Below are 46,221 nucleotides of genomic sequence, written 5' to 3' on the forward strand. Positions count from 1 at the left end.
CCGAACGATCAGTTCCACCAGGCTCATTCACGTCTCCCGTCGCGGGCAGAATACTGCTCATTAAAGCGCCCGGCGGCTGAAAAACGTCACTTGTGGCTCAGATGTATCCCAGAATCCCGGCTCGGTACGCGAGGAAGACCCGTCCCCGACCGCTACGTCCCCAATCGCCGGACGGAACGAAACCAGCCCGTCCGGCGATTGAGGTCACGACGCGTGGCCCTGGCGATCGAGGACTCAACACCCGCTCTAACCGGCCACCTTGTTCGCCAGCGACCTGAACTCCGCCCAGGTGAGGCCCGGTTTCACCGGGTTCCACACCTTCTGCGACAGGGCCGCCAGCGGCAGTTGGATCCCGGTGGCCACCTGGTCCTGCGTCTGCGCGCTCGCGATGTCGCCCCACACCGCGAACCGCGCGCCGAGGATCAGCTTCGAGTACTTCTCCGGCACCGGCTTCGTGCCGCGCAGTACGAACGGGGTCCACTGCTCGTAGATCCGCTGGCCTGTCGGGTAGACGAAGTCGTTCGGCTGGCCCAGCACGTAGTAGAGGAACTCGTCGTTGAGGTTCACCACCGGCCGGCCCTCGCGCAGATAGTCCAGCGGGGGCCGCGCGCCGATCTCCTTGCCGGTCCAGTAGTCGACCTGGAGGTCCTGGTCGGCCTTGACGACACCGCCGGGGAAGAAGCCGTCGTTCCAGGCCGAGATCTCCTTCTTCTTCGGCCGGACCACCGCCGCCCGGTCGTTCATCCAGCCGGTCGTGAGGTCCTGGACCTTGGCGTCGGCGCCGTACTTCTTCTTCGCGGCGGCGGCCAGTTGCGGGAACGACGTCTCGGGGTCGCTGACCACGAGCGCCTGGTACTCGTCGGCGCCGATGTGCCAGAAGCGCCCGGGGAACAACGTGTCGTACTCGCGGAGCAGTTCGTCCACGATCTTCGCCGCGGCGGGCTTCGAGATGTCGATGGCGCCGCGGGTGATCCTGCCGTTCACGTCCCGGAGTTGCAGCTCGGGGTGGGGTGCCATGACGGCGCCCAGATGTCCCGGTGAGTCGATCTCGGGGACGATCTCGATGTGCAGTTGGCCGGCGAGCGCGACGATCCTTTGGACCTCGGCCTTGGTGAGGTGCTGCTCGGAGACGATCTCGGGGTGGGTGTCCGAGGCGATGCGGAAGCCCTGGTCGTCGGAGAAGTGCAGGCCCAGCTGGTTGAGTTTGAGGTCGGCCATCTCGCGCAGCCGGTTCTCGATCCAGCCGGCTGTGTAGTACTTGCGCGCGATGTCCAGATTGAGTCCGCGCTGCGGGCGGTCGGGCCGGTCGCGTACGACGCCCTCGGGTATCGCGCCGTCCGCGCGCACCGACTGCTTGAGCGTGCGCGTGCCGTAGAAGACCCCGGCCTCGTCGGGTCCGGCGATCCGGACGCGTCCGTCCTGCGCGGTGAGGGTGTACGACTCGGGCCCCGCCTGCTTGCCCGACTCCAGGGCCAGCTCGATGTCACCGGCCTTGGCCGCGACGGCGCCCCGGTAGTCGATCTTCAGCTCCTTGGCGATGAGCTTTCCCTCGTCGGCCAGCTTCCCGCTGTTCTTAGCGATGACGACGCCGCTGCTGCCACCGGGCCGCCAGCCGGGACCGCGGGCCGCCTCGTGCTGCCGTACGGAGGGCACGGTGCGCGGCGCCTTGGAGAGCGCGAAGCTGCGCGAGGGGGTGGGTGCGGCCGGGCGGGTGTCGGACCGTGCCGACGACGCCTCGGAGGTGGCGGCGGCCGATGGAGTGGCGGCCGTTCCCGCCGGTGCGCTGTGGTCGGGCGGGGTGGCGTCGGGCCAGGCCACCGCCGTGAGGGTGACGGCGGCCGCCACGACAGCGGCGCCGCCCACCAGAGTCCCTGGGGAGTTCCACCTCATCCGTGATCATCCCTTGCATGGAGATAGAGGAAGGAAGTAGGGCGAACGTCCCATGTCCGCGTCCGTCGCGCGAGCCGAGGGTGTCCCGTCCGAGTGAAATTCGCGCATCTGTCGGGCACGCGTCACCCAGCGTCGATAGCGTTGCGAAACATCCGTCTCGCCCTTATCTCCCTTCACTTCCGCTGCCTCACCGGCCAGCACCGCCCACCACCACCGACCACTGCCGCCAGGAGCCCACGCTGTCCAGCGATCGCCACGCCGGTCTGACGCGCTTCAACACCGCCCCGGCGGACACCGTCGAGCACGCGCTGCTGGCCTGCTGCGGAAACCGCCGCTGGGCCCGCCGGCTCGCCGACCACCGCCCGTATCCGACGGTCGACGCGCTCCTCGCCGCCGCCGACGAGGCGAGCTACGACCTGTCCCTGGCCGACCTCGCCGAAGCCCTCGCCGACGAGACGTCCGCCGACCCGCGGCAGGAGGCGCCGCTCGCCGCCCGGACCGCGCTGCGGGCCGCGCACGCCGCGTACGAGAGCAGCTTCGGCCACGCGTTCGTCATCAGCCTCGACCGCTACCGCCCGGAGGAGCGCCTGAACCAGGTGCTGACCGGGATCCGCGAGAGGCTGGCCCACGACCCCGACGAGGAGCGCGCCGTCGCCGCCGACGAACTGCGCCGGCTCGCGCGCTCCCGGGTCTCGCGCCTCGTCGGCGACCGGCCGGGCGACGACCACCCCGGCGACCGGCCCGCCGCCCACGCCGCCGGCCGCCAACCGGAACCGCCCGCTCCCCGCGTTTCGCAGGAATCGAACGACTACGGCCGTCCGGATAGCCCGTCCGTGGCTGTTTGACTGCCTGTTTGATCACACCGAAGGGCCCCCGGGCAATCGAACCGACAAAGCGTCGCTACGATGGCCAGGGCCGGTGGACCGTACCCGGCCGGGCGCGACCGACACCACTGTGCTTCATCGAGTAGAAGATGGCGGCCGGCCCCGATCCCCGCTCCCGGAGGGCTTTTCCGTGCCGGCAGGAACGCTGTACCGCGGCCGGGAAGGAATGTGGTCATGGGTGGCTCATCGAGTCACCGGCGTCACCATCTTCTTCTTCCTGTTCGTCCATGTGCTGGACACCGCACTCGTCCGCGTCTCCCCCGAGGCCTACGACGACGTCGTAGCCACCTACAAGACGCCCCTCGTCGGCGTGCTGGAGTACGGCCTCGTGGCCGCCGTCCTCTTCCACGCGCTCAACGGACTGCGTGTGATCGCCGTGGACTTCTGGTCCAAGGGCCCGCGCTACCAGAAGCAGATGCTCTGGAGCGTCGTGGGTGTCTGGCTCGTCCTCATGCTGGGCGCCATCTACCCCGTGCTCGGCCACGCCGCACGTGAACTCTGGGGGAGCTGACCGATGTCCGCAGACACCACCGCGACCGGTTCCACCGCCGCGATCAGCCAGGTCGAGAGCGTGAGCGTCTTCGACGTCGACCACCCGGCGCCGCTCATCGAGCCGCCGCGCAAGCGCACCGCGAGGACCCCCAAGTCGACGCGCGGCAACTTCGAGATGGCCGCCTGGCTGTTCATGCGTCTGTCCGGCGTCGTCCTCGTCGTCCTGGTCATCGGCCACCTGATCATCCAACTGGTCCTCGACGGCGGCGTCACCAAGATCGGCTTCGCCTTCGTGGCCGGCCGCTGGGCGTCCCCGTTCTGGCAGGCCTGGGATCTGCTGATGCTGTGGCTGGCGATGCTGCACGGCGCCAACGGCATGCGCACGATCATCAACGACTACGCGGAGCGTGCCAACACGCGCCTGTGGCTCAAGGGCCTGCTGTACACCGCCACGGTGTTCACCATCCTTCTGGGCACGCTGGTGATCTTCACCTTCGACCCGAACATCCGCTAAAGCCGGGGCTGACGAGAGCAATGAAGATCCATAAGTACGACACCGTCATCGTCGGCGCCGGTGGCGCCGGTATGCGCGCGGCCATCGAGTCGACCAAGCGCAGCCGTACCGCCGTGCTGACGAAGCTGTATCCCACCAGGTCCCACACGGGCGCCGCGCAGGGCGGCATGGCCGCCGCGCTCGCCAACGTGGAGGAGGACAACTGGGAGTGGCACACCTTCGACACGATCAAGGGCGGCGACTACCTGGTCGACCAGGACGCCGCCGAGATCCTGGCGAAGGAGGCCATCGACGCGGTCCTCGACCTGGAGAAGATGGGCCTGCCGTTCAACAGGACGCCGGACGGCACCATCGACCAGCGCCGCTTCGGCGGCCACTCCCGCAACCACGGCGAGGCCCCGGTCCGCCGGTCCTGCTACGCGGCGGACCGCACGGGCCACATGATCCTCCAGACGCTCTACCAGAACTGCGTCAAGGAGGGCGTGGAGTTCTTCAACGAGTTCTACGTCCTTGACCAGTTGATCGTGGAGATCGACGGCGTCAAGACGTCGGCGGGCGTGGTCGCCTACGAGCTGGCCACCGGCGAGATCCATGTCTTCCAGGCCAAGTCGGTCATCTACGCGTCCGGCGGCACCGGCAAGTTCTTCAAGGTGACCTCCAACGCGCACACCCTCACCGGTGACGGCCAGGCGGCCTGCTACCGGCGCGGACTGCCCCTGGAGGACATGGAGTTCTTCCAGTTCCACCCCACGGGCATCTGGCGCATGGGCATCCTCCTCACGGAGGGCGCCCGCGGTGAGGGCGGCATCCTCCGTAACAAGGACGGTGAGCGCTTCATGGAGAAGTACGCGCCCGTCATGAAGGACCTCGCGTCGCGCGACGTGGTCTCGCGGTCGATCTACACCGAGATCCGCGAGGGCCGCGGCTGCGGTCCCGAGGGCGACCACGTCTACCTCGACCTCACGCACCTGCCGCCGGAGCAACTGGACGCCAAGCTCCCGGACATCACCGAGTTCGCGCGTACGTACCTGGGCATCGAGCCGTACACGGACCCGATCCCGATCCAGCCCACCGCGCACTACGCGATGGGCGGCATTCCGACCAACGTCCAGGGCGAGGTGCTGCGCGACAACACGACGGTCGTGCCCGGTCTGTACGCGGCCGGCGAGGTCGCGTGCGTGTCGGTGCACGGCGCCAACCGTCTTGGCACCAACTCGCTGCTCGACATCAACGTCTTCGGCAAGCGCTCCGGGATCGCCGCCGCCGAGTACGCGGCCAAGCACGACCACGTCGAACTCCCGGAGAATCCGGCCGAGCTGGTCGAGGCACAGGTCGAGCGGCTGCGCGCGGCGACGGGCCACGAGCGGGTGGCGGACATCCGCCGCGAGCTGCAGGAGACCATGGACGCGAACGTCATGGTGTTCCGTACCGAGCAGACCATCAAGACGGCCGTCGAGAAGATCGCCGAGCTGCGCGACCGCTATCTGCGGGTGTCCATCCAGGACAAGGGCCGGCGCTTCAACACGGATCTGCTGGAGGCCGTCGAGCTGGGCAACCTGCTCGACCTGGCCGAGGTGATGGCCGTGTCGGCGCTCGCCCGCAAGGAGTCGCGCGGCGGTCACTACCGCGAGGACTTCCCCAACCGGGACGACGTGAACTTCATGCGCCACACCATGGCGTACCGCGAGGTCGGCGACGACGGCACGGAGTCCATCCGTCTCGACTACAAGCCGGTCGTCCAGACCCGCTACCAGCCGATGGAGCGTAAGTACTGATGGCAACTCCCCTACTGGACAAGGTCGAGGCCGAGTCCGCGGCCTCGCCGTACATCACGGTCACGCTGCGGATCCGCCGCTTCAACCCGGAGATCTCCGACGAGTCCCACTGGGAGGACTTCTCGATCGAGATCGACCCCAAGGAGCGCGTGCTCGACGCCCTCCACAAGATCAAGTGGGATGTCGACGGCTCGCTGACCTTCCGGCGCTCCTGCGCGCACGGGATCTGCGGCTCGGACGCGATGCGGATCAACGGCAAGAACCGTCTCGCCTGCAAGACGCTGATCAAGGACATCACGTCGCTCGACAAGAAGACGGGCGTCGCGAAGCCGATCACGGTCGAGGCCATCAAGGGGCTCACGGTCCTCAAGGACCTTGTCGTGGACATGGACCCGTTCTTCCAGGCTTACCGCGACGTGATGCCGTTCCTGGTCACCACCGGCAACGAGCCGACGCGCGAGCGGCTCCAGTCGGCGGAGGACCGCGAGCGGTTCGACGACACCACGAAGTGCATCCTGTGCGCGGCGTGCACGTCGTCGTGCCCGGTGTTCTGGAACGACGGGCAGTACTTCGGCCCGGCGGCGATCGTCAACGCGCACCGGTTCATCTTCGACTCGCGTGACGAGGCGGGCGAGCAGCGCCTGGAGATCCTCAACGACAAGGACGGGGTGTGGCGTTGCCGCACGACGTTCAACTGCACGGACGCCTGCCCGCGCGGTATCGAGGTCACCAAGGCGATCCAGGAAGTGAAGCGCGCGCTGATCACCCGGCGTTTCTGAGCGTCCGGCACCCGCCTGTGGGTGGGGCCCGTTTCCGTACAAAGCCGTAACGGCCCGTACGGAGCGGGCCCTTTCTGTGCCAGGATTCAGCCAGACCGAACAGCAGCAGTTGGGGAAGCGGGGAGACATGAGTCAGGCGAATCCGAACCCGAATCAGGACGGCTCGGACGGGGCGTACGGATGGGGCCCCACCCAGCCGGGCTACGGCTATCCGAACCCGGCGCCGGGTTACGGCTATCCCGGCCAGGGCGGTCCGGGCTACGACCCGACGCTGGCGGCCGGTCTGCCCGTCCCCGCGCCGCAGGGCGGCGGGGCGCCGCTGGTGTCGATCGGGGACATCACCGTCATGAACCACGGGATCGTGACGCCGTCCGGCACGCTGCCGCTCCAGGGCGCGGTGTGGAACGCGACGGACATGTCGCGTACGGAGGAGAAGATCCCGGCGCACGCCATCGTCCTGGCGGTCGTGTTCTTCATCTTCTGTCTGCTCGGTCTGCTCTTCCTGCTGATGAAGGAGCGGACGACCACCGGCTTCATCCAGGTGATGGTGACCAGCGGCGGCAAGCACCACTCGACCATGATCCCCGCGACCGGTCCGGAGAGCTTCCAGATCATCATGGGGCAGATCGGCTACGCCCGTTCGCTCAGCTCCATGTGACGGTGGAGGTGGTGGCGGTGGTCTCGGCGGGGGCCGCGGCGTCCGGTTCGACGGCTCCCTCGGGCCAGACGGTCACCGCGCGTCGGCGGTAGCCGTCCTGCTCCGCCTCCTCGACGGAGAACGTGACGGCCTGGCCGACCCTCGGCTCGACGTAGTCGTCGCCCGCGACGGCCGAGAAGTGCGCCCACACGTCCTCCCGGAGGTTGGCGGCGTCCAGCACGCCCCACCCGTCCTCCTCGTGCCACGCGCGCACCCGCCCGGCCAGCGGTACGCCGAAGCGGTGGTGCAGGGCCAGGACGTCGCGCTCGTCGTCCTCGTCGATCGCGTACCCGGTGTGCGAGACGACCTGGAACTCCGGCGTGCCGCAGCCGACCCGGCGGCCCCGCACCCGCCCGCTGCCGGTCAGCGACCCCACCGGATAGGGCAGGCCGCCGGGGCCGTACACCTCGACGCCCCGCTCGTCCGTACGGGTGGCGCCGGTCAGGTCCACGGCGTGGACGTCGACCAGCCGGCCGCCGTCGTCCACCAGCACGTGGTTGTACGGCCCGTCGTCGCGGAACAGCCGGAAGCCGTGGTCGCGCATCGTCCGCCCGTGGTCGGCCAGGCTCTCGGCGCGTACGACGATGTCCAGGTCCTCGTGGGGCCGGGTCTGCTCGCACAGGAGGGCGTCGACGCCCCAGCCGCCGTCGAGCCAGACCTCGATGCCGGCCCGGTCGAGCAGGTCCAGGACGGCGAGCACATCCTCCGCACGCATCATGGGGCCGACTCTTCCCGATGAGGCGGCGGACGGCATCATATTTGGACGGGTGGTGCGACGCGCCGTCCCCCGTTCGGACCCGAAGGACAGGAACGACATCAAGGCCTCCCGGAGCGAGCAGACCCGCACACTGATCCTCGAAACAGCGCTGCGCCTCTTCGAGGAGAACGGCTACGACCGAACGACCATGCGGGCCATCTCCAAGGAGGCGGGGGTCTCCGTCGGGAACGCGTACTACTACTTCTCCTCCAAAGAGCATCTCGTCCAGGGCTTCTACGACCGGATCGCCGCCGAGCACGAGGCGGCCGTCAGGACCGTGCTGGCGCACGAGCGGGATCTGACGGTCCGTCTCCGGGGCGTCCTGCTGACCTGGTTGGACACGGCGGAGCCGTACCACCGCTTCGCCGCCCAGTTCTTCAAGAACGCGGCCGACCCCGACAGCCCGCTCAGCCCCTTCTCGCCGGAGTCCGCCCCGGCGCGCGACGCGGCCGTCGCCATCCACGAGCGCGTGCTCACCGGCTCGTCGGCCCGGATGGACCCCGAACTGGCCGAGCAGCTACCGCACTTGCTGTGGCTGCTGCAGATGGGGCTCGTCCTGTACTGGGTGTACGACGGGACTCCGGGCACCGAGCGCAGCCGCCGGCTCGTCGTGCGGGCCACACCGGTCGTCGCCCGGGTGATCGCGCTCTCCCGCTACCGGCTGCTGCGTCCTGTCGTACGTCAACTCCACGAACTGCTGGTGGAGTTCATGCCGGGTGCGATGGGGACGCGGCCTCCGAGGGGCTGAGTGTCAGGTCGTGGACGAGCGGATCGCCGCCGACCGCGATGTGCCGGGTCCACGGCTCGTACGCGCCGGACGTCACGGCCAGCAGGTACGAGCCGCCGACCGGGGCGCTGAGGATGTACGCGCCGTCGGCGAGCGTCGCCACCCGGTCGAGCTGCTTGCCCGCGGGCGAGACCAGGGTCAGTACGGCGTCGGGGACGGGCACGCCGTCCTCCGTACGGACGAAGCCGTGGACGACGGTGGTGCCGGAAGGGCCTGTGCCGGAGGGCCCGGTGCCGGAGAGCCCTGTGCCGAAAGGCCCCTCCTCTACAGAAGGCTCGTCGGCCGTCGTCGGCAGCGCGGCCCCGGGCGCCTCCACCGCCAGGTGCGGGAGCCGGCTGTCCAGCCACCCCGGCAGCCACCAGTTGGCCCGTCCGAGCAGGTGCATCGCCGCCGGGACCAGCGCCGTACGCAGCACGAACGCGTCCAGTGCGACGGCGGCGGCCAGCCCGACACCCGCCACGGCCCCCTCGGTGTCGCCGCTCAGCACGAACGCCCCGAAGACGCAGATCATGATGAGCGCGGCGGAGTTGATGACGCGGCTGGTCTCGGCGAGCCCGACGCGTACCGCGCGGGCGTTGTCCTTCGTGTGGACCCACTCCTCGTGCATCCGGCTGACGAGGAAGACCTGGTAGTCCATCGAGAGCCCGAACAGCATCGACAGCATGATCACCGGGAGGAACGCGGTGATCGGACCCTCCTTGCCGAAGCCGAGCAGTTCGGCGCCCCAGCCCCACTGGAAGATCGCGACCAGCACGCCGAAGGACGCCGCCGCCGCGACCAGGTTCATCACGGCGGCCGTCAGCGGCACCACGACCGAACGGAAGGCGAGGAGCAGCAGCAGAAAGCCGAGGCCGATGATCGTGGCGATGAACAGGGGCATCCGGTCGGCGGTGACGGAGGAGAAGTCCTTGAAGACGGCGGTCACTCCGCCGACGTGGACCTCCATGCCGGAGTCGGGGATGACGTCGTCGCGCAGCCGGTCGATGAGCCGGTCGGTCGCCGCGTCCTGCGGCGAGGTGGTGGGGACGACCTGGATGACCGTGACGGGGACCGGTGACGCGGACGGCACGGGCATCGCGGCGGCCATCGCCACGCCGTCGTCGGCGGCGACGCGTTCGACCAGCGCGGCCACGGCCGCCTTGACGTCCGGGGAGCCGGGGGCGCCGAGTTCGCCCGTCTCCGCGACGAGTTGGAGCGGTCCGTTGAAGCCGGGGCCGAAGCCCTCGGCGAGCAGGTCGTACGCCTGCCGGGTCGTCCGGCTCTCGGGGTGGTTGCCCTGGTCGGTCGCGCCGAGCCGCAGCGACAGGACCGGGATCGCCAGCGCGGCCATGACGACGACCGCGACGGCGGCGATCGCCCTCGGGCGCCGCTGGACGGTGGCCGACCAGCGGGCCGCCGCGCCCTTCGCCTCGGCGGGCTCGGGCCCGTCCGCCGCCGGCCTGCGGCGCTGCCGGCGGCTCAGGACCCGCTCGCCGAGCAGTCCGAGGAGGGCGGGCAGCAGGGTGATCGCGGCCAGCACGCTCAGGACGACGGTCAGTGACGTCGCGACGACGACGCCTTCGAGGAAGCTCATCCGCGTCACCAGCATGCCGGCGAGCGCGATGCAGACGGTGCCGCCCGCGAAGAGCACGGCCCGGCCCGCCGTGTTGAGCGCGAGGGCGGCCGAGTCCTCGGGCGATCTGCCGCCGAGGAGGGCTCTGCGGTGCCGGGTGACGATGAACAGCGCGTAGTCGATGCCGACGCCGAGACCGATCAACGAGCCGAGCAGCGAGGCAACTTCGGGCACATCGACGACATGGCTGAGCAGCAGCGTCGACATGAGCCCCGTGCCGACGCCGAAGACCGCCACGGTGATCGGCAGCAGCATCGAGAAGAGCGAGCCGAAGGCGAGGAAGAGGACGACGCCCGCGGCGAGAATGCCGACCAACTCGGCCAGGCCGGTGGGCGGTGCGGAGATCCGGGTGATCGCCTGCCCGCCGAGTTCGACCTGGAGCCCGGCGCGCTCCGCGCCCCGCGCCGTGTCCACGACGTCCTGGACCAGCTCCTTCGGGACGGCGTCGGCCTGCTGGGCGAAGGTCACCTGCGCGTACGCGGTCCGCCCGTCCTCGCTGATCCGCGCCGCGCCGCCGGGCCCGGGACCGTACGGGCCGACGACGTCCCCGACGCCCGGCAGGGATCCGATCCGGTCGAGGGCCGGTTCGAGCCGGTCCCGTACGGCGCTGTCGCCGACGGCCCCCGAGTCGACGCGCCACACCACGTTGACCGTGTCGCCCGCGCTCTCCGGGAAGACCTCGGCCATCCGGTCGTACGCCCGGGACGAGTCGGTGCCCGGGATGCCGAACATGTTCGCGTAGTTGCCGCCCGCCGTACCGCCGGCCACTCCGAGACCTGCCAGGGCCCCCACCCACAGCACCAGGACCACCAGCTTGTGCCGGTAGCACCACCGTGCCCATGCCTCCACAGTTGTTCCTTCCGTTCACGATCGGCCACTTCGGTCGGTGCGGCCGGTTCGGCCGGTGCCGCCAGTTCGGCCGGTTCGGTCAGGACCCCAGAATCGGGTCGGGGCACCGGTGCGGGCGGGGTCGCGGCCGGGACTCTCAAGGAACTCCAAGGCGGCGCCCACCGGTCGGAGCGGGTCGCGCGCGGATACTGGAGCCATGACGATGACGGATGGAGCGGCGACCGTGCTGCTGGTCGAGGACGAGCCGAGCATCGCCGACGTCCTGACCATCGCCCTGCGCTACCACCGGTTCGAGGTGGTGGTGGCGGGCTCGGTACGGGAGGCGGCGGAGGCGGTACGGCGCACGCGCCCCGACGTCGCGCTGCTCGACGTGATGCTGCCGGACGGCGACGGCCGCGACATCGCCCACCAACTGAGGCTCTCCCACCCGCGGATGGCGGTGGTCTTCCTCACCGCGCGGGACGCGCCCGCGGAGATCGTCGGCGGGCTGTCGCTCGGCGACGACTACATCACCAAGCCGTTCAACGTGGACGAGGTGGTCGCCCGGGTCCGGGCGGTACTGCGCAGGACCCTGCCGGAGGACCGGATCGCCGTCCGGCCGCCGCTGCGGTACGGCGATCTGGAGCTGGACGAGGCGACGTACACGGTGCGCAGGGCGGGGCGCACGGTGGAGCTGACCCCGACCGAGTACGCGCTGCTGCGGTTCCTGGTGCGCAACGCCGGTGCGGTGGTGACCAAGGAGCAGTTGCTGCGGCATGTGTGGCGGTACGAGCACGCGGCGGAGTCCACGGTGGTGGAGACGTACATCAGCTATCTACGGCGCAAACTCGACGCGCACGGGCCGCCGTTGATCATGACGAGACGCGGGGTGGGCTACGGTCTCGCGAGTCCGGGCCCCGCGTGAGCCCGCGCATCGGCTTTCCCCAGACCTTCCGGCGGCCCAAACCCCGTACGCACTCGCTGCGTTCGAAGCTGACGCTGATCAACCTGGTGCTGCTCGCGCTGGGCATCACCATCGCGACCGCCGTCAGCCTCTTCGGACTGCGGCACTATCTGCTGGAGGCGATCGACAGCGAACTGACCATGTCCCGCGACGGGTTGCAGCGCACGGAACTCTCCATCAACCAGATCGAGTCGCTGAGTTCACTCGCCGCGATCGTGGAGAGGATCTCGCCCCGGCAGCCGGGCGCGGGCGCGCTGCCGGCCCCCGAGTCGGTCTTCGTCGCCGTCGACGAGCGGGGCAGGGCGATGGACTTCGCCGGTGTCGTCCCGACCGAGCGGCAGCGTGACCTCGCGCGGGCGATCTCCGACCCGACGGCGCTGAGCGGGGAGAAGGGCGTCCGCGAGGTGTCGGTGAACGGCGACCCGTACCGGGTGGTGGGAGCCCGCCTCGGCGACGGCACCACCGTGCTGATCTCCACCTCCACCAAGGCGGTGCAGGAGAGCGTGCTGCGCGCGCTGAAGTTCGACGCCGCCTTCGGCGGGCTGCTGCTCGTCCTGCTCGCGCTGATCACCGTGATGAGCGCGAACCGTACGCTGCGGCCGCTCGGGGACATGGTCGAGACGGCGACGGCCATCGCCGAGGGCGATCTGACCCGCCGGGTCCCCGGCCGGCACGACCCGGTCACGGAGATCGAACAGCTGCGGCTCGCCCTCAACGCCATGCTCCAGCAGGTCGAGTCGGCGTACGTGACGCGCGAGCGCAGCACGACGCAACTGCGGCGGTTCGTCGCCGACGCGTCGCACGAGCTGCGTACGCCGCTGTCCGCGATCCGCGGCTACCTCCAGCTGTACGAGAAGGGGATGCTGGGCGAACCGGCCGAACGCAGCCGGGCGCTGGCCCGCATGACCGGCGAGGCGGACCGCATGGCCCGGCTCGTCGACGAACTGCTCACCCTGGCCAGACTGGACCAACGGCCGGTGCTGCGGCTGCGCCCGGTCGACCTGAGCCGGCTGGTCCGCGACGCGGCCGACGACCTGCGGGCGCAGCAGCCGGACCGGCCGCTCGACGTGGCGGCGGCGGGCTCCCTGCTCGTGCAGGCGGACGAGTCCGGACTGCGCCAGGTCATCGGCAACCTGCTGACGAACATCCGCACCCACACACCGGCCGACGCGCCGGTCCGGGTGGAGCTGGAGCGCTCGGACGGAGGCGAGGTACGGCTGTGCGTCTCCGACGAGGGGCCGGGGATGAACGACGAGGACGCGGACCGGATATTCGACCGCTTCTTCCGGGCCGGTGGCGGCGGCGCGGGCAGCGGGCTCGGGATGGCGATCGTCCACGCGGTGGTGCGCTCGCACGGCGGCGCCGTGACGATACGAACGGCCCCGGGCGCGGGCCTGGCGGTGACGGTCACGCTGCCGAGCTGAGGCACTTGCCGGGCCCTGCTGGCCCGGCTGGCCCGGCTGGCCCGGCTGGCCCGGCTGGCACTTGAGGCCACGGCATGGGCCGAGTACGGCCGGACCATCCACAACACCGATCCGCCGGGAGCCCTGGGTCCTTTGCGGGGCCGGCAAGATCGCCCGGACAGGGCTGGGCGGCGCGCGCCCGCTCAGGCCTGGCGGGACGCCAACTGCACGACCGTGACGTCCGAGGGCGCCCCGACCCGTACCGGCGGGCCCCACGCCCCGGCCCCGCGCGTCACGTAGAGCGCCGTGTCGCCGTACTGCTCAAGACCGGCCAGAGTCGGGTTGGCGGCTTGCGCGATGTAGCTCACCGGCCACATCTGGCCGCCGTGCGTGTGGCCCGACAGTTGGAGGTCGATGCCGTGCTTCACCGCGTCGTGGATCACGACCGGCTGGTGCGCCATGAGTACGGACGCCCTCGCCGTGTCGCGGCCGCCGAGCGCCTTGGCGAAGTCGGGGCCTTCGCCCTCCTCCTCGCCCGCGATGTCGTTGACGCCCACCAGATCGAATCCGTCGATCTCCACGCGGGCGTTCTCCAGCGGGTGCAGGCCCAACTCCCGCACGTGGTCGACCCATTCGCCCGCGTCGCCGAAGTACTCGTGGTTTCCGGTGACGAAGTACGAGCCGTGCCGCGACTTCAGCCCGGCCAGCGGCTCGGCCGCCGGCCCCAGGTCGGCGACGGTCCCGTCGACCAGGTCGCCGACGACGGCGATGAGATCGGGGTTCGTGGAGTTGATGGTGTCCACGACGCGCTGCGCGTGGGCCTTGCCCAGCAGCGGGCCGAGGTGGATGTCGCTGACGACGGCGATCCGGTAGCCGTGCGCGGCGCGCGGCAGCTTCGCGAGGGGCACCGTGACGCGCTTGACGCTGGGGCCGCGGAGCACGTTCGCCGTGCCGTATCCGACGGTGGCGAGCGCGGCGGCGGCAGCGGCGCCACCGACGACGCGGGAGACGAAGAGGCGCCGGGAGTGATCGGGGACCGGGTCCGGCGCCAGCGGAGTGGCCGGGGCTGTCGGCGGGACATCGGCGGAGCCGCCCGATGCCGTCGGTGTCGTTGACGCTCCGACCGTCGCCGGCTCCTCGACAGGCGCCGACTCCGTCGCCGTACCACCCGCTGTCGCCGCCGCCCGGCGGTCGAGCACCCGGCGCAGCAGCGGCCGTACGGCTTCGCCCACCAGCAGCGCCAGCAGCAGATACAGCAGCGTCGCCAGCCACATGTACGCCGGCCAGCCGAGGATCTGCTTCAGCGCGAACGGGGTGTCCGCGCGGCCGACCGACACGCCCACGAGGGTCAGGACCGGCAGCACGATGATCACGACGGTGCCCGCCTTGCGGGCCGTACCCCCCGCCGCGGTCGTGTCGCGGACCAGGCGACGCCATATGTAGTAATGCGCGCCCGCCACCAGCGCGATGGCGGCGAGCGCCATCAGAACAACCACGACGATCACGAGCCGATCCCCTTTATCCCTGTCGCTGTCTCTGTACTACGTGCTCGTCACCGGGTTCGTTCCGCGTTTCGTCGCGGGAGTCGTCGCGCGAGTCCTCACGCGATTCCTCGGGCAACTCACCTCGCAAGGCGCGGACTCCACGGAACCCCACCAGCCCGACTCCCGTCCCCAGAAGAAAGGACGTAATGGCGAGCAGCAGATGAACCCAGAAGTAGCCCGTGGGGTCACCGGCGTCGTCGAAGGCGAGTCCGCTGCCGTCCTGCCACAGGTTCTTGACGAAAGTGATCCAGATGAACCAGCTCCACACCCCGAACGCGAGCAGGAACCAGGACACGGGGCGGCTGAGCTTCATGGATCCAGTATCGCCGGAGCCCTCCGACGTGGAGAACGCGGGTGGCGAAGCCGACGGCGGCGGAGCGCGCCGATGGCCGGAAAGTGGTCTGACCCAGCGGTGGCAGCGGCGGGTCCGCCCGCCGGTGTTCGGATCCCCCGTCAGGCCATGTACGTTTTCGACCGTGTCCGCATTGAAAAAGACCGCGTTGACGGTCCTCACCGCCGCGTTGCTGCCCGTTCTGACCGCCGCGCCCGTCCTGGCGGACGACGCGAGCGCGGACAAGGCCGAGGACAAGCAACCGAAGCCACCGGCGGCGATGTCGACGGTCGGCGGCTCCCTCCTCGGCAGACCCGGCACCCAGGTGAATCTCGCCCCCGGCGTGCCGGTCCTGCCGAAGAAGCTGACCGGCAGGTCCTGGATCGTCGCGGACGCCGAGAGCGGCGAGGTCCTGGCCTCGCACAACGCGCACTGGCAGCTGCCGCCCGCATCGACGCTGAAGATGCTCTTCGCCGACACGGTCCTGCCCGTCCTGCCGAAGACCCAGTCGCACAAGGTGACGACCAGCGATCTGGCCGGCGTCGGCGAGGGCAGCAGCCTCGTCGGGGTGAAGGAGGAGAGCACCTACACGGTCCACGACCTGTGGATGGGCGTCTTCCTGCGCTCCGGCAACGACGCCGTGCACGTGCTCTCCGAGATGAACGGCGGCGTCGCCAAGACCGTCGCCGACATGAACAAGCACGCGGCCGAGCTGAAGGCGCTCGACACGAATGTCGTCTCGCCGGACGGTTACGACGAGAAGGGCCAGGTCTCCAGCGCGTACGACCTCACCCTGATCGCCCGCTCCGGGCTGCAGAAGAAGGACTTCCGGGAGTACTCCTCGACCGTCAGGGTGCAGTTCCCCGGCGAGGAGAAGAAGGCGAAGAAGGGCAAGAAGGCCCCGAAGCGGGAGACCTTCGAGATCCAGAACACCAACCGGCTGCTGACCGGCGACTCCGGCCTGGAGCCGTACAAGGGCATCGCCGGCGTCAAGAACGGCAACACCACCAACGCGGGATCGACCTTCACCGGTGTCGCCGAGCGCGACGGCAAGGTCCTGCTGGTGACGGTAATGAATCCTTCCCAGGAGGAGAGCCTGGCGGTCTATCAGGAGACGGGCCGGCTGCTGGACTGGGGCTTCACCGCCGCCGGGAAGGTCAAGCCGGTCGGCGAACTGGTGAAGCCCGGCTCCAACGACGGTGACTCCGACAAGGAGGCCGTGGGGCAGAAGGACTCGGGCGGCGGCAAGGGCGAGGCCGGCGGCAGCAGCAGCGGTACGGACCAGGCGTCACTGGGTGACAAGGCCTCCGCGTCGTCCGGTTCGAGCGGCATGGGGATCGCGGTGGCCATCACGGGTGGTGCGCTGCTGCTGCTGGCGGTGGCCGTGTTCCTGGTGAACCGCCGGTGGCCGCTGCCGGACCTGGTCAAGCGCCTGCCGGGCCGTTAGTCACCGGGGGCAGCGGCCGGTCCTCGCGGGTCGCGCCACCGGCCGTCCCCGGCCGCTCACCCTCCCCCGCATCCCCCGCCTCGTCCGGGTCGTCCGGGTCGTCGTCCGGCAGGTCGTCCTTGCTCGGCGTCGCCGTCCAGGCGGCGCAGAACAGCATCAGCTTCGCTGTGAAGTTGATCCACAGCAGCAACGCGACGGGCACCCCGAACGCGCCGTACATGCTCTTGCCCGCGACCTCCCGCACATAGCCGCCGAGCAGCAGTTTGAGCACTTCGAAGCCGACCGCGCCGATGACCGCGGCGACGATCAGCCGGCGCCGTGGCGGCCGCACGCCGGGCAGCAGCGTCAGGACGTACAGCAGGATGAGGAAGCCCGCGACGGCCGCCACGGCGAGCGCCACGATCTGGAGCAACACCCCGCCCGCGCCGCCCTCGGGGATGCCGAGCCGGTCGGCGGTCCAGCCGACAGCCGTGGAGCCGAGGGTCGACGCGCCGATCGAGGCGAGACCGGTGGCGCCGAGGCCGACGAGGATGACCGCGTCCTTGCCCTTCAGCACGAAGGGGTTGCCCTCGTCCGTGTCGTCCAGCTCCCAGACGGCGCGCAGGCACTCCCGCATCGAGCCGACCCAGCCGATGCCGGTGAACAGCAGCAGCGCGCCCGCCACCAGCCCCACGGTGCCCGCGTTGGCGACCAGCGAGTGGAGATCCAGCTGGTCGGAGATGCCGGGGACCTGGTCGGTGAGCTTGCGCTGGAGACGGTCGAGCTGGTCCTGGCTGAGCAGCGCGGCCCCGATCGCCGCGCTCACGGTGATCAGCGGGAAGAGCGCGAGGAAGCTGATGAAGGTGATCGCCGCCGCGAGCCGCGTCCAGTGGGTCCGGTCGAGGGTCTCGTAGGACCGCCAGGCGTGCGTCAACATCAGCCGGGCCACGAGCGGGCCGACGACGGGAAGTTTTTTCAGCCAGTCCATGACGGAGACCTGCCCTCGGATCGGAGAACCAACGGTCAGGTACCCCGGAAGCCGATTCTCACGTCATCGTTCACCGACACTCACCGAACCACCCACCGAACCACCCATTCATACGAGTACGCCATCAAATACGGCTTACAACGCAAAGAATGACGTTTAGGGCGATACCGTCTCGACCATGTCTGCCGAGATCGCCGACCCTGTGATCGCCGACGCCGTGATCGCCGACCCTGTCACCGGCTGGGGCCGCACCGCCCCCACGGCCGCCGCCCGTCTCGTACGGCCGCGTTCTTATGAGGAGACGGCCCGCGCCGTACGCGACTGCGGTACGCGCGGTGGCATCCCGCGCGGTCTCGGCCGCGCGTACGGCGACGCCGCACAGAACGCGGGCGGCTCCCTCATCGACATGACCGCACTGGACCGCGTCGTCTCCGTCGACGCCGAGGCCGGGATCGTGGAGTGCGAGGCGGGGATCAGCCTGCACCGGCTGATGGAGGTGCTGCTGCCGCTGGGCTGGTTCCTGCCGGTGACGGCGGGGACCCGCCAGGTCACGGTCGGCGGGGCGATCGGCTCCGACATCCACGGCGGGAACCACCATGTGTCGGGCTCGTTCTCCCGCCATGTGCTCTCCCTGGACCTGCTCACCGCCGACGGGGAGATCCGTACGGTCGTCCCCGGCACGCCCCTGTTCGAGGCGACGGCCGGCGGCATGGGGCTGACGGGGGTGATCCTCGCGGCGACCTTTCGGCTGCACCCCGTCGAGACCTCGCTGATGTCCGTCGACACCGAACGCGCCACGGACCTCGACGATCTGATGGCCCGTCTCACCATGTCCGACCACCGCTACCGCTACTCGGTCGCCTGGGTCGATCTGCTGGCGCGCGGCTCCTCCTTGGGACGCGCGGTCCTCACCCGTGGCGAACACACGCCACTCGCGGCGCTGCCCGCGCGCGCCCGCAGCCAGCCGCTCGCCTTCCGCCCCGGACGGCTGCCCGGCGCGCCCTCCTACGTACCCGAGGGGCTGCTGGGGCGGACCACGGTGGGACTCTTCAACGAGCTGTGGTACCGCGGGGCGCCCCGGCGGCGGACCGGTGAACTCCAGCGCATCTCGGCCTTCTTCCACCCGCTGGACGGCGTGCCGCACTGGAACCGGCTGTACGGGCGCGGCGGCTTCGTCCGGTACCAGTTCGTCGTCGGAGACGACCAGGAGGACGCGCTGATCCGGATCGTGCGGCGCATCGTCCGGCGCGGCTGTCCCTCCCTCCTCGCCCTGCTCAAGCGTTTCGGCGTGGGCGATCCCGGCTGGCTGTCCTTCCCGATGGCCGGCTGGTCGCTCTCGCTGGACATCCCCACCGGCGGGACCGGTCTGGGCCCGTTCCTCGACGAGCTGGACGAGGACGTCGCCGCCGCCGGAGGCCGGGTCTGTCTCGCGAAGGACTCGCGGCTGCGGCCCGAACTGCTGGCCGCGATGTATCCGCGGCTGGACGAATTCCGGGCGCTGCGGGCCGAACTCGACCCGCGCGGAGTCTTCGTCTCCGATCTCTCCCGCCGTCTCTCGATCTGAGCCTCCGATCTCGATCTGAGCCTCCGACTCCCCCAACTCCCCCTCGCTGCAAGGAGCACCGCACCATGAAGGACGCCTTCGGCATCCCGCAGTCCCTGCTCGTCCTCGGTGGGACGTCCGAGATCGCGCTGGCCACGGCACGTCGGCTGATCGCGCGCCGTACGCGCACCGTCTGGCTGGCCGGCCGCGCGTCGCCCCAGCTCGACGCCGCCGCCGAGCAGCTGCGTACCCAGGGCGCGGACGTCCGCACCGTCGACTTCGACGCGCTCGACCCGGGCTCGCACGCGGAGGTGCTCGGCAAGGTCTTCGCGGAGGGCGACATCGACATGACGCTCCTCGCCTTCGGCGTCCTCGGCGACCAGGCGCACGACGAGGCCGATCCGCCCGCCGCCGTCAGGGTCGCGCAGACCAACTACACGGGCGCGGTCTCGGCCGGTCTGGTGTGCGCGGCGGCGATGCAGACGCAGGGGCACGGTTCGCTGGTGGTGCTGTCGTCGGTGGCCGGCGAGCGGGCGCGGCGCGCCAATTTCATCTACGGGTCGAGCAAGGCGGGCCTGGACGCGTTCGCGCAGGGGCTCGGGGACGCGATGTACGGCACCGGTGTGCATGTGATGGTCGTGCGGCCCGGCTTCGTACGTACGAAGATGACGGCCGGGCTGGAGGAGACGCCGCTGGCCACCACGCCGGAGGCGGTGGCGGCGGCCGTGGAACTGGGGCTGCGGCGCCGCTCGGAGACGGTGTGGGTGCCGGGGGCGCTGCGGGTGGCGATGTCGCTGCTGCGGCATCTGCCGAGGCCGCTGTTCCGGCGGCTGCCGGTCTGACTGCCCTGCCGGGAGGCCGTGGGTGCTACTTGCGCAGGGACGAGGTCGCGGGCAGGTCGACGGGGGTGCTCTGCGAGGGCACTCCCGTGATCTCCGTACCGCCGCCGAAGGCGTACTCGTGCAACATCCGCCACACGCCGTCGGGGCCCTGCTCGTAGAGGCCGAACGAAGCGCAGCTCCAGCGTGCCGTGTAGTCGGCCAGCTCCTCGTACGCCCGGTCCATCGCCTCCTCGGAGATGCCGTGCGCGACGGTCACATGGGGGTGGTACGGGAACTGCAGCTCGCGCACCAGCGGTCCGGACGCGTCCCTGACCCGCTTCTGGAGCCAGGTGCAGGCCGAGCCGCCCTCGACGACCTGGACGAAGACGACCGGTGACAGCGGGCGGAAGGTGCCCGTGCCGTAGAGCCGCATCGGGAAGGGGCGGCCGACGGTGGCGACCGAGGCGAGGTGGGCCTCGATGGTGGGCAGCGTCGCGGCGTCGACCTCCGTCGGCGGCAGGAGCGTGACGTGCGTGGGAATGCCGTGCGCGGCGGGATCACCGAAGCCCGCACGGCGCTCCTGGAGCAGGCTGCCGTACGGCTCCGGGACCGCGATCGAAACGCCGAGCGTTACGGTCCCCACGTCGTTCTCCTCAGTCCGTGTGTGTGCGGGTGGTGCGGGTGAAGCGGTGGTGCGTCCGTGCCGGTACGGCCGGGGTGTGGCCGATTCCGTCCCCGCGCCAGTGTGACGCTCGCACCGCCCGGCTGGCCAGGGTCCTTGGTCAGCAGTACGCGGGCGGCGCGCATGCGGTATGGGTCCGGGCGGCCGACCGGGGCGGGCGGGCCGTGACCGGCGGGCCCGCCCCGATGCCGTTCCGATGCCGCTCGGGTGCTGCTCAGTGCTTCGCGGGCAGGAAGCCGATCCGGTCGTACGCCTGGGCAAGCGTCTCCGCGGCGACCGCGCGGGCCTTCTCGGCGCCCTCGGCCAGGATCGAGTCCAGCGTCTCCGGATCGTCGAGATATTCCTGCGTACGGCTCCGGAAAGGTGTGACGAAGTCGACCATGGCCTCGGCCAGATCCACCTTCAGGGCGCCGTAACCCTTGCCCTCGTACCGCTGCTCAAGATCCACGATGCTCGTGCCCGTGAGCGTCGAGTAGATCGTGAGGAGATTGCTGATGCCCGGCTTGGCCTCGGCGTCGAAGCGGATCTCGGTGCCCGTGTCGGTGACGGCGCTCTTGATCTTCTTCGCCGTGACCTTGGGGTCGTCGAGCAGGTTGACCAGGCCCTTCGGCGCGGACGCCGACTTGCTCATCTTGATCGACGGGTCCTGGAGGTCGTAGATCTTCGCGACCTCCTTGACAATGTGCGGCTTCGGGACCGTGAACGTGCTTCCGAAGCGGGTGTTGAACCGCTCGGCGAGGTCACGTGTCAGCTCGACGTGCTGGCGCTGGTCCTCGCCGACCGGGACCGAGTCCGCCTGGTAGAGCAGGATGTCGGCGACCTGGAGGATCGGGTACGTGAAGAGTCCGACGGTGGCGCGGTCGGCGCCCTGTCTGGCCGACTTGTCCTTGAACTGCGTCATGCGGGAGGCCTCGCCGAAGCCCGTCAGACAGTTCATCACCCAGCCGAGCTGGGCGTGTTCGGGCACATGACTCTGGATGAACAGGGTGCAGCGCTGCGGATCGAGACCGGCGGCGAGGAGCTGCGCCGCCGCAAGCCTGGTGTTGGCTCGCAGGTCGGCGGGCTCCTGCGGAATGGTGATCGCGTGCAGATCCACGACCATGTAGAACGCGTCGTGGGTTTCTTGCAGCGCCACATACTGCCGGATCGCACCGAGGTAGTTCCCGAGATGGAACGAGCCTGCGGTGGGCTGGATACCGGAGAGCGCGCGAGGACGAGTGGCCATGAGGAACATTCTCTCAGGTGGCGCCGACAGGTCGGGACAGGCCGGGAACCGATCTGCGGTGAGCGGTGTATCAAAGGCGTGAGGACACGGGAGGGGACCCTGGAGGGGGGCCGCATCCTGACGGTTGCGGATGAGTCGGCTGTGATCGCGCGTGTGCGTTCCGGGGAGCGGGAGGCGTACGCGGAGCTGGTGCGCGCGTATACGGGGATCGCGCTCCGGGTGGCGGTGGCCTGCGGCGCGGGTGCGGATGCGGAGGACGTGGTGCAGTCCGCGTTCATCAAGGCGTATCTGTCCCTGGGGAGCTTCAAGGACGGTGCGCCGTTCCGGCCCTGGCTGATACGGATCGTCGCCAACGAGACAAGGAACACCGTCCGGTCGGCGGTCCGGCTGCGGGCCGTGACGGGGCGCGAGGCGGCGCTGCTGCGGGGTGAGCCTCGGATACCGGACTCGGCGGATCCCGCGGTGGCCGCGATGGAGGAGGAGCGGAGCGCCGAGCTGTGGGCGGCGCTCGACGAGCTGAGCGACGACCACCGCGATGTGGTGGCGTGCCGCTATCTGCTGGAGATGAACGAGGCGGAGACGGCGGAGACGCTGGGCTGGCCGCGGGGCACGGTGAAATCCCGGCTGAGTCGGGCGTTGAAGCTGATGGGCGGGCTGTTGGCGTCGGAGTCGGGATCGGGATCGGGATCGCGATTGGAGAAGGGAGGAGGTGAGGGGCATGGCTGACGGTGAGCGCGAAGACCTGCCGGAGGAATTGCGGGCGCTTGGGCGCGGAATACGGATCCCGGATGTCGACGGCGGGACGATGGCCGAGCGTGTGCTGGCCCAGCTCCTCGCCGACGCGGCGCCCGTCCCGTCGACGCCGGACCCGGTGCCCGCCCCGGCTCGCGCGGCGCGGCTCCGCCGTCTGCTGCGCCGCAGATGGCGCGTGCTGGCGGCCGGGCTCTCGGGGCTGCTGGTCGTGCTGGTCCTGACGCCGCCGGTGCGGGCGGCGGTGGCCGACTGGTTCGACTTCGGTGGGGTCGAGGTGCGGTACGACCCGAAGGCGACGCCCGGTCCGGACGCGCGGGTGCCGGGCTGCGCCGATCCGATGCCGATCGGGGAGGTGGAGCGGGGGGCGGGATTCAGACCGCGGATCCCGGCCGAGTTCGGAGCGCCCGACCAGGTGTCGCTGGAGATGGTGTCGGCGGGGCGTCCGGTGGTGAGTCTGTGCTGGACGGACTCCGGCGGGCGGACGATACGGCTGGACGAGTTCCCGGCCGGCCTGGATCCCGCGTTCTCGAAGCAGATACGGCAGATGCCGGAGTGGGTGCCTCTCCATGCCGGGGAGTTGGACGAGTCGACGGGCCTGTGGTTCGCCGATCCTCATCTGCTGCGGTTCCGGATGCTCGACGCCCAGGGTGCGGGCTGGACCCAGTCGGCGCGGACGGCGGGTCCCACGTTGCTGTGGGAGGACGGCGGACCGGGCGGGAGCGCCGAGGAACGGCTGACGCTGCGGCTGGAGGGCATGGCGTCGTTGGAGCGCGCGAAGGCGGTCGCGGAGTCGATGCCGTGACTCCGTGCCCCTGATTCGTGCCCTGATTCGTATCCCTGGTTCGTGCCCTGATTTCCGTGCCGGGGAATCGGGAACCGGTCCGGCTCGGGCGGTGTACAGGAAGTGACGCGAAGGCGGTCCGGACGGTCCGGGCCCGGCGTCGGCAGGGGGAATCATGCGACTGCTACGCACGAGCACGGTCCGACGGCTCGCGGCCCTGATCGCGGTGACGGCGCTGACCTGGGTGTCCGCCCCGAGCGCGGTGGCCGGTGGCCCGACCAGCGTGCTGGTCACCTCCCCGGAAAGCGCGGAGACGGCCTCGCTCTACTACAGCGACATGGAGTACGAGGCGCTGTCGAAGCAGCTCGACGGCCAGGATATGGGGTCGCTCCCGGAGGGCCAGGAGAAGCGTCCGTCGTCCCTGGACTCGGCGGTGGGGTCCCGGCTGATCAATGTGACATGGCTGGCCCACGATGTACGGCCGTGGCGGCTGGACCGGGTGTATCCGAGCGCGGACACCTCGACGGTATGGATACACACGTCGACGGACATGCCGGGGACGGAGAGCGGGATCTGGCACAAGGCGAAGCAACCGACCGCTCTGCGGGCCCTGTTGAAGAAGATCGGCGTCATGGGCGAGAAGCAGGGCCACGGGGTCGGTGCGGAGGTGCCGCCTCCGTGGGCGACGGACGACACGACAGCGGCGGCGGCGGCTGAACCTCCCGCGACGGACCCGACGCAGGGCCCCGCGGAGCGGACCGCGCCGTCCGAGGCTTCTGCTGGCGGCACGGACGGCTGGTGGTGGGCGATACCGGCGCTGGGGGCCGGCGTGGTGCTGGGGCTGGTGCTGCGTCCGCTGGCGGGGCGGCTGCCCCGGCCGCCGTTCGGACGGGGCGGGGACAGGCCGGATGGGGGTCCCCGCCGGCAGCTGCTGGACATGTGATCCAAGCTGGGCCCGCCTGCGGGGTTGTCTCCCGGGGCACGCCGAGGGCAAGGTTTCTTCGTCCACACTGGCGAGTGACGATAGAAACAGGGGCACCACCCCGCCCTGACCGGATGGTTTGTCTCGACCGATCGGAGAACCCGTGACGACAACGGACCGTGCCATCGCCTCCTCGGAGGCGCACAGCGCGCACAACTACCACCCGCTGCCCGTCGTCGTCGCCACGGCGGACGGCGCGTGGATGACCGACGTCGAGGGGCGCCGCTTCCTCGACATGCTCGCCGGCTACTCGGCGCTCAACTTCGGCCATGGCAACCGACGTCTCATCGACGCCGCCAAGGCCCAGTTGGATCGGGTGACGCTCACCTCGCGGGCGTTCCACCACGACCGGTTCGCCGACTTCTGCACCCAGCTCGCCGAGTTGTGCGGCATGGAGATGGTGCTGCCGATGAACACGGGCGCGGAGGCGGTGGAGACCGCCGTTAAGACAGCCCGCAAGTGGGGCTATCGGACAAAGGGGGTACCGGACGGCACAGCGAAGATCATCGTCGCGGCGGACAACTTCCACGGTCGTACGACCACGATCATCAGCTTCTCCACCGACGAGGAGGCCCGCGCGGACTACGGGCCGTACACGCCGGGCTTCGAGATCGTTCCGTACGGGGATCTGGCCGCGCTAGACGCCGCCATGACGGACAACACCGTCGCCGTCCTGCTGGAGCCGATCCAGGGCGAGGCGGGGGTGCTGGTGCCGCCGCCGGGCTATCTGGCGGGCGTGCGTGAGCTGACCCGGGCCCGGAATGTGCTCTTCATCGCCGACGAGATCCAGTCCGGCCTGGGCCGGACCGGAAAGACCTTCGCGTGTGAGCACGAGGGCGTGGTGCCCGACATGTATGTGCTGGGCAAGGCGCTCGGCGGCGGGGTGGTGCCGGTGTCGGCCGTGGTGTCGTCGGCCGAGATCCTCGGGGTGTTCCGGCCCGGGGAGCACGGCTCGACGTTCGGCGGGAATCCGCTGGCGTGTGCGGTGGCCCTTGAGGTGATCGCGATGCTGCGCACCGGTGAGTATCAGCAGCGGGCGGCGGAGCTGGGCGATCATCTCCACCACGAGCTGGGGCTGATGACGACCAGTGGCGCGGTCGAGGCGGTGCGCGGCCGGGGGCTCTGGGCGGGGGTGGACATCTCCCCGTCGTACGGCACGGGCCGGGAGATCTCCGAGAAGCTGATGGCTCGGGGTGTGCTGGTGAAGGACACCCATGGGTCGACGATCCGGATCGCTCCGCCGCTGGTGATCAGCAAGGAGGACCTGGACTGGGGCCTGGAGCAGTTGCGGGCGGTTCTGGCCCGGTAGGCGTCGGGGCCGGGGCGGTGGTCGGCGCAGCCGGCCACCGGTCCTACAGGATGACGTGCGGGAGGAAGCGGGCGTACTCGTCCGTGATCAGGCCCGACGATTCGCGGATGCCGAGGCCCGCCGCCTCGTTCTCGACGACCCAGGCGCCGAGTACGACGCGGTTGCCGTCGAAGTCGGGCAGTGCCGCCAACGCTTGGTAGCAGCAAGCCTCTTGGCGCACGACCGGGGCGTGGCCGGGCTCGTGGACGGTGACTCCGGCGCCCTCGCGGCCGAGCAGGGGCTTGGAGACGTAGCCGCCGGTGTGAGCGAGTTCGCGGGGCCCGTCGAGATAGGCGGGCAGCAGATTCGGGTGGTCCGGGTTGAGTTCCCAGAGGATGGCCAGCAGTGCCTTGTTGGAGAGCAGCATCTTCCAGGCGGGCTCTATCCAGCAGGTGCTGCCGGTGCCACCGCCGTTGTCGAGCGTGTCGAGCACCTGGGGGCCGAAGCGGTCCGTGGTCAGCCACTCCCAGGGATACAGCTTGAAGCAGCTGCGGATGAAGCGCAGCCGTTCGTCCACGAAACGGCCGGTCAGTTTGTCCCAGCCGATCTGTTCGACGGACAGGGCCTCGGTGTCGAGGCCCGCCTGCTGGGCCGTCTCCCGCAGATAGGCGACGGTCATCAGGTCCTCGCCCAGCTCGTCGCCGTCGGAGTGCGCGAAGTGCAGGGGACCGGGAGGGAGGAGGTGGGCCTGGCGGCGCCAGGCTTCGACGAGCCGCTCATGGAGGGAGTTCCACTGGTCGGCGCCGGGGAAGCGCTCCTCCATCCAGAACCACTGCGGGCTGGCGGCCTCGACCAGGGAGGTGGGGGTGTCGGCGTTGTACTCCAGCATCTTGGCCGGGCCGGTACCGTCGTAGCGGAGGTCGAACCGGCCGTAAATGGACGGCAGTTCGTCCCGCCGGTGCCAGGACTCGGCGATCAGAGCGGCCAGTCGGCCGTCGGTGATGCCGAGATCGGCGAAGCGGTCGCTCTTCACGATGTGCTCGGCGGCGGCGAGGCACATCGCGTGCAGTTCCTCCACGACGACTTCGAGGGCCTCGACCTCGGGAAGGGAGAAGACGTAGTAGGCGCTCTCGTCCCAGTACGGACGCAGGGAGTCGTCCGGATAGCGGGTGAGCGGATAGACGAGTCCCTGTTCCTCGACCGTCTGCTGCCAGCCGGGGCGGGGCTCGATGGTCCGACGCTCCATCATCGCGCGCTGACGCCCGCTCAGCCGCCGCCGGTGCCCGAGCAGCCGAAGCCGCCGCGGTCGACCGCCGACTTGTCGAAACTGCCGTCGTGGACGCGGCCGTTGCTGCTCTTGCCGCCGTAGTAGTACGAGCCGGAGCCGCTGCTGTCGCAGTCGGAGCTGGACAGTTCCTCATAGGTGTTCCGGTCGGCGCAGCGCCGGTCCGGTTCCGAACTGCAGGAGGTGACCGTCAGTGCGAGTATCCCCATGCCGCCGAGCACCACTGCGCTCGACCGGAACCTGCGTTGTTTTACGGCGGCCATGGCCCCGTCCTCCCCCGTCTGCGGTCGATCCGTCGACCCCGTCAATCCCGTGCTCGCCGCACACATTAGATGCCTGGCCGCCATGTCGGACAAGGCGGTCCGTCAACTCTCGCCAACTGCCTTCCTTTTGGGCTCTTTGACATGATCTGCGCGCCCGGTTCGGTCTCCGCGCCGGGGCCGGAGCCGGGAGGTTAATCGTTGTCGTCGCGATCACCCCTTCAGGCAGGATGCGGAGACTCGCCCCATACGAGGAGAACAGACCATGTCTGCTGTACCCGCCGTTCCCGCCGACCCGACCGTGATCCACCCGATGCCCGGTCAGCCACGGGTGGTGCTGCTGAAACCGCTGATCAAGTCGGAGTTGATCGACGTAGGCGACTTCTCGTACTACGACGACCCGGACGAGCCGACGGCGTTCGAGACACGGAACGTGCTCTACCACTACGGGCCGGAGAAGCTGGTCATCGGGAAGTACTGCGCGCTGGGTGAGGGGGTGCGGTTCATCATGAACGGCGCCAATCACCGGATGGACGGCCCGTCGACGTTCCCCTTCCCGATCATGGGCGGTTCGTGGAGCGAGCACTTCGATCTCATCAGCGGGCTGCCCGGCCGGGGTGACACGGTGGTGGGCAACGACGTCTGGTTCGGCTACCGCAGCATGGTCATGCCCGGTGTCCGGATCGGCCATGGAGCGGTGATCGCCTCGGGTGCGGTCGTCGTGGACGACGTACCGGACTACGGCATCGTCGGCGGCAATCCCGCCAAGCTCATCCGCCGCCGCTACGACGACGCGGACGTCGACCGGCTGCTGTCGATCGCCTGGTGGGACTGGCCGATCGAGCACATCACCACGCACCTGCGCACGATCATGTCGGGCAGCGTCGACGCGCTGGAGGCAGCCGCCCCACCGGCCACCACCGCCTAGAGCCGACCGGTCTCAGTGCAGGTCGGACCCGAGGGCGCGGAGGGCGCGCTCGATCTCGGACTTCGGGAACGGGGTCCGCTTGCTCTCCTCGAGGAGACGGCGGAAGAAGTCCCCCAGCACGTGCGCTGATCGCGCGTGCCGGTCGAGGAGTGCGGCGGCGTCGGCCCGTACGTACTCGGGACGCCGGCCGGCCGCCCAGTCGCGCAGGAAGCGGGCGTGCTCGGCATTGTCGCGCTCGTCGTCGAGCAAATGGTGACGGATGAGATGGGTCGTGGTGTAGCAGCGGTCGTACGAGAGGTGGTCGGTGAGGAAGTCCACTGCCGGTGGGGCGAGTTCGAAGCGCGAGCTGAGGGCGAGCCCGAAGTCGGCGAAGTAGATCAGCCGCCCGTCGGTCAGGACGTTGCGGAAGTGCGCGTCGAAGTGGACGAGGCCGCGCGCGCTCATGAAGTCGGCGCCCCGGGTCAGGGCGTCCTCGACCCAGGCGTACGGCGACACCTCCGACGCCGGCGGGGCGACGGCCCGCTGGTCGGCCAGCCAGGTACTGAGCGTCTGCGGCACGTACTCCAGGAACAGGACCAGGCCGGCCGTCGACGCGCCGATGGCCTCCAGCCGACGGCGTACGGCGGGCGAGCCGTCCCAGTGCGCGACGGCCTTGTCGAGACCGCCGAACTCGTCCAGGAAGCCGTCGGGGCTGGAGTCGGGCAGGACGCGCCAGTGGTACAGCAGCGGAAAGCCCGCGTAGGCGTCGCCGTCGCCGATGACCCAGTTGGTGGTCATGATGTGCGCGGCGAGTTCACGCCAGGCGCCGAACCCGGAGGAGCCGATGCCGTATTGGTAGAAGAGCGGCAGCTCGAAGAGGTTGGCGGTCGAGTGCATGTGCTCCGGCCGCAGTTCGAGGTCGGTCAGCGGGATGCGTTTGACGAAGACACGCGTCCCTTCGACGTCCAGCTCCGCCGACCGCCCGCCGACGCCGGACCCGAGCGGGGCGGCCCCGGCCACGACCTCGGCGAGCCGACGGTCGCTGAGCAGGGAGAGCGCGGTACCAACAGCCCCGTGGGCGGCCCGCCGGGCGCCACGCAGGTCACGCGCGTCTCGTACGTCACGTACGTCATGTGCGTCGCGTGCGGTCTGTGTCTGCGTGTCGTACGGCGCATCCGGGGTGTTCATCGTCGGTTCCTCGGCTCCTTGTCGGTTCCGCATCGGGCCGGGGTCATGGCAGCACCCGGCAGAGCGCGTCCAGCGCGCCCGCCCACGCGCTGTCCGTCGGGGCGCCGTAGCCGATGACCAGTGCGTCGCGGCCCGGGGCGACCGACGGGTGCCGGAAGCCGGAGAGGCCCTGGATCGCCAGGCCCTGCCAGGCCGCCGCCTCGATCATGGAGCGTTCGTCGGTGCCCGGCGGGAGTTCCACCACCGCGTGCAGCCCGGCGGAGATACCGGTCACCCGGCACTCCGGCGCGTGCTCGGCCAGCGCCTCCACGAGCTGGTCGCGCCGCCGGCGGTAGCGCAGCCGCATGGACCGTACGTGACGGTCGTAGGCACCGCAGGAGATGAACTCGGCGAGCGTGAGCTGGTCCATCGCGCTCGGCACGGCCGCGACCTCGCCCTTCGCCTCGATCACCTCCCCCACCAGCGCCCTGGGCAGCACCATCCACGCGAGCCGCAGCCCCGGGGCGAGGGACTTGCTCGCCGTGCCCAGGTACACCACCCGCTCCGGGTCCAGGCCCTGAAGCGCACCGACGGGCTGGCGGTCGTAGCGGAACTCCCCGTCGTAGTCGTCCTCCAGGATCAGCCCGCCCGCGCCCCGCGCCCAGTCCACCACCGCCGCACGCCGGTCGGGATGGAGCGCGGCACCGGTCGGGAACTGGTGGGCCGGAGTCATCAGCACCGCGTCGACGCCACGCAATCCGCCCGGTCCGGAGGACAACTCCTCGGTGCGCGTGCCGAGTTCGTCGAGGGCAAGCGCGGGGGTGCGCAGCCCGGCGGCCGTCAGGATGTCGCGGTGGAAGTCGAGCCCGTACGACTCGACCGCCACCGCCGCCCGCCCCTTCCCGGCAGCCCTCCCGGCAGCCCTCCCGGCGGCCTTCCCCGCAGCCCTCCCCCGGCGGGCCACGAGCACCTGGGCCATCAGCGACAGGCCGTGGACGAACCCTGAGCAGAGGACGACCCGCTCCGGGGCGGCGTACACCCCGCGCGTCCGGGCCAGATAGTCGGCGAGGACGGTACGCAGTTCGACGCGCCCCAACTGGTCGCCGTAGTCGAACGCGTCGTTCGGCGCGGCGGTCAGCGCCCGGCGGGAGGCGGCGAGCCATTCGGCGCGCGGAAAGGAGCCGAGGTCAGGCGTGCCGGCCCGCAGATTGTGCGTGGGCCGACGATGTACCGGCCGGGCCGGCGGTCCGCCAGGGGCGGTCTTCGTACGCGGCTCGGCCCGCCGGGCGACCCGCGTCCCCGAGCCCTGCCGCGCCGTGAGCCACCCTTCGGCGACGAGTTCGGCGTACGCGTCGGCCACGGTGTTGCGCGCCAGGCCCAGATCGGCGGCGAGCGTACGGGACGAGGGCAGGCGGGTGCCGGGCGTCAGCCTCCCCGTACGGACGGCTTCGCGCAGGGCGTCCATCAGCCCCGTACGGAGCCCGGGACCGCGCAGTTCGAGATGGAGATCGGCGCCGACCGTGACGGCGGTGACCCGCCGCTCGCCGCCCGCCGCATTGGCCCACGCATCCGTCATGGAAATGGACCATACAGCTGTGCCACCGGGCGCGTAGCGTCATACGCATGACCACGAACGAGAGCGACCGGAACAGCGCCGACCACACCCACCAGCACGACCGCGTCCCCGAACACGAGCCGCGCCTGCCCTGGGCGAAGCTCGCGCCCGACGTCTCCAAGGCGATGTTCGGCCTTGAGAAGGCAGTCCGGCACGGCATCGACCCGGTGGTGTACGAACTGGTGAAGATCCGCGCCTCGCAGCTCAACCACTGCGCCTTCTGCCTGGACATGCACACGAAGGACGCGCTGGCCGCCGGGGAGTCGGTGGAGCGGATCGTCCAGCTCAGCGCCTGGCAGGAGTCGCGCCACTTCTACTCGGCGAAGGAGCTGGCGGCGATCGAGCTGACCGAGGCGGTCACCGTGCTGACGGACGGCTTCGTGCCGGACGCGGTGTACGAGCGGGCGGCGGCGCACTTCGAGGAGACCGAACTCGCCTATCTGATCGCGGCGATCACCGTCATCAACTCGTGGAACCGCTTCGCGGTGACGACCCGGATGGTCCCCGGCCACTACACCCCGGGGACGCGCAAGTGACGACGCCCGACCTGGTGACGGCGTTCCGGGCGCTGCACCACGACCGGGCCGCCGAGGACCCGCTCGTCCTGCCGGGGCCGTGGGACGCGGGCAGCGCGCGCGTCTTCGCGGAGGCCGGTTTCCCGGCGCTCGCCACGCCGAGCGCGGGGGTCGCGGCGTCGCTCGGTTACGAGGACGGCGCCACCCCGCCGGACGAGATGTTCGCGGCGGTGGCCCGTATCGTCCGGGCCGTCTCCGGCTCGGGTTCGGGCTCCGGCTCGGGCTCGGGCTCGGGCTCTGACTCCAGCTCCTCCAGCTACACGCCCGTGCCCGTCAGCGCCGACATCGAGGGCGGTTACGGACTGGCCCCGGCCGAGCTGGTCGCGCGCCTCCTCGACACGGGCGCCGTGGGCTGCAACCTGGAGGACTCCGCCGACGGCGGCCTCAAGGACCCGCACCGGCACGCGGACTGGCTGGCGGAGGTCCGGGCGGCGGCCGGGGACCGCCTGTTCATCAACGCCCGCGTCGACACCTTCATCCGTGGCGTGAGCGACCCGGCGGAGGCGATCTCCCGTGCCCGGCTGTATGTGGCCGCCGGCGCGGACTGCGTGTACCCGATCGCCGCCCCGCCGGAGGCGATCCCGGCACTCCGGGCGGGCATCGAGGGCCCCATCAACGTCGGGGCGGCACCGGCCGGTGCGGCGGAACTGTCGGAGCTGGGCAAGCTCGGCGCCACGCGCATCACCTTCGGTCCGGGGCTCCAGCGGCAGGCGATGGCGGCGGTACGGGAGGGCGCGGGGCGGCTGCGTTCCTGAGCCCGAGCCGCGCGACATCAGGCGGCAGGCGGCAGGCAACAAGCACCGTACGAACCGATCCCCGGCAGGCGACCGTCTACCGGGGATCCGCCATGCCTGGCACCCCGCCATATCTGCCCATCCCGGACAGTGACCTTGAGAGAGCGCTCTCCCACCCACGCGGGCATCAACTCCCCTGGATATGGCGCTACTTGACGGCCCCTGCCACAGCTATTGACACCTCTGCGGCCCACTCCTACGTTCACGGTCAGAGAGCGCTCTCTGACGTGATCAAGGATCAAGGAACCCCCAATTCCTCAGATTGGAGTGCCGTGCTCCACAGACCCTCCCGCACCCCACGCACCCCCCGCACCGCCAGCACCCCCCGCCCCGCCCCATCCCTCCGAAAGGGACTGGCGTCCTGGCGTCGACGCGTCGTCGCCCTGGCCCTCGTCGCGCTCACCGCGTCGCTGCTCCAGGCCAACATGAGCAGCGCGAGCACCGACACCGTCTCGGCCGGCAAGGCCGCGTCGGGCACCAAGGGCGCCGCTGTCGTCCGGGTGTCGGAGTTCCTCGCCGAATGCCCCTACAGCCACCGCCTCCCGGACGACCCGATCGTCTTCCCCGGGCTGCCCGGCGCCTCGCACATGCACAGCTTCTTCGGCAACGACACCACCAACGGCCGCTCCGACGTCAACAGCCTGGCGAAGGGGCGCAGCACGTGCTCGCCGAAGGAAGACCTCTCGTCGTACTGGGTCCCGACCCTGTACGACGGCACGAAGGAGGTGGAGCCGACCGGCACCACCTTCTACTACCTGGGTGAAGGCGTACGGGACGACATCATCGCCCAGACCCAGCCGCTGCCGTACGGACTGCGGATCGTGGCGGGCAACGCCAAGGCGACCGGCCCCAACGACAACACGCGGGCGCGCTGGTCGTGTCTGCACCACGGCGAGGTCAACCCGTCGACCGACTTCGTCAACTGCCCGGCGGGCGCGATGCTGGAGTCGTATCTGGACTTCCCGCAGTGCTGGAACGGCCGGGATCTCGACTCGGCGGACCACAAGAGCCATATGTCGTACCCGGTGGCGGGCGCCTGCCCGTCGACCCACCCGGTGCCGGTGCCGAAGTTGCGGCAGGTGCTGAGGTATCCGGTCAACGGCGATCCGGCCCGGCTCTCGCTCGCCTCGGGCCGCGGCTACACGATGCACGGCGACTTCTTCAACGTCTGGCCCGCGGCGGAGATGGAGCGGCGGGTACGTGACTGCATCCGTCCCATCATCAAGTGCGGTGCGAACGGAGTGCCTTCCTGACGGACCGGTCTGATCCTGTCCGGGACCGCGCAGTCCCGGACAGGCGTCCGGTCCACCCACCACACCCCCGAGGACTCCCCATGAAGGCGGTACACGCTACGGCGGCGGCACTCGTCGCCCTCCTGGTGGCGACGGGCTGCTCGTCCACCCCGGAGCCGACGACGGACTCGCCCGCGAAGCCGACCCCCGTGAGCACCTCCAGCACCTCCAGCACCCCCACCGCCTCCGGCACCCCCGGCACCCTCTCCGGTGCGACCGACGCCGCGTGGCTCCAGCTCATGACCCCCATGAACGAGGGCGCGGTCGAGCTGCTGACGATGGCCGCCGACCGGACCACCGACCCCGGGCTGCGGAGCTGGGCGAACGACCTGGCCGCCGCGCATCGCGCCGAACTCGGCCGGATGCGCCCGCTGTTGAAGGAGCTGGGCCTCCCGGGCACGAACGTCCACGAGGGCCATGAGATGCCCGGCATGGTGACGCCCGGCGATCTCGCCCAGGCGCGCGCCGCCAAGGGCGCGGCCTTCGAGAAGGTCTTCGTCACACAGATCCGCGAGCACCTGGAGCACTCCGCGCGCGTGTCCCGCTCCGAGGTCGACGCGGGCAGCGAGGCGGCGGCCAAGAAGCTCGCCGCCGCGCTGGTCGAGGCGAGGCGGGGCGAACTCGACGGCCTGAAGCGGGTCGCCGCGTAGGCCGTGTCCACGGCGCCGCCCGCGGCGCCGCGCAGCGCGGCCCCGACAGCCCCCGGGGACCCACTCGGGGCGCCGAGTACCAACCGGTATAAAGGCTGCATGACTGCCGACGTCTCCCCGCCCGCGCGCCCGACCCTGGAGGACGTGGCCGCCGTCGCAGGCGTCTCACGCGCCACCGTGTCCCGGGTGATCAACGGGGCGCCGACGGTGGATCCGGCGCTGCGCCGAATCGTCGAGGAGGCCATCGCGACCACGCGCTACGTGCCGAACCGCGCCGCGCGCTCCCTGGTGACCCGCCGCACCGACTCGATCGCGCTGGTGGTCTCCGAGCAGGAACGGCGGCCGGTGGCCGAGCCGTTCGTGGGCCGGATGTTCTCGGACCCGTACTTCGGCCGGGTCGTGGGAGGGCTGCTCGACGTACTGCGGCCGGCCGGTGTCCAGATGGTACTGATGCTGGCGGACGACGCCGCCTCGCGCGACCAGTTGCTCTCGTATCTGCGCCAGGGCCACGTCGACGGCATCGTCCTGATCTCGTCGCACGCCGGTGATCCCCTGCCCCGGCTGGTCCACGAGACCCGGCTGCCCGCCGTGCTGGCGGGCCGGCCCGGACAGCCGTCGCCGCTCACGTACGTCGAGGCGGACCAGGCGGCGGGCGCGCGGCTGGCCGCCGGGCATCTGGCGGGGCTGGGGCGGCGCAGGATCGGTACGGTCGCGGGGCCGCAGGACATGCCGGCGGGACAGGAACGGCTCGAAGGCTTCCGGGCGGCGATGGCCACGTACGGCATCGAGGACGTGGCGGTCGCGGAAGGCGACTTCACCCACACGGGCGGCGCGGCGGCGATGCGGCGCCTGCTGGCCGAACACCCGGATCTGGACGGGGTGTTCATCGCGTCCGACCTGATGGCGCTGGGGGCGCTGCCGGTACTGCTCCGGGCGGGCAGACAGGTGCCCGACGAGGTGGCGGTGGTGGGCTTCGACGACAGCAACGCGGCGCTGACCTGCGATCCGGCACTGACGACGGTACGTCAGCCGGTCGAGGAGATGTCCTCGGAGATGGCCAGGCTGCTGCTGAAGCAGATCGCCTCGCCGGGCAGCAGTCCACTGCCGTCGATGATCTTCACACCGACGCTGGTGGTACGGGAGTCGGCGTAACGCCCTCGACACGCCGCGCCCCAGCCCCGGTGATCCGTTCAGTCGTTCAGTCGTTCAGGCATTCAAGCGCTCAGGCGCTCAGGCGCTCCGGCCGTGCCGTTCCTCGTCCTGCAGCGCGGCGGCCTCCTGCGACAGCCGTGTTGCCTGGAGAAGGCTCAGTCCCGGCTCGGCGTCCCGGAGCGCCTTCACCGCCTGTACGGAGTCGGCGCGCCCCTTCACCCCCGCCTCCGCGATCTTCCGGCGCGCCCAGCTCCCGCGCAGCTCGGCGTCGGTGGTCTCCCGGGCCGCGGCGAGCAGTGCGGCGGCCCGCTCCAGCCCCGGCCGCTCCTCGGGACTGGCGGTCTTCAACGCCTGGTCGACCGCCTCGGCGATCTCGTCGGCCTCGCGCACGACGAGAACCGTGAACTCTTCTTTGTCCTGCCCGAATAGCTTCATCTTTGGATCCTGTCCTTCGCGTATCCGCGCTCTCAAGAGAGTTGAGCCAGTTCTGAGGTACGCACCCGCACGGACGGCCCGGACGGCCCGGAGCCGGTGAGCCCTCCGGGCCGTCCGTGCGGGTGCGACGGGTTACTTCTTCGGGAGCCAGGCCTCCCACGTCGCCTTGTTCTCCTTGACCCACTTCTCGGCCGCGTCCGGGCCGCTCATCTTGTCCTTGGCGATCGCCTTCGCGACCTCGTTCTGCTCCTCGGTGCTCCACTTGAAGTTCTTGATGAACTCGGCGGCGTCACCGCCGTCCTTCGCGAAGTCCGCGTTGAGGTACTTCTGGAGCGGGGTGTTGGCGTACGCGCAGTCCGTCGCCGTCTCCGGGACGTTGCAGCCCTCCTCGTACGCGGGCAGCTTCACCTCGACCAGGTCGATGTCCGCGTTGAGCCACTGCGGGTCCCACCAGTAGGTGATGAAGGGCTCCTTGTCGCGGTACTTCTGCTGGATCTCCTTGATCTGGGCGGCCTCGTTGCCCGTTTCCTTGATCTTGAGATTCAGCTTGAGGTTCTTGACCAGGTGCTCGTCGTACGTGGTGTACGAGGGTGCCGCGCCGAGGAACTCGCCCATGTCGCCGCTGTTCGCGGAGCTGAAGTCCTTGGTGAACTTGTTGAGCTTCGTCGCGTCCGTGACCTCGGGGTTGGCGTCCGCGTAGTACTTCGGGACGAACCAGCCGATGTGACCGATGACGCCGAGGTCGCCGCCCTTGACGATGGTCTTCTTGTCCTCGATGTAGAGCTTTTCCTTCTTCGGCGAGCCGCCCCAGTCCTCAAGGATGGCGTCGGCCTTGCCGTTGTTGAGCGCGTCGAAGGCGACCGGCTCGTCGAGCTGCTGGAGCTCGACCTTGACGTCCAGCTCCTGCTCCATGATGACCTTGGCGACCTCGGCGTTGGCGCGCGCGCCGACCCAGGAGGGCACGGTCAGGGTGATCTCGTCGGACGCCGACTTGGACTCGGTATCGGCGGCGCACGCGCTGAGCGCGAGCATGCCGAGCGCGCCGACTCCGGCGACCAGGGTGGTGCTTATCCGCTTGCTGTGGTTCACGTCGTTGTTCTTTCTGTCGCGGTTTCAGTTATGGATTCAGTTGTGGATTCAGCTGTCGGTGCGGGTGTCGGTGCGGGTGTCGGGGAGCCCACGGCGTGTTCACACCAGGGCGCGTTCCTTCGCCGCCGCGCTCGGCTGCGAGATCCGGTCCAGCAGCAGCCCCAGGCACACGATCGCGATACCGGCCGTCATGCCGAGGCCGAGGTCGCCCTTGGCCAGGCCCTTCACCACGTCCACGCCGAGCGCGCCGCCGCCGATCATGCCGCCGATGACGACAATGGCCAGGACGAGCACCACGCCCTGGTTGACGGCGAGTTGGAGGGCGGGCCGGGCCAACGGGAGCTGGACCTGGCGCAGTTGCTGCCCCGTACCGGCGCCGAGTGAGCGCGCGGCCTCGAGGGCCGACGGGTCGATCTGCCGGATTCCCTGGGTGGTGATGCGTACGACGGCGGGCAGCGCGTAGACGACGGCCGCGGCGACAGCCGCCGTACGGCCGCCGCTGAACAGCGCGATCACCGGGATCAGATAGATGAACTGCGGCATCGTCTGCATGATGTCGAGCACCGGCCTGATGACCCGCTCGACCCTCTCGACGCGCGCCGCGAGGATGCCGATGGCGAAGCCGAGGACCAGGGTCACCACGAGCGCGGCGAGGACCTGGGAGAGCGTGTCGAGCGAGCGGTCCCAGAGACCCATCGCGCCGATCGCCGCCAGTGACAGCACCACCGTGACGACGGCCTTCCAGCCGGTCCGCAGCGCCAGCACACCGGCGACGAGGAGCAGCGCCCACCAGGGGGTGGCCAGCAGCGCGTCGCGCACGGGGTTGATGACGTAGTTCGCGAAGCCTTCGGACCAGGTGAGGGTGCCGCCCAACACCGGTACGCCGGAGCCGAGTTCACGCTCGATCCAGTCGACGACGGTGTTGACCGGCTCGCTGATCGCGACGGTCCACGCCTCCGGCCACTCCTTGCGGCCGAGTACGGCTCCGAGCACCGCGCCGCCGGCGACGGCCGCGACGATGCCGGACCAGAGCGCCCACCACTTGGGACGGCGCCCGGCGGCGGGGTCCTCAAGCTGTTCGCCGGCCGCGGCGGTCGTGCGGTCCAGCCAGATCGCCAGCAGGACGACGGCGATTCCGGCGGGCAGCGCGAGGCCGACGTCGACGGTGGAGAGCGCCGTGAAGATCTCGTCGCCGAGTCCGCCCGCGCCGATCATCGAGGCGAGGACGACCATCGACAGACACATCATGATCGTCTGGTTGAGGCCGAGGAGCATCTGCTTGCGGGCGAGCGGCAGCCGCGCCGTCACCAGCCGCTGCCAGGAGCTGGCGCCCAGCGAGGCGGACGCCTCCAGTGCGGCGGCGTCCGCGCCGCGCAGCCCGAGCGCGGTCAGCCGGGCCATCGGCGGGGCCGCGTAGATCACGGTCGCGACGAAGACCGACGGGATGCCGATGTCGAAGAGCAGCACGAACGGCAGCAGGTACGAGAAGGCGGGCAGCACCTGCATGGTGTCGAAGACCGGCCGCAGCACGCGCTGGCAGCGGTCGGACAGCCCGGCCGCGAGGCCGAGCAGCGCGCCGACGAGGGCCGAGACGGTGACGGCGACGATCATCAGCGCCAGCGTCTCCATCGCCGGTTCCCACATGCCGAGCAGCCCGATCACCGCGAAGGTGGCGAGCGCGGTGGCGGCGGTGCGCAGTGCGCGGCGGCGCAGGCCGGCGCCGCCGGCGTACCAGGCGATCAGTACGGCAGCCACGGTGACACCGATGAAGCCGAGGCTCTCCAGCACGCTGAACACGCCGTCGACCGAGCTTTCGGCGGAGTTGCTGATGTGCAGGAGGAAGTAGAGGAAGAGGGGGTGGGTGGTGCGGTTGTCGACGAGCCAGCGGTTGAGGTCGTCGAGCGGCGAGCGTACGTCGACGGTCAGGTCGGCCGGCCAGGCGCCGCTGCCGGTGACGGCGGCGCTGACGATCGCGACGAGGACGGCGGCGATGAGCAGCATCGCGCGGGGGTTGCCGGCGAGGCGGGCCCAGGGGCCGGGGGCGCCGCCGGACGGGTCGATCTTGCCCACGCGTACGTCGTCCGCGCCGCCCGTGTCCCCCGGGGCCCGGTCGGTCTTCTCGAACACCGGATTGGGAGCGGCGCTCATACCGCCGCCACCTCCTTGGGTTCCGCTTCGTCGTCCAGCCCCGCGACGACGGCGAGCAGTTCCTCGTAACCGACGACGCCGAGCGTCCGGCCCTGCTCCACGACCCGGCAGTACGAGCCGCTGCGTGCGACGGCCTCGATGGCGTCGGAGACCAGCGTGTCCGGCTGGAGCGCGACTCCCGACTCGCCCTCGCCGTCGCGCGCGGGGCGCATGGCGCGGCGTACGGAGATGACCTGCTCGCGCGGGACGTCGCGGACGAAGTCGCGTACGTAGTCGTCGGCCGGGTTGGCGACGATCTCCTCGGGGGTGCCGAGCTGCACGATCCCGCCGTCGCGCATCAGCGCGATGCGGTCGCCGAGGCGCAGCGCCTCGTTGAGGTCGTGGGTGATGAAGACCATCGTGCGGCCCTCCTCGCGGTGCAGCCGGATGACCTCTTCCTGCATGTCACGGCGGATCAGCGGGTCGAGCGCGCTGAACGGCTCGTCGAACAGCAGGACTTGGGGGTCCACGGCGAGCGCGCGGGCGAGGCCGACGCGCTGCTGCTGGCCGCCGGAGAGCTGGCCGGGGCGGCGGTCCTCCAGACCGGCGAGGCCGACCAGGGTGGCGACCTGGGCCGCCTTGGCGCGCCGCTCGGGGCGGCTCATGCCCTGGATCTCCAGGCCGTAGGCGACGTTGTCGAGTACGGAGCGGTGCGGCAGCAGACCGAAGTGCTGGAAGACCATGGCGGCACGGTGCCTGCGCAGTTCGCGCAGCCGGTTCTTGTCCATGGCGATGACGTCCTCGCCGTCCATGGTCAGTTGTCCGCTCGTCGGCTCGATGAGCCGGGTCAGACAGCGTACGAGGGTCGACTTGCCCGAGCCGGAGAGGCCCATGACGACGAAGACCTCGCCCTTGTGCACGTCGAAGGAGACGTCGCGGACGGCGGCGGTGCAGCCGGTGCGTTCCCTCAACTCCTCGGCGGACAGCGCCGCGTACTCCTTGTTGCCCGGTATTCGGTCGGCCTTGGGTCCGAAGACCTTCCACAGATCGCGTACGGAGAAGACCGGTTCGGTGGCGGTCATCACGCATCACCTCCCGGTGCGGTTGTGTTGGTGGTGTCGGTTGTCGCGGTGGTGTCGGTTGTCGCAGTGGTGTCGGCGGTGTCGGTTGTCGCGGTGAGCAGTTCGGCGCACTTCTCGCCGACCATCAGGACGCCGATCATCGGATTCACGGCCGGCATGGTGGGAAAGACGGAAGCGTCGGCGATTCGGATCCCGGTCAGCCCACGAATCGTCAGATCCGGTCCCACGACGGCCTGTTCGTCGTCCGCGGCGCCCATCCGGCAGGTGCCGGCGGGGTGGTAGACCGTGTGTGCGACCTTGCGGGCGTACTCGCTCAGCTCCTCGTCGGAGGTGATGTCCGGGCCCGGACAGACCTCGCGGGTCAGCCAGTCGGCGAGCGGTTCGACGGCGGCGATCCGCCGGGCGAGCCGGATGCCGTCCACGAGGGTTCGGCCGTCGTAGTCGTCCTCGTCCGTGAAGTACCGGAAATCCAGGGCGGGTTTGATCTCCGGGTCGGCGCTGGTGAGGTAGAGCCTGCCTCGGCTGCGGGGCTTGGGGATGTTCGGCGTCATCGAGACTCCGTGCGCGGGGCGTTCGTACCCCAGTCGCTCCGGATTGTCCGTGAACGGGATTTGGTAGAAGTGGAACATCAGATCCGGGCCTTGGACGTCCGGGTCGCGCCGGACGAAGAGGCCCGCGTCGGAGTCCATCGCCGAGTTCTCGGGGATCGGCCCGTCGGTCTCCCAGACGATGACCGACTCGGGGTGGTCGAGCAGGTTCTCGCCGACGCCCGGCAGGTCGTGCGTGACGGGGATGCCGAGCGCCTCCAGGTCGGCGCGCGGGCCGATACCGGAGTGCAGGAGCAGCCGGGGTGTGTCGACGGCCCCGGCGCAGACGAGGACTTCACGCCGGGCGCGTACGTACGACTCCGTACCGTCGGCGGCCCGTACGCGCACGCCGGTCGCGCGGCTGCCGTCCAGCTCCAGCCGGTACGCCCAGGTCTCCAGCAGCAGTTGGAGGTTGGGCCGGTCCAGGAAGGGGTGCAGATACGCCACCGAGGCGGATGACCGCTTGTTGTTCTCAGGGTGGTAGGCGAGGTCGAAGAAGCCGGCGCCTTCGTGGAAGGGCTTCTTGTTGAAGCCCTCCACGCGCGGGACACCGAGCGCCGCCTGCGCCGCGTCGACGAAGTCGCGGGCGATGGGGTTACGGTCCCGCTCGTCCACGGGCACGATGTTGTTGCGCAGCCGCCCGAAGTAGGGATCCATGGCCGCCGCGTCCCAGCCGTCGGCCCCGGCCGCCGCCCACTCGTCCCAGTCGGACGGCAGCGGCTTGAAGGCGATCAGGGTGTTGTGCGAGGAGCAGCCGCCGAGCACGCGGGCCCGGCTGTGCCGGATGTGGGAGTTGCCGCGCGGCTGCTCGGTCGTCGGGTAGTCGTAGTCCAGCTCGCCGCCGAGCAGCCCCATCCAGCGCCGGAGCGTCAGCACGTCGGGCCGGTCGATGTCGGACGGCCCTCCCTCGATGACGGCGACGGTGACGTCGGGGTCCTCGGTGAGCCGGGAGGCGATCACCGATCCCGCGGTGCCGCCTCCGACGACGACGTAGTCGTATGCGGCGTCGTGTTCGGCCATGGGTGTCGTCTACTCCACTTCCCTAGGGTGATTCAAGGTTCTTGCGCGCGATGAGGCGTAACGAGACTGAGCCGTAAGGCAGTTGGCCGTCAGGTGGTCGGGATGTCAGCCGATGTCGGTCCGTGTCCGCCGGCTCGTCGGCCGGCTCGTCAGCCGGCGAACCAGCGCACCGGCCTCGGCGCGAGGTTCTGGTAGATGTGCTTGGCCTCGCGGTACTCGGCGAGACCGGCGGGCCCCAGCTCGCGCCCGATGCCGGACTTGCCGAAGCCGCCCCACTCGGCCTGTGGCAGGTAGGGGTGGAAGTCGTTGATCCAGACGGTGCCGTGCCGCAGCCGTCCGGCGACGCGCCGGGCGCGTCCGGGGTCCGCCGTCCAGACACCGCCGGCCAGCCCGTACTCGGTGTCGTTGGCGAGCGCGACGGCCTCGTCCTCCGTACGGAAGGTCTCGACGGTCAGTACGGGGCCGAAGACCTCCTCGCGGACGACCCGCATCTCGCGGTGGCACTGGTCGAGGACGGTCGGCTCGTAGAAGTACCCGGCGGCGGGCCGGAGTTCGGCGGGCTCGGGCCGCTTGCCGCCGGACCGCAGCACGGCGCCCTCGGCGAGCGCGGACGCGACGTACTCCTCGGTCTTCGCCAACTGCTGTGCGGAGACGAGCGGTCCGCACTCGACGCCCTCGCCGGTGCCCCGGCCGAGGCGGATCTTCGCGGCGCGCCGGGCGAGTTCGGCGACGAAGCGCTCGCGCAGCGACTCCTCGACGATGAGGCGCGAACCGGCGGAGCAGACCTGGCCGCTGTGGATGAACGCGGCGTTCAGGGCCTGGTCGACTGCGGTGTCGAAGCCCTCGTCGGTGGCGCAGGAGTCGGCGAAGACGACGTTCGGGTTCTTCCCGCCCAGTTCCAGCGCGACCTTCTTCACACCGGGCGCCGCGGCCTGCATCACCTTCGTACCGCTGGCCAGTCCGCCGGTGAAGGACACGAGGTCCACATCGGGGTGCTCGGCCATCCGGGCGCCCACGGGGTCACCGGCGCCGGTGACCAGATTGGCGACACCCGGCGGCAGCCCGGCCTCGGTGAGCAGGTCGATCAGCGCGACGGTGCTGAGCGGGGTGATCTCGCTCGGCTTGACCACAAAAGTGTTGCCCGCGGCGAGCGCCGGGGCAATCTTCCAACTCGCCTGGAGAAGCGGATAGTTCCAGGGTGTGATGAGCGCGCAGACGCCGACGGGTTCGTGCACGACGACGCTGTGCACGTCCGGGGACCCGGCGTCCACGACCCGGCCGCCGCTCTCGTTGGTCACGAGATCGGCGAAGTAGGCGAAGGCGTCGGCGACGCAGTCGACATCGACGCGCCCCTCCTCGACGGTCTTGCCGGCGTCCCGGCTCTCCAGCGCCCCGAGCGCTTCCCGGTCCCGCCGCAACAGCCCGGCGACCCGCCGCAGCAACGCGGCCCGCTCGCCGACGGACGTCCGGGGCCAGTCCCCCGTACCCCCGTCGAAGGCCTTGCGCGCGGCGTCAACGGCGGCGTCGACATCCTCGGCCCCGCCCTCGGACACCACCGCGAACGGCGTGGCATCGGCGGGGTCGATGATCTCGCGTGTGGCACCGGAGGCAGCTTTGCGCCACTCTCCGTCCACAAAAATGGTCAGTTGTGCCGACACGTCGCGTTTGGCCTTCCGTTCCCGATATGCACCACCACCAGCAACAACTGGCGATCTGGGCCCCTGCCCCGGGATGGGGGAAGCATGCGTGTTCGATGGCCGAAAGTGTTCAGGGTCACTCGCCGGCCGGGGTTTCGGTGGGACGCGACCCGCCGGGCCCCGGACAGCACGAGAGCCCCTCGCTGGGGGGCGAGGGGCTCTCAGTACGGGGTTACGGCGGATGGGGCCGCCGCGGGGTCGGTCAGGCGACCGACTTGTTGCCGTCGACCAGCGCGGAGCGGCCGAAGATGCTGACCGCCTGGTAGTACGTCCACGCCGTGCCGTTGCACGAGGTCTTCGTGGCGCCCGAGTAGCCGTTGCACACCCGCTTCAGGTCCTCGTAGAACGCGCTGTCCAGCCGCGACTTGTTGGCGTCGAACGAACCGGCCGCCTTGTAGTTGCGGTAGCCGAAGTCGTGGCGCGCGCAGGACGTCTGGAACGGGAAGCCGAAGGGGTTGTCCGGGGAGGACGAGCAGTAGTCCGTGGACCAGTCGAAGCCGTACGCGGACCAGGAGCCCTGGTTGCCGCGCGCGGAGACCCACGAGTTGTAGCTGGCGGCGCTGGTCTGCGTCCAACTGCTCAGGACCTGCGGCTTGTCGGCCGGGGCGGCGGCGGCCGAGTTGGCGGACATCAGGGTGGCGGGGAGGGCGAGAGCGAGGGCGGCGAGCGGCATGGCGAGACGACGGCGCATTAGGAAAACCTCCGGTGGGGCGACAGGTTGACGCTCCGTGTCCGGTGACACGGAACTTCCCTCAGAGCGAGCGGCGCGGTCGCCGCACGGGTCTACGCGCGATGACCGACGCGGGAATGGTGCCCCAGATACAGCGCGCTGTCACCATGTTCATGGCGAAACAAGGGGGAAACAGGGGGCCAACTCGGCGACATAAGCGGCAACTTGGTGTTCGACGGGCACACCCCCTGGGCGGGCGCCTGTCGGGTTGCCGGCGGTCGGGTCGGTGGCGGTCGGGTCGGTGGCGGCCGGCACGACAAAGCTCCCGGTGGCCGGGTGAACGGCTGCCGGGAGCTCGGTCGTACTACGTGCTACGTGCTAGGTGCGTCTACTGATCAGAGAAGGCCGAGCTCGCGGACCGCGTCGCGCTCCTCGGTGAGCTCCTTCACCGAGGCGTCGATGCGCGCACGGGAGAAGTCGTTGATGTCCAGGCCCTGGACGATCTCGTACACACCGTTCTTCGTGGTCACGGGGAACGACGAGATGATGCCCTCCGGGACGCCGTACGAGCCGTCCGACGGGATGCCCATGGAGGTCCAGTCGCCCTCGGGGGTGCCGTTGACCCACGTGTGCACGTGGTCGATGGCGGCGTTGGCGGCCGAGGCCGCCGAGGAGGCGCCACGGGCCTCGATGATCGCCGCGCCGCGCTTGGCGACGGTCGGGATGAAGGTGTCGGCCAGCCACTGCTCGTCGTTGACCGTCTCGGCGGCGTTCTTGCCCGCGATCTCCGCGTGGAAGATGTCCGGGTACTGGGTGGCGGAGTGGTTGCCCCAGATGGTCAGACGCCGGATGTCGGAGACGGCCGCACCGGTCTTCGCGGCGAGCTGCGAGATCGCGCGGTTGTGGTCGAGGCGGGTCATCGCGGTGAACCGCTCGGCCGGTACGTCGGGGGCGGCGGCCTGCGCGATGAGCGCGTTGGTGTTGGCCGGGTTGCCGACGACGAGGACCTTGATGTCGTCCGCGGCGTTGTCGTTGATGGCCTTGCCCTGCGGCTTGAAGATGCCACCGTTGGCGGAGAGCAGATCGCCGCGCTCCATGCCCTTGGTACGGGGGCGGGCGCCGACGAGCAGCGCGACGTTGGCGCCGGAGAACGCGGCGTTGGCGTCGTCGGTGATCTCGATGCCGCGGAGCAGCGGGAAGGCGCAGTCGTCAAGCTCCATGGCGGTGCCCTCGGCGGCCTTCAGCCCCTGCGGGATCTCCAGGAGACGCAGGCTGACCGGCACATCCGCGCCGAGCAGTTGGCCGGAGGCGATGCGGAAGAGCAGCGCGTAGCCGATCTGGCCGGCTGCGCCGGTGACGGTGACATTCACGGGAGTGCGGGTCATGGCGGTCTCCGTTAGACAGCGGTGGAACGGCGGGCGGCAGGGGCCCTGCCCCTGGTGCGGGCCATCTCTCCGACGGCGGGTGAATCTTGTCTTGACGTGAAGAGACAACCGCCGGTCAGGCTATCCGACGGGGAGGGGCCGGGGCGCGACGGGGCGCGAGGGTGGCCGACAGCCGCCGCACACCGGGGCCGTGACCGCACACCACGGCGTGGTGGTCGGCCACGAACGTGGAGGGTGCGCCGGGGCGGCGCCCGGCCGAAAGAGCTGGTCGTTCGGTGCGCGCGACGGAGGCACCGACGGGCGCGACCCGCCCGCGGAGATCGGGAGCGGCCTCCGGGCTGCCGACGGGAGCGCTCCGTAGGCAACGGTCAGCCGGGCGGACGACGCAGGGGCGCTGCGCCGGCCGCCCCGGTGCGGACGTGACCGACACGGCACTCGGTGGACCGTGGCCACCCCGGCGCGACCCGCCCGCCGAGGTCGGCCGCCGCCTCTGGGCTGCCGACGGGGCCGTTCCGTACGCCACGGTCAGCCGGGCGGACGACGAAGGGGCGCTGTGCCGGCCGCCCCGGTGCGGACATCACCGACACAGCGCTCGGTGGACCGTGGCCACCCCGGCGCGACCCGCCCGCCGAGGTCGGCCGCCGCCTCTGGGCTGCCGACGGGGCCGTTCCGTACGCCACGGTCAG

42 protein-coding genes and 1 pseudogene (1 of these 43 running past the window's edge) are annotated in these 46,221 nt (G+C 70.5%); 22 read left to right on the plus strand and 21 right to left on the minus strand.

Going from position 1 to position 46,221, the window contains the following annotated elements:
• Together ACFT9I_RS17865 and ACFT9I_RS17870 are read right to left on the minus strand one after the other, a co-directional pair.
• Positions 1 to 27, minus strand: partial view of a hypothetical protein gene (locus ACFT9I_RS17865; protein ID WP_382565218.1) — the 5' portion only. Its footprint begins 597 nt before the window's first position; only the first 27 of its 624 coding nucleotides appear in the window; the start codon lies at positions 25 to 27; the stop codon falls past the left edge of the window.
• A 219-nt stretch (positions 28 to 246) separates the two neighbouring features.
• The gene (locus tag ACFT9I_RS17870; protein ID WP_382565220.1) at positions 247 to 1,890 is read right to left on the minus strand and encodes a family 20 glycosylhydrolase; all 1,644 of its coding nucleotides are present in this window, start codon (positions 1,888 to 1,890) and stop codon (positions 247 to 249) included.
• Positions 1,891 to 2,072: 182 nt separating this feature from the next.
• Between ACFT9I_RS17870 and ACFT9I_RS17875 the strand changes: the two genes are divergently transcribed.
• The 6 genes from ACFT9I_RS17875 (at position 2,073) to ACFT9I_RS17900 (ending at position 6,992) form a co-directional block, all read left to right on the plus strand.
• Complete coding sequence (locus ACFT9I_RS17875; RefSeq protein WP_382565324.1) at positions 2,073 to 2,735, plus strand: 2-oxo-4-hydroxy-4-carboxy-5-ureidoimidazoline decarboxylase; 663 nt, start codon at positions 2,073 to 2,075, stop codon at positions 2,733 to 2,735.
• A 169-nt stretch (positions 2,736 to 2,904) separates the two neighbouring features.
• Positions 2,905 to 3,285, plus strand: a complete 381-nt coding sequence (gene sdhC, locus ACFT9I_RS17880) for a succinate dehydrogenase, cytochrome b556 subunit (protein ID WP_382565221.1) — start codon at positions 2,905 to 2,907, stop codon at positions 3,283 to 3,285.
• Positions 3,286 to 3,288: 3 nt separating this feature from the next.
• Entirely contained in the window at positions 3,289 to 3,780 is a 492-nt protein-coding gene (locus tag ACFT9I_RS17885) for a succinate dehydrogenase hydrophobic membrane anchor subunit (RefSeq protein WP_382565223.1), read from the plus strand.
• 20 nt (positions 3,781 to 3,800) lie between these two features.
• Complete coding sequence (sdhA, locus tag ACFT9I_RS17890) at positions 3,801 to 5,555, plus strand: succinate dehydrogenase flavoprotein subunit (protein WP_382565225.1); 1,755 nt, start codon at positions 3,801 to 3,803, stop codon at positions 5,553 to 5,555.
• Positions 5,555 to 6,334 carry a succinate dehydrogenase iron-sulfur subunit gene (locus tag ACFT9I_RS17895; RefSeq protein ID WP_382565226.1) on the plus strand — a complete coding sequence of 260 codons (780 nt, stop codon included), beginning with the start codon at positions 5,555 to 5,557 and terminating at the stop codon, positions 6,332 to 6,334. The genes sdhA and ACFT9I_RS17895 overlap by 1 nt, the downstream gene beginning before the upstream one ends.
• A gap of 127 nt (positions 6,335 to 6,461) precedes the next feature.
• Positions 6,462 to 6,992 carry a hypothetical protein gene (locus ACFT9I_RS17900; RefSeq protein WP_382565228.1) on the plus strand — a complete coding sequence of 177 codons (531 nt, stop codon included), beginning with the start codon at positions 6,462 to 6,464 and terminating at the stop codon, positions 6,990 to 6,992.
• On the opposite strand, the gene ACFT9I_RS17905 is transcribed toward ACFT9I_RS17900, so the two are convergent.
• Positions 6,979 to 7,749 (minus strand): nucleotidyltransferase domain-containing protein, encoded by a 771-nt coding sequence (locus ACFT9I_RS17905; RefSeq protein WP_382565229.1) that lies wholly within the window; start codon positions 7,747 to 7,749, stop codon positions 6,979 to 6,981. The two genes, ACFT9I_RS17900 and ACFT9I_RS17905, sit on opposite strands and share 14 nt — an antisense overlap.
• Before the next feature lie 49 nt (positions 7,750 to 7,798).
• Between ACFT9I_RS17905 and ACFT9I_RS17910 the strand changes: the two genes are divergently transcribed.
• A complete protein-coding gene (locus ACFT9I_RS17910) occupies positions 7,799 to 8,536 on the plus strand; it encodes a TetR family transcriptional regulator (RefSeq protein WP_382565232.1) in 738 nt (245 codons plus the stop codon).
• Here ACFT9I_RS17910 and ACFT9I_RS17915 read toward each other — a convergent pair.
• A complete protein-coding gene (locus tag ACFT9I_RS17915) occupies positions 8,496 to 11,036 on the minus strand; it encodes an MMPL family transporter (RefSeq protein WP_382565234.1) in 2,541 nt (846 codons plus the stop codon). The two genes, ACFT9I_RS17910 and ACFT9I_RS17915, sit on opposite strands and share 41 nt — an antisense overlap.
• 202 nt (positions 11,037 to 11,238) lie before the next feature.
• Here ACFT9I_RS17915 and ACFT9I_RS17920 point away from each other — a divergent pair, with 202 nt between their 5' ends.
• The gene (locus tag ACFT9I_RS17920; RefSeq protein WP_382565326.1) at positions 11,239 to 11,940 is read left to right on the plus strand and encodes a response regulator transcription factor; all 702 of its coding nucleotides are present in this window, start codon (positions 11,239 to 11,241) and stop codon (positions 11,938 to 11,940) included.
• Positions 11,937 to 13,403, plus strand: a complete 1,467-nt coding sequence (locus ACFT9I_RS17925; protein WP_382565235.1) for an ATP-binding protein — start codon at positions 11,937 to 11,939, stop codon at positions 13,401 to 13,403. Before ACFT9I_RS17920 ends, ACFT9I_RS17925 begins: the two co-directional genes overlap by 4 nt.
• 182 nt (positions 13,404 to 13,585) lie before the next feature.
• Here the strand turns inward: ACFT9I_RS17925 and ACFT9I_RS17930 are convergent, their stop codons facing one another.
• Together ACFT9I_RS17930 and ACFT9I_RS17935 are read right to left on the minus strand one after the other, a co-directional pair.
• On the minus strand, positions 13,586 to 14,866 hold the full coding sequence (locus ACFT9I_RS17930; RefSeq protein ID WP_382565328.1) for a metallophosphoesterase: 1,281 nt from the start codon (positions 14,864 to 14,866) through the stop codon (positions 13,586 to 13,588).
• 136 nt (positions 14,867 to 15,002) lie between these two features.
• A pseudogene (locus ACFT9I_RS17935) lies at positions 15,003 to 15,239 on the minus strand (SCO4848 family membrane protein); the annotation flags it as partial.
• A 163-nt stretch (positions 15,240 to 15,402) separates the two neighbouring features.
• Between ACFT9I_RS17935 and ACFT9I_RS17940 the strand changes: the two are divergent.
• Complete coding sequence (locus tag ACFT9I_RS17940) at positions 15,403 to 16,704, plus strand: D-alanyl-D-alanine carboxypeptidase family protein (protein ID WP_382565237.1); 1,302 nt, start codon at positions 15,403 to 15,405, stop codon at positions 16,702 to 16,704.
• On the opposite strand, the gene ACFT9I_RS17945 is transcribed toward ACFT9I_RS17940, so the two are convergent.
• Positions 16,682 to 17,671, minus strand: coding sequence for a YihY/virulence factor BrkB family protein (locus ACFT9I_RS17945; protein ID WP_382565239.1), 990 nt, complete (start codon positions 17,669 to 17,671; stop codon positions 16,682 to 16,684). The genes ACFT9I_RS17940 and ACFT9I_RS17945 overlap by 23 nt on opposite strands.
• A gap of 178 nt (positions 17,672 to 17,849) precedes the next feature.
• Between ACFT9I_RS17945 and ACFT9I_RS17950 the strand changes: the two genes are divergently transcribed.
• Positions 17,850 to 19,235, plus strand: coding sequence for an FAD-binding protein (locus ACFT9I_RS17950; RefSeq protein ID WP_382565241.1), 1,386 nt, complete (start codon positions 17,850 to 17,852; stop codon positions 19,233 to 19,235).
• A gap of 65 nt (positions 19,236 to 19,300) precedes the next feature.
• Complete coding sequence (locus ACFT9I_RS17955) at positions 19,301 to 20,056, plus strand: decaprenylphospho-beta-D-erythro-pentofuranosid-2-ulose 2-reductase (RefSeq protein WP_382565242.1); 756 nt, start codon at positions 19,301 to 19,303, stop codon at positions 20,054 to 20,056.
• 25 nt (positions 20,057 to 20,081) lie between these two features.
• Here the strand turns inward: ACFT9I_RS17955 and ACFT9I_RS17960 are convergent, their stop codons facing one another.
• Both ACFT9I_RS17960 and trpS read right to left on the minus strand, forming a co-directional pair.
• The gene (locus ACFT9I_RS17960; protein WP_382565244.1) at positions 20,082 to 20,678 is read right to left on the minus strand and encodes a 2'-5' RNA ligase family protein; all 597 of its coding nucleotides are present in this window, start codon (positions 20,676 to 20,678) and stop codon (positions 20,082 to 20,084) included.
• A gap of 253 nt (positions 20,679 to 20,931) precedes the next feature.
• A complete protein-coding gene (gene trpS / locus ACFT9I_RS17965; RefSeq protein WP_382565245.1) occupies positions 20,932 to 21,942 on the minus strand; it encodes a tryptophan--tRNA ligase in 1,011 nt (336 codons plus the stop codon).
• A gap of 78 nt (positions 21,943 to 22,020) precedes the next feature.
• Between trpS and ACFT9I_RS17970 the strand changes: the two genes are divergently transcribed.
• The 4 genes from ACFT9I_RS17970 to rocD all read left to right on the plus strand — a co-directional run bounded on the left by ACFT9I_RS17970 (position 22,021) and on the right by rocD (position 25,767).
• Positions 22,021 to 22,668 (plus strand): RNA polymerase sigma factor, encoded by a 648-nt coding sequence (locus ACFT9I_RS17970; protein WP_382565247.1) that lies wholly within the window; start codon positions 22,021 to 22,023, stop codon positions 22,666 to 22,668.
• On the plus strand, positions 22,661 to 23,497 hold the full coding sequence (locus ACFT9I_RS17975) for a hypothetical protein (RefSeq protein ID WP_382565248.1): 837 nt from the start codon (positions 22,661 to 22,663) through the stop codon (positions 23,495 to 23,497). The genes ACFT9I_RS17970 and ACFT9I_RS17975 overlap by 8 nt, the downstream gene beginning before the upstream one ends.
• A 154-nt stretch (positions 23,498 to 23,651) precedes the next feature.
• Positions 23,652 to 24,419 (plus strand): hypothetical protein, encoded by a 768-nt coding sequence (locus ACFT9I_RS17980; RefSeq protein WP_382565250.1) that lies wholly within the window; start codon positions 23,652 to 23,654, stop codon positions 24,417 to 24,419.
• Between the two features lie 142 nt (positions 24,420 to 24,561).
• The gene (gene rocD, locus ACFT9I_RS17985) at positions 24,562 to 25,767 is read left to right on the plus strand and encodes an ornithine--oxo-acid transaminase (RefSeq protein ID WP_382565252.1); all 1,206 of its coding nucleotides are present in this window, start codon (positions 24,562 to 24,564) and stop codon (positions 25,765 to 25,767) included.
• Positions 25,768 to 25,810: 43 nt separating this feature from the next.
• On the opposite strand, the gene ACFT9I_RS17990 is transcribed toward rocD, so the two are convergent.
• A complete protein-coding gene (locus ACFT9I_RS17990; RefSeq protein ID WP_382565330.1) occupies positions 25,811 to 26,992 on the minus strand; it encodes a glutathionylspermidine synthase family protein in 1,182 nt (393 codons plus the stop codon).
• A gap of 20 nt (positions 26,993 to 27,012) precedes the next feature.
• Entirely contained in the window at positions 27,013 to 27,294 is a 282-nt protein-coding gene (locus ACFT9I_RS17995) for a hypothetical protein (RefSeq protein ID WP_382565253.1), read from the minus strand.
• Positions 27,295 to 27,556: 262 nt separating this feature from the next.
• Here ACFT9I_RS17995 and ACFT9I_RS18000 point away from each other — a divergent pair, with 262 nt between their 5' ends.
• Positions 27,557 to 28,219 (plus strand): CatB-related O-acetyltransferase, encoded by a 663-nt coding sequence (locus tag ACFT9I_RS18000; protein WP_382565255.1) that lies wholly within the window; start codon positions 27,557 to 27,559, stop codon positions 28,217 to 28,219.
• 12 nt (positions 28,220 to 28,231) lie between these two features.
• Here the strand turns inward: ACFT9I_RS18000 and ACFT9I_RS18005 are convergent, their stop codons facing one another.
• Together ACFT9I_RS18005 and ACFT9I_RS18010 are read right to left on the minus strand one after the other, a co-directional pair.
• The gene (locus tag ACFT9I_RS18005) at positions 28,232 to 29,386 is read right to left on the minus strand and encodes a protein kinase family protein (RefSeq protein WP_382565257.1); all 1,155 of its coding nucleotides are present in this window, start codon (positions 29,384 to 29,386) and stop codon (positions 28,232 to 28,234) included.
• A gap of 43 nt (positions 29,387 to 29,429) precedes the next feature.
• The gene (locus ACFT9I_RS18010) at positions 29,430 to 30,941 is read right to left on the minus strand and encodes a PLP-dependent aminotransferase family protein (protein WP_382565259.1); all 1,512 of its coding nucleotides are present in this window, start codon (positions 30,939 to 30,941) and stop codon (positions 29,430 to 29,432) included.
• Positions 30,942 to 30,988: 47 nt separating this feature from the next.
• Between ACFT9I_RS18010 and ACFT9I_RS18015 the strand changes: the two genes are divergently transcribed.
• The 5 genes from ACFT9I_RS18015 (at position 30,989) to ACFT9I_RS18035 (ending at position 35,443) form a co-directional block, all read left to right on the plus strand.
• Complete coding sequence (locus tag ACFT9I_RS18015; RefSeq protein ID WP_382565261.1) at positions 30,989 to 31,516, plus strand: carboxymuconolactone decarboxylase family protein; 528 nt, start codon at positions 30,989 to 30,991, stop codon at positions 31,514 to 31,516.
• Positions 31,513 to 32,310: an isocitrate lyase/phosphoenolpyruvate mutase family protein gene (locus ACFT9I_RS18020; protein WP_382565263.1), complete on the plus strand. Its 798-nt coding sequence runs from the start codon at positions 31,513 to 31,515 to the stop codon at positions 32,308 to 32,310. Before ACFT9I_RS18015 ends, ACFT9I_RS18020 begins: the two co-directional genes overlap by 4 nt.
• A 464-nt stretch (positions 32,311 to 32,774) precedes the next feature.
• On the plus strand, positions 32,775 to 33,602 hold the full coding sequence (locus ACFT9I_RS18025; RefSeq protein WP_382565332.1) for a DUF1996 domain-containing protein: 828 nt from the start codon (positions 32,775 to 32,777) through the stop codon (positions 33,600 to 33,602).
• A gap of 80 nt (positions 33,603 to 33,682) precedes the next feature.
• The gene (locus tag ACFT9I_RS18030) at positions 33,683 to 34,291 is read left to right on the plus strand and encodes a DUF305 domain-containing protein (protein WP_382565264.1); all 609 of its coding nucleotides are present in this window, start codon (positions 33,683 to 33,685) and stop codon (positions 34,289 to 34,291) included.
• A 99-nt stretch (positions 34,292 to 34,390) separates the two neighbouring features.
• The gene (locus ACFT9I_RS18035) at positions 34,391 to 35,443 is read left to right on the plus strand and encodes a LacI family DNA-binding transcriptional regulator (protein WP_382565265.1); all 1,053 of its coding nucleotides are present in this window, start codon (positions 34,391 to 34,393) and stop codon (positions 35,441 to 35,443) included.
• A gap of 78 nt (positions 35,444 to 35,521) precedes the next feature.
• Here ACFT9I_RS18035 and ACFT9I_RS18040 read toward each other — a convergent pair whose 3' ends face one another.
• From ACFT9I_RS18040 to ACFT9I_RS18075, 8 genes are all read right to left on the minus strand, one after another.
• Entirely contained in the window at positions 35,522 to 35,878 is a 357-nt protein-coding gene (locus ACFT9I_RS18040) for a hypothetical protein (protein ID WP_382565267.1), read from the minus strand.
• Positions 35,879 to 36,010: 132 nt separating this feature from the next.
• Positions 36,011 to 36,967: a glycine betaine ABC transporter substrate-binding protein gene (locus ACFT9I_RS18045; RefSeq protein ID WP_382565269.1), complete on the minus strand. Its 957-nt coding sequence runs from the start codon at positions 36,965 to 36,967 to the stop codon at positions 36,011 to 36,013.
• A gap of 99 nt (positions 36,968 to 37,066) precedes the next feature.
• Entirely contained in the window at positions 37,067 to 39,115 is a 2,049-nt protein-coding gene (locus tag ACFT9I_RS18050; RefSeq protein WP_382565271.1) for an ABC transporter permease, read from the minus strand.
• On the minus strand, positions 39,112 to 40,176 hold the full coding sequence (locus ACFT9I_RS18055; protein WP_382565273.1) for a glycine betaine/L-proline ABC transporter ATP-binding protein: 1,065 nt from the start codon (positions 40,174 to 40,176) through the stop codon (positions 39,112 to 39,114). The genes ACFT9I_RS18050 and ACFT9I_RS18055 overlap by 4 nt, the downstream gene beginning before the upstream one ends.
• Positions 40,176 to 41,783 (minus strand): GMC family oxidoreductase, encoded by a 1,608-nt coding sequence (locus tag ACFT9I_RS18060; protein WP_382565274.1) that lies wholly within the window; start codon positions 41,781 to 41,783, stop codon positions 40,176 to 40,178. The genes ACFT9I_RS18055 and ACFT9I_RS18060 overlap by 1 nt, the downstream gene beginning before the upstream one ends.
• A gap of 149 nt (positions 41,784 to 41,932) precedes the next feature.
• Positions 41,933 to 43,441, minus strand: coding sequence for an aldehyde dehydrogenase family protein (locus tag ACFT9I_RS18065; protein WP_382565276.1), 1,509 nt, complete (start codon positions 43,439 to 43,441; stop codon positions 41,933 to 41,935).
• A 241-nt stretch (positions 43,442 to 43,682) separates the two neighbouring features.
• Positions 43,683 to 44,171 carry a phospholipase gene (locus tag ACFT9I_RS18070; protein WP_382565277.1) on the minus strand — a complete coding sequence of 163 codons (489 nt, stop codon included), beginning with the start codon at positions 44,169 to 44,171 and terminating at the stop codon, positions 43,683 to 43,685.
• Positions 44,172 to 44,545: 374 nt separating this feature from the next.
• Entirely contained in the window at positions 44,546 to 45,535 is a 990-nt protein-coding gene (locus ACFT9I_RS18075) for a malate dehydrogenase (RefSeq protein ID WP_354608666.1), read from the minus strand.
• Positions 45,536 to 46,221 lie beyond the last annotated feature (686 nt).

Origin of the sequence: Streptomyces sp. NPDC057137 (genome assembly GCF_042670825.1) — a bacterium.
Lineage (GTDB): Bacteria > Actinomycetota > Actinomycetes > Streptomycetales > Streptomycetaceae > Streptomyces.

Excerpts from the sequence above, each read along its gene's own strand:
- ACFT9I_RS18035 (WP_382565265.1), top strand. The coding sequence starts at position 34,391 with ATGACTGCCGACGTCTCCCCGCCCGCGCGCCCGACCCTGGAGGACGTG.
- ACFT9I_RS17905 (WP_382565229.1), bottom strand. The coding sequence starts at position 7,749 with ATGATGCGTGCGGAGGATGTGCTCGCCGTCCTGGACCTGCTCGACCGG.
- ACFT9I_RS17995 (WP_382565253.1), bottom strand. The coding sequence starts at position 27,294 with ATGGCCGCCGTAAAACAACGCAGGTTCCGGTCGAGCGCAGTGGTGCTC.
- ACFT9I_RS18055 (WP_382565273.1), bottom strand. The coding sequence starts at position 40,176 with ATGACCGCCACCGAACCGGTCTTCTCCGTACGCGATCTGTGGAAGGTC.
- ACFT9I_RS18000 (WP_382565255.1), top strand. The coding sequence starts at position 27,557 with ATGTCTGCTGTACCCGCCGTTCCCGCCGACCCGACCGTGATCCACCCG.
- ACFT9I_RS17900 (WP_382565228.1), top strand. The coding sequence starts at position 6,462 with ATGAGTCAGGCGAATCCGAACCCGAATCAGGACGGCTCGGACGGGGCG.
- ACFT9I_RS18040 (WP_382565267.1), bottom strand. The coding sequence starts at position 35,878 with ATGAAGCTATTCGGGCAGGACAAAGAAGAGTTCACGGTTCTCGTCGTG.
- ACFT9I_RS17955 (WP_382565242.1), top strand. The coding sequence starts at position 19,301 with ATGAAGGACGCCTTCGGCATCCCGCAGTCCCTGCTCGTCCTCGGTGGG.
- ACFT9I_RS18060 (WP_382565274.1), bottom strand. The coding sequence starts at position 41,783 with ATGGCCGAACACGACGCCGCATACGACTACGTCGTCGTCGGAGGCGGC.
- ACFT9I_RS18075 (WP_354608666.1), bottom strand. The coding sequence starts at position 45,535 with ATGACCCGCACTCCCGTGAATGTCACCGTCACCGGCGCAGCCGGCCAG.
- ACFT9I_RS17945 (WP_382565239.1), bottom strand. The coding sequence starts at position 17,671 with ATGGACTGGCTGAAAAAACTTCCCGTCGTCGGCCCGCTCGTGGCCCGG.
- ACFT9I_RS17885 (WP_382565223.1), top strand. The coding sequence starts at position 3,289 with ATGTCCGCAGACACCACCGCGACCGGTTCCACCGCCGCGATCAGCCAG.
- ACFT9I_RS17920 (WP_382565326.1), top strand. The coding sequence starts at position 11,239 with ATGACGGATGGAGCGGCGACCGTGCTGCTGGTCGAGGACGAGCCGAGC.
- ACFT9I_RS17950 (WP_382565241.1), top strand. The coding sequence starts at position 17,850 with ATGTCTGCCGAGATCGCCGACCCTGTGATCGCCGACGCCGTGATCGCC.
- ACFT9I_RS17930 (WP_382565328.1), bottom strand. The coding sequence starts at position 14,866 with ATGGCGCTCGCCGCCATCGCGCTGGTGGCGGGCGCGCATTACTACATA.
- ACFT9I_RS18030 (WP_382565264.1), top strand. The coding sequence starts at position 33,683 with ATGAAGGCGGTACACGCTACGGCGGCGGCACTCGTCGCCCTCCTGGTG.
- ACFT9I_RS17990 (WP_382565330.1), bottom strand. The coding sequence starts at position 26,992 with ATGGAGCGTCGGACCATCGAGCCCCGCCCCGGCTGGCAGCAGACGGTC.
- ACFT9I_RS17870 (WP_382565220.1), bottom strand. The coding sequence starts at position 1,890 with ATGAGGTGGAACTCCCCAGGGACTCTGGTGGGCGGCGCCGCTGTCGTG.
- ACFT9I_RS18050 (WP_382565271.1), bottom strand. The coding sequence starts at position 39,115 with ATGAGCGCCGCTCCCAATCCGGTGTTCGAGAAGACCGACCGGGCCCCG.
- ACFT9I_RS18005 (WP_382565257.1), bottom strand. The coding sequence starts at position 29,386 with ATGAACACCCCGGATGCGCCGTACGACACGCAGACACAGACCGCACGC.
- sdhA (WP_382565225.1), top strand. The coding sequence starts at position 3,801 with ATGAAGATCCATAAGTACGACACCGTCATCGTCGGCGCCGGTGGCGCC.
- ACFT9I_RS18010 (WP_382565259.1), bottom strand. The coding sequence starts at position 30,941 with ATGACGGATGCGTGGGCCAATGCGGCGGGCGGCGAGCGGCGGGTCACC.
- trpS (WP_382565245.1), bottom strand. The coding sequence starts at position 21,942 with ATGGCCACTCGTCCTCGCGCGCTCTCCGGTATCCAGCCCACCGCAGGC.
- ACFT9I_RS17975 (WP_382565248.1), top strand. The coding sequence starts at position 22,661 with ATGGCTGACGGTGAGCGCGAAGACCTGCCGGAGGAATTGCGGGCGCTT.
- ACFT9I_RS18025 (WP_382565332.1), top strand. The coding sequence starts at position 32,775 with ATGAGCAGCGCGAGCACCGACACCGTCTCGGCCGGCAAGGCCGCGTCG.
- ACFT9I_RS18015 (WP_382565261.1), top strand. The coding sequence starts at position 30,989 with ATGACCACGAACGAGAGCGACCGGAACAGCGCCGACCACACCCACCAG.
- ACFT9I_RS18070 (WP_382565277.1), bottom strand. The coding sequence starts at position 44,171 with ATGCGCCGTCGTCTCGCCATGCCGCTCGCCGCCCTCGCTCTCGCCCTC.
- ACFT9I_RS17980 (WP_382565250.1), top strand. The coding sequence starts at position 23,652 with ATGCGACTGCTACGCACGAGCACGGTCCGACGGCTCGCGGCCCTGATC.
- ACFT9I_RS17895 (WP_382565226.1), top strand. The coding sequence starts at position 5,555 with ATGGCAACTCCCCTACTGGACAAGGTCGAGGCCGAGTCCGCGGCCTCG.